This window comes from Actinoallomurus spadix, from assembly GCF_024055725.1.
Taxonomy (GTDB): Bacteria; Actinomycetota; Actinomycetes; order Streptosporangiales; family Streptosporangiaceae; genus Actinoallomurus; species Actinoallomurus spadix.
On the sequence record NZ_JAMXMX010000037.1, the window covers coordinates 1 to 56,397 of the forward strand.

Below are 56,397 nucleotides of genomic sequence, written 5' to 3' on the forward strand. Positions count from 1 at the left end.
CGTTCATCGCGGTGCCGGTGGTCGCCGGAGAGCGGGCGTTCGGGTGGCTCGGGTCAGCGCGGAGAGACGTCCTCGTCGTCCTCGGCCTTGCCCTGTTCGCGCTGCTCGCGCACGAAGGCGTCCTGGGTCGAGTCGTAGCCGCGTCCGACGTGCTCGGCGGCCTGCTCCGACAGGCGCGCGGCGTCGTCCTCCTGCCGGGCGCCCTCCGGGTCGCGCGGCTCGTGCCGAGAGTCCATGAGTACCTCCACGGGTCGGTGGTGTGGTCGTCCGGATCGGTGCCCCGCCCCGCGGGTCAGCGGTGGATGAGCTCCTGCATCTTGGTCTTGATGCCCTTCTTGACGATGCCGACCCGATCGGGGTCGCCCTTCAGCACCGCCTCGGTCATGTCCTTGATCTGGGAGAACTCCGCGTGCGGCGGGATCGGCGGGATGTCGGGGTCGCATCGGACGTCGAGGACGACCGGTCCGTCCGCGCTCAGCGCGCGGTCCCAGGCGGGCCCGATCTCATCGGGCTTGTCGACGTGGATCCCCTCCAGGCCGACCATCTTCGCGAACCCGGCGTAGGAGACCTCGGGCAGCGCCTGCGACTCCACGAACTTCGGGGCCCCGCCCATCGCCCGCAGCTCCCAGGTGACCTGGTTCAGATCGTTGTTGTGCAGCACGGCGACGATCAGCCGCCGGTCCTCCCACAGGTCGGCGTAGCGGCGGATCGTGATCAGCTCCGCCATGCCGTTCATCTGCATGGCGCCGTCGCCGACGAACGCGATCGCCGGCCGGTCGGGGTGGGCGAACTTCGCGCCGATGGCGTACGGCACGCCCGGGCCCATGGTGGCCAGCGTGCCGGACAGCGTGCCGCGGACGCCCGACGGCAGCCGCAGGTCGCGGGCGTACCAGTTCGCCGCCGACCCGGAGTCGGCGGTCAGGATGGCGTCCTTGGGCAGCCGCTCGTTCAGCTCGTAGAACAGCCGCATCGGGTTGATCGGATCGGCCTCGACCATGGCCTCGCGCTGGACGGTCTCCCACCAGCGCTCGATGTTCTTCTCGACCTTCTTGCGCCAGGACCGGTTCTTGTTCTTCTTCAGCAGCGGGATGAGCCGCCGCAGCGTCTCGGCCGCGTCACCGACCAGGTTGACCTCGGTCGGGTAGCGCATCCCGATCAGCTTGCCGTCGACGTCGATCTGCACGGCGCGCGCCTGCCCGAACTCAGGGAGGAACTGCGTGTACGGGAAGTTCGACCCGACGATGAGCAGCGTGTCGCAGTCGCGCATCATCTCGTACGACGGCCGGGTGCCGAGCAGGCCGATGGAGCCGGTGACGTACGGCAGGGTGTCCGGCAGGACGTCCTTGCCGAGCAGCGCCTTGGCCACGCCGGCGCCGGTCAGCTCGGCGACCTCGTGCACCTCGGCGGCGGCCCTGCGGGCGCCCTGCCCGATGAGGATGGCGACGCGCTCTCCGGCGTTCAGGACCTCCGCCGCCCGCTCGATCTCCTGCGGCGGCGCGACGGTGACCGGCGGCGTGTACCCCGGCGCGCTGGATGGGACGTTCTTGAACGCGTGCGCGGGCGGCGTGTACTCCTCCTCCTGCAGGTCCGACGGGATGATGATGGCCGTCGGAGCCCGCTCGTCCAGGGCGATCCGGATCGCGCGGTCCAGCAGGTTCGGGAACTGCGACGGAACGGTCGCCATCTGCACGTAGTCGCTGGCCACGTCCTTGAACAGCGACAGCAGGTCGACCTCCTGCTGGTAGTTGCCGCCCATCGCGGACCGGGCGGTCTGCCCGACGATCGCCACCACCGGGACGTGGTCGAGCTTGGCGTCGTACAGGCCGTTCAGCAGGTGAATGGCGCCCGGACCGCTGGTCGCCGTGCAGATGGCGGGCCTACCGCTCATCTTGGCGTACCCGACGGCCTCGAAGGCGGCCATCTCCTCGTGGCGGGCCTGGATGAACTTGGGATCGTCGTCCGCCCGCTCGAGGGCGGCGATGATGCCGTTGATACCGTCTCCCGGATACCCGAAGAGGTACTCCACGCCCCACTCGCGGAGGCGCTCCAGCAGGTGGTCGGCGACAGTGCGCGTCATCTCTCCTCCTCGTGCGGTTACGAAGGTTGCCGTTCCCGGCGCACGCGGTTGAAACCTGCTCTGCGGGTAACCGGACTCCTATGAGCCTTCAGCGAGATCTCGAAGCGCGGGTCGACGGGGAGGTCAGGTTCGACGCGGGCTCGCGCGCGGCGTACTCACATGACTCGTCGAATTACCGGCAGACGCCGATCGGGGTGGTGGTGCCCCACAATGTCGACGCCGCCGTCGAGGCGGTCCGGGTCTGCCGGGAGCATGACGCGCCGGTGTTCTCGCGGGGCGGCGGGACCAGCCTGGCCGGAGAGTGCTGCAACGAGGGCGTGGTCATCGACTGGTCCAAGTACTGCAACAACCTCATCCGGCTCGACGAGGACCGGCGCCGCGCGCTCGTGCAGCCGGGCATCTGCCTGGACGACCTGAACGACCTGCTGGCCCCGCACGGGCTGCAGGTCGGGCCGAAGCCGTCCACCCACGACACGTGCACGATCGGCGGGATGATCGGCAACAACTCGTGCGGCGCGACCGCGCAGGCGTACGGCAAGATGGCCGACTCGGTGATCCGCCTGGAGGTGCTGACCTACGACGGCGTCCGGATGTGGGTCGGGGAGACCTCCGACGAGGAGTACGAGAAGATCCTCGCCGAGGGCGGCCGGCGCGCCGAGATCTACCGGGCGATGCGCGGGCTCATCGACGACAATCTCGCCCTGATCCGCACGCGGTACCCCGACATCCCGCGCCGCATCTCCGGCTACAACCTCGACTCCCTGCTCCCGGAGAACCACTTCAACGTGGCGCGGGCGCTCGTCGGCAGCGAGTCGACGCTGGTCACCGTGCTGCACGCGGAGATCGAGCTGTTCCCGGTGCCGAACCACCAGACGCTCGCCGTTCTGGGGTACCCCGACATCTTCCGGGCCGGCGACGCGGTCACCAGGGTCGCGAGCTACAAGCCGCTCGCGCTGGAGGGCCTCGACGAGACGCTGATCGACATCGCCCGCGCCGAGAACGTCGCGGGCAAGCAGGCCCTGGGAGGGCTGCCCGAGGGATCGGGCTGGCTCATGGTCCGCTTCGGCGGCGACACCCGGGAGGAGGCCGACGAGCGCGCGGAGCGCATGATCAGGGACCTGAAGGGGACCGAGCACGATCCGCACGTGGCCTTCCTGGACGACCCCGGCGAGGAGGAGCGCCTGTGGAAGATCCGCGAGGCGGGCCTCGGCGCGACCGCGTACCCGCCGGGCCACCCCGACACCCATGAGGGCTGGGAGGACGCCGCGGTCCCGCCCGACCGGCTCGGCGACTACCTGCGCGACTTCCGGGCCCTGCTGAACGAGTTCGACTACGGGCAGGCGTCGCTGTACGGCCACTTCGGGCAGGGCTGCGTGCACACCCGCATCGCCTTCGACCTGGAGGACCCGGACGGGGTCGGGAAGTACCGCCGGTTCGTCGAGCGGGCGGCCCGGCTGGTGGCCTCCTACGGCGGGTCGCTGTCCGGTGAGCACGGCGACGGCCAGTCCCGCGCCGAACTCCTGCCGATCATGTTCGGCGACGAGGTCGTGGCGCTGTTCGGCCGGTACAAGCGGATCTTCGACCCCGGCGACCGGATGAACCCGGGCAAGGTCGCGGCCCCGCCCGGCCGGCGCGTGCACCGGCTCGACGAGAACCTCGACCACCTGGACTACAACCCGCGCGAGCCACGGACCCACTTCTCGTACCCGGAGGACCACCACCGGTTCACCCACGCCGCCGCCCGGTGCGTCGGCATCGGCAAGTGCCGGTCGTCATCCGGCGGCGTGATGTGCCCGAGCTACCGGGTGACCCGCGAGGAGGAGCACTCCACGCGGGGCCGCGCGCGCGTCCTCATGGAGATGATGCGCGGCGAGACGATCACCGACGGCTGGCGGTCCGAGGACGTCAACGACGCCCTGGACCTGTGCCTGGCCTGCAAGGGCTGCCGCGGCGAGTGCCCCGTCCACGTCGACATGGCGACCTACAAGGCGGAGTTCCTGTCCCACCACTACCGGTGGCGGATCCGGCCGCGCGAGCACTACTCGATGGGCTGGCTGCCTCTGTCGGCGCGGCTGGCCGCGGCGGCGCCGGGCCTGGTCAACAAGGTCACGCACGCCCCCGGCCTGAACCGGGTCGTCAAGTGGGCCGGCGGCGTCGACCGGCGCCGTGACCTGCCGCACTTCGCCGGGGAGCGCTTCACCGACTGGTTCGCCCGGCGCGGATCCCAGGGGGACGGCGACCCGGTCGTGCTGTGGCCGGACACCTTCACGAACAACTTCCACCCCGACGCAGGCAAGGCCGCCGTCCGCGTGCTGGAGGCCGCCGGGTTCCGCGTCGAGGTGCCACCCGTCCCGCTCTGCTGCGGGCTGACGTGGATCTCCACGGGTCAGCTCGGCACGGCCGCGCGCGTGCTGCGCCGTACGGTCCGCGCCCTCGCGCCACGGCTGCGCCGGGGCGTGCCCGTCATCGGCCTGGAGCCGAGCTGCACGGCGGTCTTCCGTTCCGACGCTCCGGAGCTGCTGGACGGCGAGCCGGTGGCCGAGGACGTGCGGCTGCTGGCGAAGCGGACGCACTCGCTGTCGGAGTTCCTTCTCGACCGGGCGCCGGGGTTCGTCACCGCGCCGCTGCCCGGAACCGGGGTCCACGCCATCGCCCAGCCGCACTGCCACCAGCACGCCATCTGGGGGTTCGACGCCGACGGCGAGCTGCTGGCCCGCGCCGGGATCCAGGCCGAGGTCCTCGACGAGGGCTGCTGCGGCCTCGCCGGCAACTTCGGCTTCGAGCGCGGCCACTACGAGGTGTCCGTCGGCGTCGGCGAGCTGGGCGTGCTGCCCGCCGTACGGAAGGCGCCGGACGGCACCCGGATCCTCGCCGACGGCTTCTCCTGCCGGACCCAGATCGAGCAGCGGACCGACGCCCGGCCCGTCCACCTCGCCGAGCTCCTGGCCGAGGTGCTCACATGATCCGGCTCACGGCCGCCGCGTACACGATCCCGACCGACGGGCCCGAGGCCGACGGCACCCTGGAGTGGACCTCCACGACCATGGTGCTCGTCGAGGCCCGCGCGGACGGCCGCTCCGGCCTCGGCTGGACGTACGGCCCGGCCGCCATCGCCGACCTCGTGACCTCCGAGCTGGCGCCGGTGGTGACCGAGGACGTCCAGGGGTCGCACGAGGAGATGTGCCGGGCGGTCCGCAACGCCGGGCGGCCCGGGATCTGCTCCATGGCGATCTCCGCGGTCGACTGCGCGCTGTGGGACCTGCGCGCCCGCACCCTCGGGCTCCCGCTGCACCGGCTCCTCGGCGCCGTGCGCACCGAGGTGCCGGTGTACGGCTCCGGCGGTTTCACCACGTACGACGCGGCCCGGACGCGGGAGCAGCTCGGCCACTGGGCGGGGGACCTCGGCATCCCCCGGGTGAAGATCAAGATCGGTGAGTCGTGGGGGACCGACGAGAGCCGCGACCTGCGGCGCCTCGAACTCGCCCGGGAGGTCATCGGCGGCGGCGTGGAGCTGTACGCCGACGCCAACGGCGCCTACTCCGCGAAACAGGCGATCCGCGTCGCCCACCGGGCCGCCGACGTGGACCTGCGGTGGTTCGAGGAGCCCGTCACCTCCGACGACCTGCCCGGTCTGCGGGAGGTCCGCCGGGAGGTCGAGTGCGAGGTGGCCGCCGGGGAGTACGGCTACGACCTGCCGTACTTCACCCGGCTGATCGACGCCGTGGACTGCCCGCAGGCCGACGTCACCCGCGTCGGGGGCATCACCGAATTCCTGCGGGTGGCCGGTCTCGCCCGCGCGCACGGCAAGGACCTGTCGGCGCACTGCGCGCCGCACCTGCACGCGGCGGTGATGGCGGCGATCCCGAACGCCCGGCACATCGAGTGGTTCCACGACCACGTGCGGATCGAGTCGATGCTGTTCGACGGCGCCCTGTCGCCGAAGGGCGGCCGCGTCCGCCCGCGCGAGGACGCGCCGGGCCTCGGACTGTCCTTCAAGCACGCCGACGCCGAGCGCTACCGGGTCCGGTGACCCCGGTCAGGTGGCGGAGGGCAGGGCGACCACGGTGCGGATGCGCCGTGCCACCTCGGTGATCTCCTCGACCGGCCGGATCGGCTCGGACTCGTGCCCGTCGCGGCCGGGGTCGGTCCACACCCAGCACCACCAGAGCCGGCCGTCGTGGGACTCGATCGTGACGGACTGAGTGAGCGGCTCGGCGGGCGCGAGGAGCGCGGCGAGCCGGTCACCGTCCTGCTCCTCGGGCGCGGGCGGCTCCCCGCTCACCGCCAGGGTCAGGGGCCCGGTCGGCACGACATGCAGCCCGAGCCCGGTCACCGCGTCGGCGAGGGCGCGTAGTGCGTGTTCGAGGGTTTCGCGGTGGGGAGTGGGACATGCGCCCATCGGAGTTCCCTTCCGGAATCACCGTGTTCGAACAGGTCATCGACCCATGCTGTTTCGACCGGTCAATGACGGTGTTGCGAACGTCCGCTGTGTGCTTTAAATGATGCACGCCTTCCGTATGGCGACGGTAGCCGGGTGAGTGCGTTGCGCACTACTCTGCGAATATGGACGGTCACGGTCTCCCGGAGGCGCTTCGTTCCATCATGGGGCTGCACGGCTGGTCGCAGCTCGATCTCGCTCGTGAGCTGGGAGTATCGCAGAGTTGGGTGTCCCAGGCTTCCCGCGGGATGCGCGATCCTGGTATCGGCCGTACGGAACGGCTGCTGAGTCGCATAGGTTGGGAAGTACGCATATCGCCCATTTCGGAGGACGATCCCGTGAGGCGCAGAGAGTTCGTCGCAGCGGCCGCATCCATCACGTTCGTTCCCTCTCCGAAGGTCGGTCCCTACCAGGATCCCGGCTACGTACGGCAACTCGCCGAACGCCTCGCGCACGACCGTTATCAGCAGGGCGGAGCCCCGGTCGTCTCCGCGGCGCTGCGCCATCTCCGCAAGGTCGGGCCGGCCGTCCACGGCACCGATCGGGCGCTCCAGGAGGCGTCCTCCGACCTCGCCTGCGAGGCCGCGCGCGTGCTGTACGACTCCCGGCGCTACTCGGCGGCCGAGCGGACCGGGGTCTTCGCCCTCGCCCTGGCCCGGCGCTCCGCCAGCATCCGCGCCCAGGCCGACGCGTACAGCACGCTGAGCCGCATCAACATCGACCAGCGGCGGGGCGACCGCGGCGCGATGTACGCGCGGCTCGGCCTGCGGCTCGGCGATCTCCCACCGGCCCGCCGGGCGTGGCTGCGACTGCGGCTCGGGCGCTCCCTTGCACTGCTGCCCGGGCAGGAGCGCGCGGCGCGGGAGGTGCTGGAGGAGGCCCTGACGGCCGGCGGCCTGCCCACCTACGAGACCGCCGACATGCTGGGCAACGTCGGGGTCGCCATGCTCGGGATGCGCGAGCACGACGACGCCCGATCGGCCATCGCCGAGGCCGTCCGCCTCGGCGCGCAGTGCTCCACGCTCCTGTTCGTCGCCTACCAGGCGTGGGAGGTCGAGGCGGCGCTCCGGGCGGGCGACACGCCGATGGCCGCCGACCGCATGACCGCGCTGGCCCGCATCGCGCCGCTCATCTCCTCCGCGCGGGTGGGCACCCACATCGCCGACGTCTACCGGCTGTCCGGCCGCTGGGCCGGCGCTCCGGAGATGCACGACGCCCGCGAGCACCTCCGCTCCGTCATCCGCGCCTGAGCGCGACCCGGACGAAGTCCCGAGTCCGATCGACCACTTCGACGCCGGTGGTGACGTAGCAGGCCGGGTGAATCGGACACGCTCCGTCAACGGCGACGGCGACCATGCCGATGGCATCCAGCCGACGCGACAGGGGGCCGGGTGCGCGAACGCACCCGGCCCCCGCTTCGCCGGCCGGTCACGGCCGGCGGCGAGCCGTCAGAACCGGTACGACAGCAGGTACTTCGCCGTCGGGGTGCCGACGCCGGTGATGCTGTCGTAGCCGCGGACCGCGGGCAACGCGTCACCCTTGGGGATGCCGTAGTTGCCGGTGGTGCGCAGCACGTAGACCAGCGGGCCCTGCTTGAGGTACGGGTTCGTGTAGTTCGTCCGCACGAACGCCACCGGGTTGTTCTTCCCGAGCGGGGTGTCGGTCACGTCGTGGAGGAGGCCCTTGCCCGCCCGCAGGTAGATCGCCGGGTTGGCGAAACCGATCGGCGCGCCGCCCTGACGCTGCTGGGCGAGCGCCTGCAGGCCGGCGATGACCGGGCAGGCGAGGCTGGTGCCGCCCACACGGCTCTCCGCGTAGCCGTACGTCCCGTCCGGCAGCTCGGACCACGCCGGGTACCGGATGCCGGTGGTCGAGTCCGCCACGGCCGCGATGTCCGGGATGACGCGCATCGGCTTGGCCGCCTTCGAGCCGTTCGGCAGCGTACGGCTCAGCGACGACGGCACGACCGCCCGCTGGTAGCCGGGCTGGGTGAACAGCTCGCTGGTGCCGCCGCCGGAGCCGCCCGCGTAGTTGTCCGGGTAGTGGCCGGGAGGCGCCGGGTCCCACTTCTTGCCGTCCGCGGACAGACTGTCGGTGGTGAAGTTCCAGCCGGTCTCGAACTTGTAGTCGTTGCGCTTGCCGACCGCCAGGGTCGTGCCGCCGACCGCGGTCACCCACGGGTCGGAGGCGGGCATGTCGGTCTGGCGCCTCGTCGAGCCGTAGTCGCCGTAGCGCGCCTGGCACGGCGTGCCCGGCACCTCGTAGCCGCAGTCACCGGTGGAGAAGTAGAAGCCGATGCCCTCGATGGCGCCCTGCTTGTAGATCGACTCTTCCGCGTCGATCATCGCCTGCGTGTAGTGCTCCGACAGGTCGCCCCAGGAGTTGCTGACGATGTCGGCCAGGTGATGGTCGACGATGTTCAGCATGGCGTCGTCGAGGCCGGTGTCGAGGCAGTTCTGCGCGCCCGCGTACACGACCTTGGCCTTGGGCGCCACCGCGTGCACGGCCGTGACGTCCAGGGCCTCCTCGCCGTACCAGCCGGCCGCGCCGCACTCCTCGGTGTAGTCGAACGTCGCGGGCAGCACCTCGCGGTACTGGCCCTTGGCGAACGGCTGCTCACCGTACTTCTTGGAGAAGATGTTCGAGACCTCGAGCATCTTCGGCGCGGCGTAGGCGTCGACGATCGCGACCGTCGCGCCCTTGCCGGTCAGGCCGCTCGACGTGGCGCCGTACGCGCCGCGCAGCTGTTTGGGCAGCAGGCCGCACATCGCGTACGGCTGGTGCTTGCCGTACGCCTTGGGCTGCTCGGTGGCGATCTTCTGGCCGTAGTACTGCTCGCACGGCTGGGCGACCCAGTAGTTCTGCTCGGGCGGGGGCAGCGTGTCGCTGTGGACCCGGACGTGCTTGGCGCCGTCCAGGCCGGTGATCGTGCGCACGGCCGAGGCGACCGAGGCGGGGACGGTCGCCTCACCGGCGGGCGCCCGCACGATCGTGCGCTGGGCGGCGTAGTCGTGGAAGTCGGTGGCGAACGCCTTCTTCGCGTCGGCGACGCGCCCGGTGACGTGGATGTAGTGGCTGTTGACCGCGTCGACCGTCAGGCCCGCGGACGTCAGCCAGGACCGCACGGCGTTCTTCTGCGCGTCCGTGGGGCCGAAGAGCCTGTCGAAGTCGGCGGGACTGAGGAACTTGCGGTACAGCGGGCCGCCGGGCGTGGAGACCGCCTGGGCGTAGGCGTCGAGACCCTTGGGGTCCTTGCCGGCCAGCCAGATCCTCGCGTCCAGCCGCTGCGCGTCGTTGGTCTTGCCGCGGTCGGCGGAGGCACGGGCCCACGTGGGGCGGGTGCCGGCGACCGGTCTGCGGTCGTTCGCCTGTGCCGTGGTCGTGGCCGCCAGGCCCGCCGCGAGGAGCGGCAGGGCCACGGCCGCGGCCGTCAGCACGCGGCGTCGTCCGTCTCGGGACATCCACCAGTCCTTTCGTGAGCGGCGTAGGGGAACGCCGCGTCGCGAGGATTTCGGTGGGGCCCGTGTTAATCAAGAGTCGTTATGAAATAGATGCTCAAATCGGGAACTGGGGGCCACAATTGGACATCCAGCGCCGCTCTTGCGGATGGCGGACCGACCGCTGATAGTGGAAGGCGGCGGTGCATGAGGGCAGGGGAGACCTCATGGTCCTACTCGGGCGTACGCCTCCGGCCGCGGCTGAACCGTCCCAGCCCCGTTCCAAGGGGCAGACCCTCGTCAACTGGGTGTCGTCGACCGATCACAAGGTGATCGGTTATCTGTATCTGACCACTTCTTTCATCTTCTTCCTGATCGCCGGGCTGATGGCGATGCTCATCCGCGCCGAGCTCATGCACCCCGGCCGGCAGTTCGTGAGCAACCAGGAGTACAACACGCTGTTCACCCTGCACGGCACGATCATGCTGCTGCTGTTCGCCACCCCGCTGTTCGCCGGGTTCGCCAACGTGATGATGCCGCTGCAGATCGGGTCGCCGGACGTCGCGTTCCCACGGCTGAACATGTTCAGCTACTGGGTGTTCCTCTTCGGCGGGCTCATGGTGCTGGCGTCCGGGTTCATCCCGAACGGGCCGGCGGACTTCGGCTGGTACGCCTACGCGCCGTTGAACAGCGTCGTGCGCACCCCTGGCATCGGGCCCGATCTGTGGATCATGGGGCTCGTCCTGTCCGGGCTCGGCACCATCCTGACCTCGGTCAACTTCATAACGACGATCATCTGCATGCGGGCGCCGGGCATGACGATGTTCCGAATGCCGATCTTCACGTGGAACATCCTGTTCACCGCCATCCTCGTCCTGCTGGCCTTCCCCGTCCTGGCGGCGGCACTGCTCGTGCTGTTCGCGGACCGCAAGCTCGGCGCGCACGTGTTCGACCCGCAGGTCAACGGCGCCATGCTCTGGCAGCACCTGTTCTGGTGGTTCGGCCATCCGGAGGTCTACATCGTCGCGTTGCCGTTCTTCGGCATCGTGACCGAGATCATCCCGGTCTTCGCCCGTAAGCCGCTGTTCGGGTACGTCGGCATGGTCGGCGCGACGATGTCGATCACCGGGCTGTCGGCGGTGGTGTGGGCGCACCACATGTTCCCAACCGGGCAGGTGCTGCTGCCGTTCTTCTCCTTCATGACGTACCTGATCGCCATCCCGACCGGAGTGAAGTTCTTCAACTGGGTCGGGTCGATGTGGCGGGGACACCTGTCCTTCCAGTCGCCGATGCTGTGGGCGATCGGGTTCCTCGTCACGTTCCTGTTCGGCGGCCTGACCGGCGTGATCCTCGCGTCACCGCCGCTGGACTTCCACGTCAACGACTCCTACTTCGTCGTGGCGCACTTCCACTACGTGCTGTTCGGCACGGTGGTCTTCGCGATGTTCGCCGGGTTCTACTACTGGTGGCCGAAGATGACGGGGAGGATGCTCAACGACCTGCTCGGGAAGATCCACTTCTGGATGCTGTTCATCGGGTTCCACACGACGTTCCTGATCCAGCACTGGCTCGGCGCGGAGGGCATGCCGCGCCGCTACGCCGACTACCCCCGGGCCTTCACCCTGCTGAACCTGATCTCCACCCTCGGCGCGTTCCTGCTGGGGGCCTCGACGCTCGTGTTCATCTACAACGTGTACCTGACCTGGCGGAAGGCGCCGCGCGTCGGAGTCGACGACCCCTGGGGCTTCGGCAACTCCCTCGAGTGGGCGACGTCCTGCCCACCGCCGCGGCACAACTTCACCTCGATCCCGCGGATCCGCTCCGAGCGGCCGGCGTTCGACCTGCACTATCCGCGCCTGCCGACCACGCCGACCGAGGAGCTCCCGGCCGGGCGCCGGGAGTGAGCGGCGCTCCCGTACGGCCCCGGGAGCGACGGCCTCTCCCGTACGCCCCCGGTGCGGGCGGCCGACCGCCGGCAGATGGACGACCGGCGGCGGGCCGTGCCCGGGACCGGGGCCCGTACGCGGCGCGGGCCGCCGTCAGCCGCCGAGCCGGCGCATGCGCCGCACGCTCAGGCCCGCGATGCGGACCGCCGCCCGCGGCGACAGCCGCGCGCCCCGCCAGGCCGCCCGGCCCGACGCCGGCGCCACGATGAGCGCGTCGTTCCGGTCGATCCCGCGCAGCACGTCGCGGGCCAGCGCGGAGGCGGAGTAGAGCCGGCGCTGCACCTGCTGCGCCGCCCGCCGGGCGTTCCTGCCGGTCTCGGTCGCCGGCAGGCCCGGGTTGGCGTTGTCGAGCAAGGGCGTGTCGACGAATCCCGGGCAGATCACGCTCACCCGCACGCCCCGGCTCGCCGCCTCCGCGCGCAGCGCCAGGCTCATCCCGACGACCGCGTGCTTGGTGGTCGTGTAGGGCAGCATCAGCGGCGCGGGCACGAGGCCGGCCAGCGACGCGGTGTTGACGATGTGCCCGTACCCCTGCTCCAGCATGATCGGGTACGCCGCGTGGACGCCGTGGACGACGCCCCGCAGGTTGACGTCGATCGTGCGGTTCCAGTGGTCGAGGGTCATCTCCTCGGTGAGGCCGCCGACGGCGATGCCGGCGTTGTTGAAGACGAGGTCGAGGCGGCCGTGCTCCTCCCGGACCGACCGGTAGAGCGCGGCGACCGCGTCGGCGTCGGTCACGTCCAGGGCGGCGGCCGTGGCGGGCGCGCGCTCGGACAGCCGGGCCGCGACCTTCTCGGCCCCGGCGACGTCGATGTCGGCGACGGTCACGATGTCACCGCGCGCCGCGAGGGCGGCCGCGATGGCCCGGCCGATGCCGGAGGCTCCGCCGGTGACGATGGCGATCCGGGAGGACATGCGGGCTCCTTGGGAGTTCTCAGCGGGCGGCTCGGGCCCGGCGCGGTTTCGGGGTGTCCCAGAGCCCGACGGCCTTCCAGACCCGTACGCTGACGGGGTCGAGCAGGTCGAGCTCGGCGGCGAGGTCGCGGATCTTGGCGACGCAGTTCTTGAACTCCCCTGCCCAGGCGGCCGAGCCGTACGCCTCGCGCACGACCTCCTTCGGGATGCCGAAGTACTTCACCATCGGGCCCGGGGGAGCGAGCATGATCCGCGCCATCCGGCCGAGGACGAGCGGAGTGGCCACGGCCAGGGCCCGGCGGCGCGGGGCGGGCATCTCGGGCACGCGGTGGCGCAGGTAGTGGCGGGCGAACGAGATGTGCCGCGCCTCCTCCGCGATGTGGATCCGCATGATCGTGTCCTGCAGCGGGTGCAGGTCGTCGCCGCTCTTGATGGTCTTGCGCTGGACGTAGTCGATGGGGTCCTCGCCGCCCAGCACGAAGATGAAGAACAGCTCCGTCGAGATGCGCGGGATGTGCGGGAAGACCTGCGCCAGCAGGTCGAGGGCCTTGGGCATCCCGCGGATCGGCATCTTCGTCCGGTTGACGAACTCCTGGAACATCATGGCGTGCTGACATTCCTCGCTCGTCTCGTGCAGGACGTAGCGGAACTCCGGGGAGCCGTTCGGCAGCCGGTAGGCGTAGTTCAGCAGCCCGCGCTTGAGCAGGTTCTCGAACTGCAGGCCGATCTTCATCATGGTGGCCACGCGCCACAGCCCGATCCGGGACTGCACGCCCGGCGGCTGTGAGCGGTACCACTCCGTACGGCCGAGGGGGTCGACGGGCGGCAGGATCCAGCGGGGGTCGTCGGGGTCGACCGCGAAGTCCGGGTCGGCCCAGGGGATGTCGGCGTAGGCGTCCCAGTGCTTGTCGACCGATGCCTTCGACAGGCGCTCGATCACACCGGTGTAGGCCGCGCGGTCCTCGACCTTCGCGCGGATCTCCTCGTCCAGGGTCTTGCTCGGGGGATTGGACATGATCTCTCCCTCAGGCGGGATCGGGGATGAGCAGGCGGGCCAGCGCCTTGATGCGGCCGAGCACCGCCGCCTGGTGGCCGTGGGCGTCATCGTCCAGGGAGTGCTGCAACGTGAGCCCGACGAACATGGCGAACACCGCTCGGATGAGCGTCGCCGCGGTGTCCTCGTCCACCGACTCGGGGAACAGCCGATGGAACACCTCGAGGATGACCGCGATGATCCGCTCGTTGATGTCGATGCTCAGCTCGCGCAGCGTCACGTCGGTGCGCGCGGCCATCGCGAGCTCCATGAGGGCGAGCGCGGGTGCCTGGCGGAAGGTCTCCCACAGCAGGTCCAGCGCGCCCTCCACGTTGCGGCGCTCCGCCGGCAGCGCGGCGAACGCCCGCTCGAACGCGAGTCGCTGCCGCTCCAGGAGGTGCTCGAGCGCGGCCCCGACCAGCAGCATCTTGGTGGGGTAGTGATGCTGCTGGGCGCCCCGCGAGACGCCGGCACGGCGGGCGACCTCGGTCGTCGAGGTGCCCGACCAGCCCAGCTCGGCGAGGCACTCCACGGTGGCGTCCAGCAGGCGGGTCCGCGTCTCCGCCCGGCGCTCCTCTTGGGTGCGCGGGGCGCGGCGCGGGGCCTGCTCGTGACGTCGGCGGCTGCTCACTGACACATCTTCGACGGTAGGCGCGAGAAAACATGCAATCAAGACTGATTGTTTGTTGTCCCGGTCACATTGTTGGACGCCATGCCAATAACGGCGCGCGGGGCCCGCCGCGGCGGGGTAATCCCGGCGACGGGGCGGGGAAGACCCCGTTAGGGTGTCCCCATGCAGGTCAGCCAGTCGGACAAGCTCGCCAACGTCCTGTACGACATCCGGGGCCCGGTCCTCAAGCGGGCCATGCAGCTGGAGGCCCAGGGCAACCAGATCCTCAAGCTGCACATCGGCAACCCCGCCCCGTTCGGGTTCGAGGCGCCCGACGAGATCCTCCAGGACGTCATCCGCAACCTGCCGGCGGCGCACGGCTACAGCGACTCCAAGGGCATCCTGTCCGCCCGCCGGGCGGTCGTGCAGCACTACGAGCAGCAGGGTTTCCCCGGCGTCGGCGTCGACGACGTCTACCTCGGCAACGGCGTGTCCGAGCTGATCGTCATGGCCCTGCAGGCCCTGCTGAACAACGGCGACGAGGTGCTGATCCCGGCCCCGGACTACCCGCTGTGGACGGCGTCGGTCTCCCTCTGCGGCGGCACGCCGGTGCACTACCTCTGCGACGAGGACCAGAACTGGATGCCCGACCTCGAGGACATCGAGGCGAAGATCACCCCGGCCACCAAGGCCATCGTCATCATCAATCCGAACAACCCCACCGGCGCGGTGTACACGCGCGAGCTCCTGCAGGGCGTCGCCGAGCTCGCCCGGCGGCGGGGCCTGCTGATCCTCGCCGACGAGATCTACGACCGGATCCTGTACGACGGCGCCGAGCACGTCTCGATCGCGCCGCTCGCCCCGGACGTGCTGTCGCTGACCTTCTCCGGCCTGTCCAAGGCGTACCGCGTCTGCGGGTTCCGCTCCGGCTGGATGGTCGTCTCCGGGCCCAAGGACCACGCCGAGTCCTACATCGAGGGCCTGGACATGCTCGCCAACATGCGGCTGTGCCCGAACGTCCCGGGCCAGCACGCCATCCAGGCCGCGCTCGGCGGTCACCAGAGCATCAAGGACCTCGTCCTGCCCGGCGGCCGGCTGCGTGAGCAGCGCGACCGCGCCTGGCGGCTGCTCAACGAGATCCCCGGTGTCAGCTGCGTCAAGCCCTCCGGCGCGCTGTACGCCTTCCCGCGGCTGGATCCCGAGGTCTACCCCATCGAGGACGACCAGCGCTTCGTGCTGGACCTGCTGGAGAGCCGGCAGATCCTCGTCGTGCAGGGCACCGGCTTCAACTGGCCGTCCACCGACCACTTCCGGATCGTCACCCTGCAGCACGCGGACGACCTCGAGGAGGCGATCGGCAGGCTGGCCGAGTTCCTGGCCGCCCGCCGCGCCTGACCCTCCCCGCCGCCGGTGCCGGCTCCGGCTCCGGCCCGATCCGGTGGGCCGGTCAGCCTCGCACGGCGCGCTGGTAGGCCGCCAGGGCCTCCGGGTCGTCGATGCTGCCGTGATGGTGGAACTGGCGCCAGCGCCCGTCCTCGTAGCGGAAGTACCGGCTCGTCCGGATCCGCAGCGGGACCGGCGTGCCGTCCGGGCCGGTGTACGTTCCGACCTCGCGCCCGGCGAACACCGCGTGGTCCGCGCCGACGTACTCCACCACGTCGCCGAAGGTGACCTCCACCCGCACCGGGCCGGTGAAGATCTTCTCGTACAGCCCGGCGACCGCGTCGCCGCCGCGCAGGACGCCGCCGAGGGGGTTGTTGAGCTGGGCGAGGGGGTGGTCGCTCCAGTCCTCCCGCAGGGCCTGCGCGTCGCGGTTGTTGAGCGCGTAGTAGAAGGACTCCAGGGCCGCGTACGCCCCCGCGGGAGAGGGATCCGCCGTCTCGGACAGGCGGTTGCGCGCGTTCGGGCCGTACGCCGGGTCGGTGTGCCTGATCACTGGAACTCCTCGCCTAGAGTGTTCGATGGAGGTCGACCATATGAGTGTACGACGGGAATCGAACACCGAGGTGCGCGGGGCGTCCGCGCGCGCCCGCGGGCTGACGCATCGCCATCCGTCCGAGGTGCCGCTCCAGGACGCCCTCGACGCGGTCGCCGACCCGGTGCGCCGGACGATCCTCCGCGAACTCGCCGGGCAGCCCGACTGGACGCGCGCCTGCGGCACCTTCGACCTGCCGGTGTCCAAGGCGACCCGGAGCCACCACTTCGCCGTGCTGCGGGCCGCCGGTCTGATCGAGCAGCGCGACGAGGGGCCGCGCCGGTTCAACCGGCTCCGGAGAGCCGAGTTCGACCAGGTGTTCCCCGGCCTCCTGGCGCTCGTGCTGGCGGAACGCGCCTGACCGTTCGCGGCCGCGGCCGGTCCCCATGATCCGGGCCGTCCGGATCACCGGCCAACGGCCGGAGGCCGCTGAGACGGCGGGGAAAAGCGTGGCTGTGGCGGCGAGCGGTCACCATCGGCCGGTAGCGTTGACCGGGTGGCCGAAGACCTCCTCGACTCCCCGGAAAAGACCGACGTCCCCGGCGTCGGACCCCTTCTCGCCGCGGCGGTCGCCGGCGTCGGCGGCGCCGAGCGGCCGGGGCAGGTCAAGATGGCCGAGGCCGTCGCGCACGCCATCGAGTCGGGCGAGCACCTCGCCGTGCAGGCGGGCACCGGCACCGGGAAATCCCTGGCCTACCTCGTCCCCGCCGTCCGCCACGCCGTCTCCGAGAACGCGTGCGTAGTGGTCTCCACGGCGACGATCGCGCTGCAGCGCCAACTCGTCGAGCGCGACCTGCCGCGGCTGGCCGAGTCGCTGACGCCGCTGCTCGGCCGCGAGCCGGCGTTCGCGATCCTCAAGGGCCGGCGCAACTACCTGTGCCTGCACCGGATGCAGGTGGAGGAGCCCGACGACCCCGACGAGATCCTGTTCGACGCCCAGTCGGTGTCCGCGACGGGGCGGCAGGTGCAGCGCATCCACGAGTGGGCCGAGACCACCGAGACCGGCGACCGGGACGAGCTCGTCCCCGGCGTCTCCGAGCAGGCGTGGCGCCAGGTCGCCGTGAGCGCCCGCGAGTGCCTGGGGGCGCAGCGCTGCCCGTTCGGCACCGAGTGCTACGCCGAGCGGGCCCGGGACAAGGCCGGGGAGGCCGACGTCGTCGTCACCAACCACGCGCTGCTGGCCATCGACGCGCTGGAGGAGTTCCAGGTCCTCCCCGAGCACGACGTCGCCGTCATCGACGAGGCGCACGAGCTCGTCGACCGGGTGACCTCGGTGGCCACCGCGGAGCTGTCCGCGTCGGCCGTGGAGTTCGCCGCGCGCCGCTGCGGCCGCCTCATCGAGGACGACCTCGCCGACCGCCTCAAGGAGGCGGGCGAGGCGCTGCAGCCCCTCCTCGCCGACACCCCGGCGGGCCGCATGGACGTCCTGCCGCAGGTGCTCGGCGGGGCCCTCCTCGCGATCCGCGACGCCGCGTACGGCTGCGCGACGGCCCTGCGCACCACGCTCAAGACCACCGAGGACGACGCCGAGCGGCTCGGCGCCGGCCGCGCCGCGCTGACCGCGCTGGAGGAGATCCACGACACCGCCGGGCGGCTCCTGGAGACGTTCGAGACCGACCTGGCCTCCCGGCACGACGTCGTCTGGCTGGACCGGCCCTTCAACGAGGACTCCCGGCGGCCGACCGCGCTCCGGGTCGCGCCGCTGGGCGTCGGCGGCCTGCTGCGCGAGCGGCTGTTCGGCCGCCGTACGACCGTGCTGACCTCGGCGACCCTGTCGCTCGGCGGGTCGTTCGAGCCCCTCGCGCGGCAGTGGGGCCTGCCGCCGCTCGGCACGGCGGCTGGAGCGCCGGCCGACGGAGCGGCGGAGGCGGCCGAGCCGTCCGAGCCGCCGGAGGGGGACGCGAAGAAGGACGGCGGGCAGCGGCCGCTGCGCTGGTCGGGGCTGGACGTCGGCTCGCCGTTCGACCACGCGCGCAGCGGGATCCTCTACATCGCGCGGAGCCTGCCGCAGCCGGGCCGCGACGGACTGCCGGAGGCGTACCTCACCGAGCTGACCGAGCTCATCGAGGCCGCCGGAGGCCGCACCCTCGGGCTGTTCTCCTCCATGCGCGCCGCCAAGCAGGCCGCCGAGGCGTTGCGCGGCCGCCTCGCGCAGCCGCTGCTGTGCCAGGGGGACGACTCAACCTCCCAGCTCATCAAGCAGTTCACCGACGACGAGGCGACCTGCCTGTTCGGCACGCTGTCCCTGTGGCAGGGCGTCGACGTGCCCGGGCCGTCGCTCCGCCTGGTCGTGATCGACCGCATTCCCTTCCCGCGCCCCGACGATCCGTTGTCCTCGGCGCGGCAGCGGGCGGTCGCCGCGCAGGGCGGCAACGGCTTCATGGCCGTCGCCGCGACCCACGCCGCGCTGCTGCTCGCGCAGGGCGCCGGGCGCCTGCTGCGGTCGATGACCGACCGCGGGGTCGTCGCCATCCTCGACCCGCGGCTGGCCACGGCGCGCTACGGCACGTTCCTGCGCTCGTCGCTGCCGCCGTTCTGGACGACGTTCGACTCCGCGACGGTCAAGGCCGCGCTGCGCCGCCTCGACACCGCGGACTGAGTCCCCGGAGGACGCAGGGTCAGGACAGGGCGTTCTCCTCGCGGAGGACGCGGCGCAGGACCTTGCCGAGCATGTTGCGCGGCAGGTCCGGACGGAACTCGACGAAGGTGGGCACCTTGTACCCGATGAGCTGCTGCGCGCAGTAGGCCCGCAGCTCGTCCCGGCTCGGCCGGTGCGGCCGCCGGGGGATGACGTACGCGGCGACCGCCTCGCCGTGGCCGGGCTCCGGCACTCCGACGACGGCGGCCTCCTCGACGGCCGGGTGCGCCTGCAGGACGGCCTCCACCTCCGAGGGGTACACGTTGAAGCCGTCGACGATGATGACGTCCCGTTTGCGGTCGATGAGGGTGAAGTAGCCGTCCGGGCTCATCACCGCGATGTCCCCGGTCCGGAACCAGCCGTCGGGGGAGAGGCTCTCGGCGGTCTCGGCGGGCTGGTTCCAGTACCCGGCGAAGACCTGGGGACCGCGGATCAGGAGCTCGCCCGGATATCCGACCGGAAGGACGCGGCGGGGGTCGTTCTCGTCGACGATCCGTGCCTCGGTGCCGGGCAACGGGGTCCCCACGGACACGTGCCGGGCGTTCCCGTCGAGGGGGTTGGCCATGACCACCGGTGACGTCTCCGTCATCCCGTACCCCTGGATGACGTGGCCGCCCGTTCCCGCCCTGAACGCGTCGACCGTCGTACGGGCGAGTCTCATCGCCCCCGACACGCAGGTCCGGATCGAGCCCACGCCCGCCTTCTTCGCCTCGGGCGCGGCGGCGAGCTGCTGGAACAGGGGAGGAACGCCGGGGAACAGGGTCGGCCGGTGCTTGCGGACGGCGTCCAGCACGAGCTCCAGGTCGAAGCGGGGGACGAGCACGACCGTTCCGCCGATCAGGATCGTGCAGGTCAGGCAGAACGTCAGGCCGAAGACGTGGAACAGCGGCACGACGGCCAGGGCGACGTCCTCACCGGGCCGGATCCCCGGGTCCCACGCCGTGGTCTGCAGCGCGTTCGCGACGAGGTTCCGGTGGGTGAGCATGGCGCCCTTCGGCCGGCCCGTGGTGCCGCCGGTGTACTGCAGGACGGCCAGGTCGCGGACCGGGTCGACCATCGCCTGCGGGTGGGCCTCGGCCGTCTCCTTCAGCAGGTCGTCGAACCGGAGGACCGACGCGCCGGCCGGCACCTCCGTGCTCAGCTCCGAGGCCAGCCGGCGCGCCCTGGCGAGCGGGAGCTTGAGCAGTTCCCGTTTGACGAAGGGGAGGTAGTCGGGCAGTGAGGTGACGATGACGTGCTCGACCGACGTTCCGGGCGCCGCGTCGTGGACCGTCGCGTACGCCTTGTCGAAGACGATGACGACGCGGGAGCCGCTGTCGGCGAGCTGGTGCCGCAGCTCCGACGACGTGTACAGCGGGTTCGTGGGCACCACGACCGCGCCGAGCCGCAGCACCGCGTAGAAGGCGATGACCTCCTGCGGGCAGTTGGGCAGGATGACCGCGACCCGGTCTCCCTTACGGACGCCCAGCCGGGCCAGCGCCGCCGCGAACCGGTCGACCGCGTCGCGGAGCCGGGCGTACGTCATCGAACGGCCGAGGAACTCCAGCGCCCGGTGGTTCGGGAACCGGTCGGCGGACGCGTCGAGCAGGCGGGTGAGCGGCACGTCCGGCACGTCGACGTCGGCAGGAACCCCGTCCGCGTAGTAACGGAGCCATGGTCTCTCGTCGTAGGGAGTGCGCATTCGCCGACGATCACCACCGTAAGCAGACGAAACCTTTCTGTCACCTTTGCATCATCCGTCGCATCTTGCCCAGCGTTCGAGCGATGTAACCGATCGTGCCTTTCGCCGGGTGTGTGGGCGTCAGGTGAGCGCGTTCAGGGCGAGGTCCACGTCCGCCTCGGTCGTGTAAAGGTGGAAGGCCGCCCGCAGCCGCCCGTCCCGTACGGCGGCGCGCACTCCCGCGGCCGCGAGCCGCTCCGCCGCGCCGGGCAGGTCGACGCTCACGATCGCGCTGCCCGCCGGCGGCAGACCCAGGCCGCGCAGGAACCGGTCGGCGAGCGCGACGTCGTGGGCGTGCACCCGCTCCACCCCGACCGCGTTCAGGACGTCCAGCGCGGGCGCGGCGCCGACGAAGGAGAACCACGCCGGGGACAGGTCGAACCGCCGGGCAGACGGCGCCAGCCGCAGCGGCGGCCCGTAGTACGCGTGCGGTTCGCCGCCGGGCTCCTCTCCGGCGTACCAGCCCGCCGCGACCGGCCGGATCCGCTCCCGCACCGCCGGGGCGACGTAACAGAACGCGGCACCGCGCGGCGCCATCAGCCACTTGTACGCCGCGCACACGAGCACGTCGAACCGCGTCGCGTCGATCGGCAGCCAGCCGGCGGCCTGGCTGGCGTCGGCGACCACGAGCGCGCCGTTCGCCCGCGCCGCCGCGAGGATGTCCTCGACCGGGGAGACCTCGCCCGTGGCCGACTGCACGACGCTGAACGCCACCAGCGCCGTACGGCCGTCGACGGCGTCCGCCACCTCGCTCAGCGGCACCGTCCGCACGTCCAGGTCCTGGACCAGCCAGGGGAAGAGGTTGGAGGTGAACTCGATCTCCGGTACGACGACGCGGGACCCCGGCGGCAGCGACGCGGCCACCGGGGCGAGCAGCTGGGAGACGGCGGAGCCCACCGCGACGTCATCGGTCTCGACGCCGACCAGCCGGGCGAATCCCGCCCGCGCCCGCCCGGTGGAGGCGTCCCACACGAACCAGGGCGCGTCCCCTCGCTGCCACTCGCCGAGTGCCCGCCGCAGCGCCTCCACGGCCGGGCGCGGCGGCAGTCCGTAGCTGGCCGTGTTCAGCCAACCCGGCGTCGGTTCCCACAGGTGTACGGCGTCGCGAATCTCCACCCGGCCAGTCTGCCCCGGCCGGCCGATCCGCAGTTCCCATGCCATGGCCGGGTCGGCGGCCGCCTGCCGCGCCTGCCGCCGGAGCTCTTTGTCCACAGATCTTCGGGTGGGCCTGCCGGGGATACCCCGGGGAGCGGGAGGCTCGGGGGCATGAGACCGAACACGTTGCGGCTCCGGTCGCCCGCCGACGTCGTCGCCGCCATCCCCTACCTCGTCGGATTCCACCCCGCCGACAGCGTCGTCGTGCTGTGCTGCGGCGGCGCGGACGGCGCATACGCGATCCGGCTCGACTTAACCGCCTCCGACGCGCTCCTCGACCACGTCACCGAGCTCATCACCCGGCGCCGGCCCGCCGACGTCATCCTCACCGGCTACGGCCCTGGCGCGCGGGTGACACCCGTCGTCGAGCGGGTCGGCGACCGCCTCACCCGCGACGGCGTCCGGCTCCGCGAGGTGCTGCGCGTCGAGGACGGCCGCTACTGGTCCTACCTCTGCACCGACCCGGCCTGCTGCCCGCCGGAGGGCACGTTCGTCGACGTGCGCGGCAGCGCGGTGGCCGCCGCCGCCATCGCCGGCGGCCTGGTCGCCCTGCCGGACCGTGAGGAGCTCGCGCGGATGATCGCCCCGATGGGCGGCGAGGCGATGCGGCAGGCCACCGAGCGGGCCGAGCGCCGCCTGACCTCATGGGCCGACGTGCCACGGGACGGCGTGGCGAGGGCCGACGCGACGCGGGGCCGCATGGCGCGGCGGGTGGCCGAGGAGGGAGTGCGGCTGGTCCGGCTCCTCATCGAGCGCGCGCGGGCGGGCGGCGATCCGCCCACCGACGAGGAGGTCGCCTGGCTCGGCGTGCTCCTGGTCAACCTGCGGGTCCGCGACGAGGCGTGGGTGCGCATCGACGACGGTGAGATCGGCGCGCACATCCGGCTGTGGCGCGACGTCATGCGGCGCGTGGCCGAGCCGTACCTGCCGGGGCCCGCCTGCCTGCTGGCGTTCGCGGCCTGGCGGGCGGGCGAGGGCGCGCTGGCCAACCTCGCACTGGACCGGGCGCTGGCCGCCGACCCGCACTACTCCATGGCCCGGCTGCTGCACGAGTTGTTCGTCAGCGGCCTGCCGCCCTGGTCCGTGCCCCTCGACATCACCTCGGAGCAGCTCGACGAGGCGAGCTGAGGGAAACGGGGGCGGCGCGAGGCGACGCCTCCTGGCGGGTGCTGTCACCCACCGGCAGCACCCGTCGGCAGCACCCGCCGCAGTGGGCTCGGGCTTCAGGGCACGCCGCGGCCCCTGACGGCGACCTTCATGACAGGGACGGGCTCGGGCGGCGGAGCCGTCCCGCCCGGTCAGAGGGAGGCGGCGCCGCCCTGGCGTTTGCGGCGCTCGTTGTAGTCGCGCATCCGCTGCGGATAGCCGGTGATCTGGACGTCGTACACCGGCAGGCGCAGGTCACGCGCGACCTTCCGGATGACCTGCGGTGATCCGACGCGGCGGCGGGTCCACTCGCCGTCGGCGGCGATGGCCACCGCCGTGGTGTCGGTGGCGAAGGTCTCGGGTTCGACGTAGAACTCCACGCCCTTGCGGCTGCGGGCGAAAGCCCTGAGCGACTCGATGTCGGCGTTCGTCGCCTCCCGATCCAGAATCGTCACCCGGCTACCCCGCCAGCGGCGAATCCCGAAGCGATCGCCCCACCTCATCGGACGTCCTCCCCACGAGTTCGTCGCGATCCCCGCCTCCGTCCCCCGACGACGCTTCGTGGGTGGATCGCGCGATTTGTCACGATGTCAACGCCGACCCATCGTGCAGGGTTCCCGAAGATGGCACCATGCTTTTTCGGCGTTTGACCGACAACGGAACCTCAACGGGAAAAGGGAACTAAGGTGCCCAATGTCGCGCGGCAGGTCACGAACGGAGGTCGGATGCGCTTCGCCGTCCCGAGGACCTTCCGTAGCTCGAGGACCTTCCGCAGGGCGATGACGATCGTCGCGGCCGTGCTCGGGCTGGGCTGGCTCAGCGGCCTGGGGACGCACCCGGCCGCACCCCTGGCGGGTCCGCACGCGACCGCCCAGAGTTCCGCCGCGCAGCCGCCCGACGCGCACCTCATGGCCGGAACGGCCCGAACGACCGGGCGGCCCGCCGGGCCGCCCGGCCGGCCGAGATCGCGTTCCGCGGACGGCGCGCCGGCCGGACCCGCCGCGCACCCGAACGACCTCATCGCGCGGCTGCGATCCACGACCTGGCCGCCGGGAGCCAAGGCCGCGGCGGCACCCGAGCCGAAGGTCGACTGCACTAAGGCTAAGTGCATCGCGCTGACGTTCGATGACGGCCCCGGCCCGTACACCGCGAAGCTGCTCGACATGCTCGCCGCCCGGCACGTGAAGGTGACGTTCTTCCTCATCGGCGGCAACATCCGCGGCCGCGAGGCGGTGGTCCGGCGTGAGCTGGCCGAGGGGCACGTGGTCGGTGACCACACCTGGTCGCATCCGTCGCTGAGCTCGATGCCGGACGGCGCCGTCAGGTCGCAGCTGGCCCGTACGCTCGGTGAGATCCGCCGGGCCTCCGGCCACGGGACCGTCCTGATGCGGCCGCCGTACGGCGCGACGAGCCGGCGGGTGGCGGCGGTGGCACGCCGCATGGACATGGCGCAGATCCTCTGGAGCGTCGACACGAACGACTGGCTCGACCGGAACTCGGCGATCGTCGCGCATCGCGCCGTGTCCTGGGCCCACCCCGGCGACATCATCCTGATGCACGACATCCACCCGACGACGGTGAACGCCGTGCCGAAGATCCTGGCCGGTCTGTCCCGGCGCGGCTTCACGTTCGTCACCGTGCCCGAGCTGTTCGGGAACCGGTCGCTCAAACCCGGCCGGACCTACTTCGACGGGCCGGTGCCCCGGCCGAAGAGCCCGCGTTCGAAGGCCGCTCCGCGCCCGGGGAGCTCGCCTGCCGCGGGCGCTCCGGCCGGCGTTGGAGCGCCCGCCGGAGCGTCCAGGTCACCGGCGGCACGGGGCTCCGCGAAGCCGGGACGCTGACCCGCCTCGGGGCACGGGTGTCCGTGCGGCGGGGACGCAGGCCCGCCGGACCTGGGGTTCTCCCCAGGGACGGATCAGGGGTTTCCCCGATGGCTCCCCGGCCGGGCGCGGCGCACGATCGAGAACATGACCATCTCCACACCGCCCGGCGCGTTGCGCGTCTCCGCCGCCGAACGCGAGCCGATCGTCGACCGGCTGCAGCAGGCCTTCGCCGAGGGCCGTATCGACAAGGAAGAACTCGACCTGCGGCTGCATCTCGCGATGACGTCCAGGACGCGGGCCGACCTGGACGCGGCCCTCGCGGACCTGGCGCCCGCGCCCACCGCGTCACAGGTGCCGGCGCCGGTCGGTGAGCCGACCGCGGAACAGCGGGTGCTGGCCGCGCTCGCGCACGTCCTCGGCGCCACCACGCTGTTCCTGGGACCGCTCGTCATGCTGTGCACCCGGGCGCGCCGGTCACCGTACGTCCGGCGCCACATCGTGGAGGCCCTCAACTTCCAGCTCACCCTGCTGATGGTGACGGTCGTGACGTTCGGCATCGGGGCGATCGCGTACGCGGTGAGCTGGATCGTCTGCGGAGTGGCCGCGCTGCTGGCGCTCGCCGGCACGCCGTTCCGTTACCCCTTCACCCTCCGGATGGTGCGCTGACCGGGTCCGGTCCTCGCCGCGCGAGAGGCGTGCCCAGGCTGTGCGGCGGGAGAGCGGGGATGAGAAGATCGACAGGTGACAGGTCACCAAACAGCGGTCGAGAGGCTCCTGGCCTCCTACCGGGCCATCCCCGAAGGCTCACCGGTCCGGCTGGCGAAACGCACCTCGAACCTGTTCCGGTTCCGTGACGAGATCCAGGCGCCCGGTCTCGACGCCAGCGGCTTCGACAAGGTCCTGAGCGTGGACCCCGAGGCCCGCGTCGCCGACGTCCAGGGCATGACGACGTACGAGGACCTGGTCGACGCGACCCTGCCGCACGGCCTGATGCCGTTCGTCGTACCGCAGCTCAAGACGATCACGCTGGGCGGTGCGGTGACCGGGCTCGGCATCGAGTCGTCGTCGTTCCGCAACGGGCTGCCGCACGAGTCGGTGCTGGAGATGGAGATCCTCACCGGCGCGGGTGAGGTCGTCACCGCGACGCCGGACAACGAGCACCGCGAGTTGTTCTACGGCTTCCCCAACTCGTACGGCACGCTCGGGTACGCCCTGCGGCTGAAGATCAAGCTGCAGCCGGTGAAGCCGTACGTCGCGCTGTGGCACGTGCGGTTCTCCTCCGCCCAGGAGTGCGCGCAGGCCATCGACGAGCTCGGCGCCGACGTGGACTTCATCGACGGCACGGTCTTCGGCCCGGACGAGCTGTACCTCACGCTGGGCCGCTTCGCCGACACGGTCCCGCGCGTGTCCGACTACACCGGGCAGGGGATCTACTACCGGTCGATCCGCGACCGGTTCGTCACGCCGCGGTGGCTGCGGCCGGACGGCCCGCCGACCGACGCGCTCACGACGCACGACTACCTCTGGCGGTGGGACACCGACTGGTTCTGGTGCTCGCGGGCGTTCGGCGTGCAGAACTCCCTGGTCCGCCGGGCCTGGCCCGCGTCGAAGAAGCGTTCCGACGTGTACCGCCGGCTGGTCGCGCTCGACAAGCGCCTGCAGACGTCGGCGCGCGTGGACCGCTGGCTCGGCCGGCCGGCCCGCGAGGACGTCATCCAGGACGTCGAGGTGCCGGTGGAGCGGCTCCCCGAGTTCCTCGACTTCTTCCACCGTGAGATCGGGATGAGCCCGGTGTGGCTGTGCCCGCTGCGGGCACAGGACAAGTGGCCGCTGTACCCCCTGGAGCCCGGGCGGACGTACGTCAACGTCGGGTTCTGGGGGACGGTGCCGCAGAAGCCCGGCCGGGTCCCCGAACACCACAACCGGCTGATCGAGCGCGAGGTCGCCCGCCTCGACGGCCACAAGTCGCTGTACTCGACGGCGTTCTACACCCGTGAGGACTTCTGGCGGCACTACGACGGCGCTACGTATCGCACCTTGAAGGAGGAGTACGACCCGGAGCGACGGCTGCTGGATCTCTACGACAAAACCGTACGGGGCAGGTGAACATGAAGCTGGCGGAGGCATTCGAACGCGTCGTCGGACGTGACGCGCAGGTGGAGTTCCGGGCGTACGACGACAGTCGCGCCGGGGCTCTCGGCGCGGACGTCCGCGTGGAGGTCAGGTCGCCGTACGCGGTGTCCTATCTCGTCCACGCGCCCGGCGCGCTCGGGCTGGCCCGCGCGTACGTCGCCGGGCATCTCGACGTGATCGGGGACATGCACACGGCGCTCTTCCGGATGCAGTCGGCCATGGGCCAACTGAGCTGGGCCGACAAGGCGACCCTGCTACGCGGGATCCTGAACGACCCGCTGCTGCGCGCGGCCGCGCTGACGCGGCTGGACCCGCCGCCGCAGGAGGTGCGGCCGGCGCGCGTGCCGCTGCGGTCGGGCCTGCGGCATTCCAAGCGCCGCGACGCCAAGGCGATCTCCCATCACTACGACGTCTCCAACACCTTCTACGAGTGGGTGCTCGGCCCCTCGATGGCCTACACGTGCGCGTGCTTCCCCGCGGAGGACGCGACGCTGGAGCAGGCGCAGTACCACAAGTTCGACCTCGTGGCGCGCAAGCTCGGGCTGCGGGAGGGCATGCGGCTGCTCGACGTGGGCTGCGGCTGGGGCGGCATGGTCATGCACGCCGCGCGGGAGTACGGCGTGAAGGCGCTCGGCGTGACGCTGTCCAAGCAGCAGGCCGAGTGGGCGCAGAAGGCGATCGCCGAGGCGGGGCTGTCGGAGCTCGCGGAGGTCCGCCATCTCGACTACCGCGATGTCACGGAGGACGGCTTCGACGCCGTCAGCTCGATCGGCCTGACCGAGCACATCGGCAAGGCGAACGTCCCGGGTTACTTCGAGTTCCTGTACGGCAAGCTCAAGCCGGGCGGCCGGATGCTGAACCACTGCATCACCCGCCCGGACGACAAGGAGCCCTCGATCCGCGAGGAGGGCTTCATCAACCGGTACGTCTTCCCGGACGGCGAGCTGGAGGGCCCGGGCTGGCTCATCTCGCGGATGAACGACGCCGGCTTCGAGATCCGGCACGAGGAGAACCTCCGCGAGCACTACGCCAAGACCCTCACCGGCTGGTGCCGCAACCTCGACGACCACTGGGACGAGGCGGTCGCCGAGGTCGGCGAGGGAACCGCGCGCGTGTGGCGGCTGTACATGGCCGGCTCGCGGCTCGGCTTCGAGCTCAACTGGATCCAGCTGCACCAGGTGCTCGGCGTCAAGCTGCGGGAGGACGGGGGCTCCGGCATGCCGCTGCGGCCGTCGTTCGAGCCGCCGTCGGCGGGCTGACCGTACGGTCACGGGTGGTCGCGGCCGGCGCCGCGACCACCTCAGGCCGCGCCGGGGACCGTGACGCGAGCGGGGCGGCGGCCTACCGTCGGCCTCATGACGGACATCGCGACCATCCGGGCGAACGGCCTGACGTTCGGCTACCTGGAGGCGGGCAGCGGGCCGCTGGCGCTGTGCCTGCACGGTTTCCCCGACTCGGCGTACACCTGGCGGCACCTGCTCCCGGCGCTGGCCGGCGCGGGCTACCACGCGGTGGCGCCGTTCCTGCGCGGTTACGCGCCCACGGATGTGCCGGGCGACGGCGCGTACCAGGTCGGCGCGCTGGCGGCCGACGCGAACGCCCTGCACGAGGCGTTCGGCGGGGACGACGGCGCGGTGCTGCTCGGGCACGACTGGGGTGCCGCCGCGACGTACGCCGCCGTCGCGCACGCTCCGGAACGGTGGCGGCGGGCGGTGGCGATGGCGTTCCCGCCGCTCGGGGCCGTTCTGTCGGGGTTCTTCGACTACGCGCAGCTGAAGCGGTCCTTCTACATCTTCCTGTTCCAGACGCCGCTGGCCGAGACGGCGGTGCTGATGGACGACCTGGCCTTCCTGGACGGCCTGTGGGCGGACTGGTCGCCGGGGTACGACGCCGCCCGTGACGTCGCGCACGCCAAGGACTGCCTGCGCGACCCGGTGAACCTGGCCGCGGCCGTCGGCTACTACCGAGCGATGCTCGACCCGTCCCTGCACCGTCCGGCGTACGCGGCCGAGCAGGAGGCGGCCGGGCGCGTCGGCGAGCGGCCGGTCCTGTATCTGCACGGCGCGGCCGACGGTTGCCTGGACGCCGGGCTCGCCGGTGGCGCCGAGGGTCACCTGCCGGCCGGTTCGCGGTCGGGGACCGTCGCGGACGCGGGACACTTCCTGCACCTGGAGCGGCCGGAGGAGGTCGGCCGGCTGGTCCTGGAGTGGCTGGCCGTGGATCGGCCCTCGCGAACCGGTGCGGGGTAAGTGGTCACTTTGGCAGAATGGAGCAGAATCGCGTTCTAGTTCGAGGAGGAACCGCGTGGAGAAGACCCGGCCCGACGGGATCGATCTGACCGAGTGGGACTTCTGGGCGCGCCCGCTCGACGAGCGTCACGCGGCGTTCCGCACGCTGCGAGGGCTGCCGGAGCCGGCGTTCTTCCGGGAGCCGGAACTGTCCTTCGTGCCGATGGGCCCCGGGTACTACGCGCTGGTCACCCACGCGGACGTCGTCGAGGCCTCGCGCCGGCCGGCCGACTTCTGCTCCGGGCGCGGCGCGATCAACATCAACGACATGCCGGCCGACCTCAATGAGTACTTCGGCTCGATGATCAATATGGACGACCCTCGGCACGCCAAGATCCGCCGGATCGTCTCGCGCGCCTTCTCGCCGCGCATGATCCAGCGGTTCGAGGACCAGGTGCAGGCCGTCGCCGAGCAGGTCGTCGAGGAGGTCCTCGCCAAGGGCGGCGGCGACTTCGTCACCGACGTCGCCGCCCGCCTCCCGCTGAAGATCATTTGTGACCTGATGGGGATCGACGAGGCGCACTACAAGACCGTCTTCGACAACTCCAACATCATCCTCGCCGGCGCGGACCCCGAGTTCGTCTCCGATGACGCCGACCAGGTCGCGCTGCAGCTCCTCCAGGCGGGGCAGACGCTGAAGGACCTCGTCGAGGAGCTCGGCCGCAGGCGCCGCGAGGAGCCGACCGGCGACCTCACCTCCGCCCTGGTGAACGCCAACATCGACGGCGAGTCGCTGACCGACCAGGAACTCGGCTCGTTCTTCATCCTCCTGGTCGTCGCCGGCAACGAGACCACCCGCAACGCCATCGCCCACGGCCTGCACCTGCTCACCGAGAACCCCGGCCAGCGCGAGCTGCTGGCCTCGGACTTCGAGCGGTACATCCCGGGCACGGTGGAGGAGATCGTGCGGTACGCCTCGCCGGTCATCTGGATGCGGCGCACCGCGACCCGCGACACCGAGCTGAACGGCCGCGACGTCAAGGCCGGCGACAAGCTGATCCTCTACTACTGGTCGGCCAACCGGGACGAGGCCGTCTTCACCGACCCGGAGGTCTTCGACATCACCCGGGATCCGAACCCGCACGTCGGTTTCGGCGGCCCCGGCCCGCACTTCTGCCTCGGCGCCCACCTGGCCCGCCGGGAGATCAGCGTGATGTTCCGCGAGCTGTTCCGCCGGGCTCCGGGCATCCGCGCCACGGGCGAGCCCGACCGCCTGCTGTCCAACTTCATCAACGGCATCAAGCACCTGCCCTACACCGTCTGACGCGCGGCTCCGCGCGGATCCCGCGGCGGACCCGGGCCGGCCGGCCCGGGTCCGCTGTCGAAGCCCGGTGTCCTTGCGTCTGCGATAGTCTTGGTATATGCGATCTCGGCTGCTCCTCAGCCGGCCGCGTTGACCCGAGCCGTCGACGCGGCAGCCCCTCCTGCGTGAGGGGCGTTCTCATGCCAGGGGCACGGTCCACCGCCAGCCGAAGCCGTGCGAATCAGACGAGGAACCATGACAGGCGCCGACGAGAACTACGACCCACGGACGATCCAGGACAAATGGCAGGCCCGGTGGGAGGAGCTCAAGCCCTTCGCTGCGAGTGAGGACCCCGCCGACGAGCGGCCCCGCAAGTACGCGCTGGACATGTTCCCGTACCCCTCCGGCGACCTCCACATGGGTCACGCCGAGGCGTTCGCGATCGGCGACGTGGTCGCGCGGTACTGGCTCCAGAAGGGCTACAACGTCCTGCACCCCATCGGCTGGGACTCCTTCGGCCTGCCCGCCGAGAACGCCGCGATCAAGCGCGACTCCCACCCCGCCGAGTGGACCTACACCAACATCGACACCCAGGCGGAGTCGTTCAAGCGCTACGCGATCTCCTTCGACTGGTCGCGCCGGCTGCACACCTCCGACCCGGAGTACTACCGCTGGAACCAGTGGCTGTTCCTGCGCTTCTACGAGCGCGGCCTGGCGTACCGCAAGGGCGGCCAGGTCAACTGGTGCCCGAAGGATCAGACCGTGCTGGCCAACGAGCAGGTCGTCAACGGGCAGTGCGAGCGGTGCGGCGCGGTGGTCGAGAAGCGCGTCCTGACCCAGTGGTACTTCAAGATCACTGAGTACGCCGACCGGCTGCTGGCCGACATGGCGGAGCTGGAGTGGCCCGAGCGGGTGCTGCTGATGCAGCGCAACTGGATCGGCCGCTCCGAGGGCGCCGACGTGACCTTCCAGATCGAGGGGCGCGCCGAGCCGATCACCGTCTACACCACCCGGCCGGACACCCTGTACGGCGCGACGTTCTTCGTCGTCGCCGCCGACGCCGCGCTGGCCGACGAGATCTGCGCGCCGGAGCAGCGCGCGGAGTTCGAGGCCTACCGTGACGCGGTCCGCCGCGAGACCGAGATCGAGCGGCTGGCCACCGACAAGGAGAAGACCGGCGTCTTCCTGGGGCGCTACGCCGTCAACCCGGTGAACGGCGAGCGCATCCCCGTGTGGGCCTCCGACTACGTCCTGGCCGAGTACGGCCACGGCGCGATCATGGCGGTGCCCGCGCACGACCAGCGCGACCTGGACTTCGCCCGCAGGTTCGGCCTGCCGGTCCGTGTCGTCGTGCACACCGGCGAGGCGGACCCCGGCGAGACCGGGGTCGCCACGCCCGGAGAGGGCGAGCTGGTCAACTCCGGGCCCCTGGACGGCCTGACCAAGTCCGCCGCCATCCCCCGGATCGTCGAGGTCCTGGAGGAGAAGGGCCTGGGCAAGGCAGCGGTGAACTACCGGCTGCGCGACTGGCTGATCTCCCGGCAGCGGTTCTGGGGCACGCCGATCCCGATCATTCACTGTGACGCGTGCGGCGAGGTCCCGGTCCCGGACGACCAGCTGCCCGTGCGCCTGCCGGACGACCTGCGCGGCGCCGACCTGGCCCCGACGGGCGTGTCGCCGCGGGCGGCCGCCGAGAACTGGGTGAACGTCGCGTGCCCCAAGTGCGGTGGCCCGGCCAAGCGGGACACCGACACGATGGACACCTTCGTCGACTCCTCCTGGTACTTCCTGCGGTACTGCTCGCCGGGGTACGAGGGCGGCCCGTTCGACGCCGAGAAGGTGCGCCGGTGGATGCCGGCCGACCAGTACACCGGCGGTGTCGAGCACGCCATCCTGCACCTGCTGTACGCCCGGTTCTTCACCAAGGTGCTGTACGACATGGGCCTGGTCGACTTCACCGAGCCCTTCAAGCGGCTGGTCAACCAGGGCCAGGTGATCCTGAACGGCTCGGCGATGTCCAAGACGACCGGCAACCTGGTGGACCTGGGCGAGCAGATCGCCGAGTACGGCGTCGACGCCGTGCGGCTGACGATGCTGTTCTCCGGGCCGCCGGAGGACGACATCGACTGGGCGGACGTGTCGCCGTCGGGGTCGGTGAAGTTCCTGGCGCGGGTCTTCCGCGTGGCCGCCGACGTGACGTCCGAGCCGGGCGCCGACCCGGCGACCGGCGACGTCGCGCTGCGCAAGGTGACGCACCGGACGATCGACGAGGTCACCCGGCTGGTCGAGGCGCACCGCTACAACGTGGCGATCGCGCGGATGATGGAGCTGACCTCCGCGGCCCGTAAGGCCATCGACGCGGGTGCGGGCGCCGGTGACCCGGCGGTCCGCGAGGCCGCCGAGACCCTGGCGGTCATGCTGTCGCTGGTCGCGCCGTACACCGCCGAGGAGATGTGGGAGCGGCTGGGCCGTACGGCGCCGGCGGTCCGGGCGGGCTGGCCGGCCGCCGACCCGGCGCTGCTGGTCCAGGAGTCGGTGACCTGTGTGGTTCAGGTGGCGGGCAAGGTCCGCGACCGCCTGGAGGTGTCCCCGGACATCGCCGAGAGCGACCTGGAGCGCCTGGCGCTGGACTCCGAGAAGGTCCGGGCGGCCCTGGGCGACCGGGGCGTCCGCAAGGTCGTCGTCCGCGCTCCGAAGATCGTGAACATCGTGCCCGCCTGATCGGCATCGTGCCCGCCTGATCGGCATCGTGCCCGCCTGATCGGCGGAGCGGAACACCCCGGGCCGGTGCCTCGGCACCGGCCCGGGGTGGATCACGCGTACGGCGGGACCGCGGAATGGCCGCGGCGTCGCCCGGGACCGTCGGCGGGGGTCACATTTTGCGCAGGACCGCGACCACGCGCCCGAGAATGGTCGCGTCGTCGCCGGGAATCGGGTCGTACGCCGGGTTGTGCGGCATCAGCCACACCTTGTCGTCCCGGCGCTTGAGCGTCTTCACGGTGGCCTCGCCGTCGATCATCGCCGCCACGATGTCGCCGTTCTCCGCGACGGGCTGCTGGCGCACCACGACCCAGTCGCCGTCGGCGATGGCCGCCTCGATCATCGAGTCACCGGTGACGTTGAGCAGGAAGTGGGTGCCTTCGCCGACGAGCTGGCGCGGCAGCGCGAACACGTCCTCCACGGCCTCCTCGGCGAGGATCGGGCCACCCGCGGCGATGCGGCCGACGAGGGGGACGTACGCGGGTGCCGGGCGCGCCGGGGTCTCCTGGCCGTTGGCGACCTCGTAGGACTCGCCGTCGGCGTCGGCGGCGACCGCCGGGGATCCGGGCATGCGGACGACGACCGCGCGCGGCCGGTTCGGGTCGCGCAGCAGGAAGCCCTTGCGCTGGAGGGTCCGGAGCTGGTGGGACACGCTCGAGGTGCTGGTCAGGCCGACCGCCTCGCCGATCTCCCGCATCGACGGGGGATAACCGCGCCGCTGCACGGAGTCCCTGATCACTTCCAGCACCTTGCGCTGGCGGACCGTCAGGCCGCTCTCGTCGCCTGGGCCGTCCGGCATTTCCCGAACCTTGCTCATGGTGTCTCCGATGGATGTCTTCCCGGTGACGCGTGGCCGCCGGTATTCCGGTCCCGTAGTGGGACGTTATCGCTTCTGCGGGAAATGATCAAACAGGTGTTCGAAAAATGTGGAATTTTGCGGTCCGGGGTAAGTCGCGTTTAGTTCGCACACACGTTCGATGATAATTCCCAGGGCCGGGTTCGCGGAAGGCGGCCCCATTGCGCGCGTCCCTTGCCGCCCCGTCGTGATCGACTCTTGTCGCCGCACTGTGATCACCGTCGTCGGCCCGCCGCGGCCGGCCCGGGTGCGCGGCGGTCCCGAAAGGGGTGCCCGCCGACGCGGCGCCGGTGCGCCCGTGGCAGGCTGAAGAGGCGCGGAGCCCGTGCCCGCGCGGCCATCGCCGGCGTGTGACCGACCTCACCCGACGTGGCCTCCTCGGCGTTTCCGCAGGTGATCCAGGGTGTCCCGGGTCGATGTGACCGGTCGCCGCCCTCGGTGAAGGGTGCCGACACGCCGACGGGGGCGGCGGATCGCCCTGTGAGCGGCCTCTTCTCGCCGGGCGCCTCGCGCGGGTTGCGATGCACCCGGCCGGGCTCTACGGTTGGACCCCAACATCTAGTAGTTACATGGATGTAGTTCACCATAGGTTGTGGTTCGAAGGTGAGGTTCGCGCGGTTCGCGCGTGACCCGCATGTCAGGGGGAGGAGTTCGGAGCCATGCACTGCCCGTTCTGCCGACACACCGACAGCAGGGTCATCGACAGCCGGACGGCCGACGACGGGGCCGCCATCCGGCGGCGCCGTTCGTGCCCGGAGTGCGGTCGCCGCTTCACCACCCAGGAGACGGTGCTCATGATGGTCGCCAAGCGCAGTGGCGTCACCGAGCCGTTCTCCAGGGACAAGATCATCGCCGGAGTGCGCCGGGCGTGTCAGGGCCGTCCCGTCAACGAGGACGCCCTCGCCATGCTCGGGCAGCGGGTCGAGGAGGCGATCCGGGCGACCGGGAACGCCGAGATTCCCTCGCACCAGATCGGGCTGGCGATCCTCGGCCCGCTCCGTGAACTCGACGAGGTCGCGTACCTGCGATTCGCCTCCGTCTACCGGGGGTTCGAGACGCTCGACGACTTCGCCAAGGAAATCGAATCGCTGCGCGTGGCGTCCGGCGGCGACGCCCGTTCCTAGGGCGGCGCCCGGACCGCGGGCTTGTACGGGTAATCCTGGAGGTGGGCCTGGTGTGCCCGAGAAGGGGGATGGCATGACGGAGACGGTGAGCGGCTCAGCCCGGCGGGGCAAGGCGGGTCGCAAGGGCCTGAAGATGGAGCGCATCTTCACACGGCCGGGCGTCCACCCGTACGACGACGTCCGGTGGGAGCGGCGTGACGTCGTCATGACCAACTGGCGCGACGGGTCGGTGAACTTCGAGCAGAAGGGCGTCGAGTTCCCCGCCGGCTGGTCGGTGAACGCGGTCAACATCGTCACCTCGAAGTACTTCCGCGGCGCCGTCGGCACGCCGCAGCGCGAGTCGAGCCTGAAGCAACTGGTCGACCGGGTCGTCGGGGTCTACACCGAGACCGGCCGCAAGCACGGCTACTTCGCCTCCGAGGAGGACGCGGAGATCTTCGACCACGAGCTGAAGCACGCCCTGGTCAACCAGGTCTTCAGCTTCAACTCGCCGGTCTGGTTCAACGTCGGCACCGCCTCGCCGCAGCAGGTCAGCGCCTGCTTCATCCTGTCCGTGGACGACACGATGGAGTCGATCCTGGACTGGTACAAGGAAGAGGGCGTCATCTTCAAGGGCGGCTCGGGCTCCGGGGTGAACCTGTCCCGCATCCGCTCCAGCAAGGAGCTGCTGTCCTCCGGCGGCACGGCGAGCGGCCCGGTCTCGTTCATGCGCGGCGCCGACGCGTCCGCCGGGACGATCAAGTCCGGTGGCGCGACCCGCCGGGCGGCGAAGATGGTCGTCCTGGACGTCGACCACCCCGACGTCGAGGAGTTCATCGAGACCAAGGCGCGCGAAGAGGACAAGATCCGCGCCCTGCGCGACGCCGGCTTCGACATGGACCTGGGCGGCAGGGACATCGTCAGCGTCCAGTACCAGAACGCCAACAACTCCGTCCGCGTCTCCGACGAGTTCATGCGCGCGGTCGAGTCCGGCGGCCCCTTCGGCCTGCGCGCCCGCCGTACGGGCGAGGTCATCAGCCAGGTCGACGCCAAGGGCCTGTTCCGCAAGCTCGCCCAGGCGGCCTGGGAGTGCGCGGACCCGGGCATCCAGTACGACGACACGATCAACGACTGGCACACCAACCCCGAGACCGGTCGCATCACGGCGAGCAACCCGTGCTCGGAGTACATGAGCCTGGACAACTCGTCCTGCAACCTCGCCAGCATCAACCTGCTGAAGTTCCTGAACGGCGACAACACCTTCGACGTCGAGCGGTTCGTCAAGCTCAGCGAGCTGATCATCACGGCGATGGACATCTCCATCACGTTCGCCGACTTCCCGACCGAGAAGATCGGCGAGACCACGCGGGCGTACCGCCAGCTCGGCATCGGCTACGCCAACCTCGGCGCCCTGCTGATGGCGACCGGCCACGCGTACGACTCCGAGGGCGGGCGCTCGCTCGCCGCGGCCATCACCTCGCTGATGACCGGTGTGGCCTACCGCCGCTCCGCGGAGCTGGCCGGCGCCGTCGGCACGTACGACGGCTACGCCCGCAACGCGGAGGCGCACCAGCGCGTCATGCGCAAGCACGCCGCCGCCAACGACGAGATCCGCACGCTCGACGCGGTGGACAAGTCCATTCACGGCGAGGCCACCAAGCAGTGGCGGCTGTGCCTCAAGGTCGGCGAGAAGAACGGCTACCGCAACGCCCAGGCGTCGCTGCTGGCGCCCACCGGCACGATCGGCCTCATGATGGACTGCGACACGACGGGCATCGAGCCCGACCTGGCGCTGGTCAAGTACAAGAAGCTGGTCGGCGGCGGCTCGATGCAGATCGTCAACAACACCGTGCCGCGCGCCCTGAAGAAGCTCGGCTACCAGCAGGAGCAGATCGAGGCGATCGTCGAGTACATCGCCGAGCACGGCCACGTCGTCGACGCACCCGGCCTGCGCCTGGAGCACTACGAGGTCTTCGACTGCGCGATGGGCGAGCGGGCCATCAGCCCGATGGGCCACGTGCGGATGATGGCCGCGGTGCAGCCGTTCCTGTCCGGGGCGATCTCCAAGACCGTGAACATGCCGGAGCAGGCCACCGTCGAGGACGTCGAGAAGATCTACTTCGAGGGCTGGAAGCTCGGCCTGAAGGCCCTGGCGATCTACCGCGACAACTGCAAGGTCGGCCAGCCGCTGTCCGTGGCCAAGAAGAAGACCGAGGAGAAGGTCGAGGAGGCGCCGGCCCCGGCGCCGGCCCCGGTGGTCGAGCGCGGCCCGGTGCGGACCCGCCTGCCGAAGCAGCGGACCGCGACCGTCACCCGGTTCTCCGTCGGCGGCGCCGAGGGCTACATGACCGCCTCCTGCTACCCGGACAACGGGCTCGGCGAGGTGTTCCTCAAGCTCGGCAAGCAGGGCTCCACGCTCGCCGGCGTCATGGACGCCTTCTCGATGGCGATCTCCATCAGCCTCCAGTACGGCGTGCCGCTGGAGACCTGGGTGGAGAAGTTCACCAACATGCGGTTCGAGCCGGCCGGTATGACCGACGACCCGGACATCCGGATGGCGACCTCGATGATGGACTACATCTTCCGTCGCCTCGCACTCGACCACCTGCCGTACGAGACGCGCGCCGAGCTGGGGATCTTCTCCGCCGAGGAGCGCACCGCGCAGGCGGCGGGCCAGGACCCGGCCGCGCTGAACGCCGAGGAGGACGTCGAGCGCGAGTCGCTGGCCCAGTCGGTGCCGGTCGAGCAGCCGAAGGCCAAGGAGCCGGAGCCGGCCGCGGTGGCCCACTCCTCGACCGAGCTGATCGAGAGCCACCAGGGCCGTACGGCGGACGCTCCGCTGTGCCTCACCTGCGGCACGAAGATGCGCCCGGCCGGCAGCTGCTACGTCTGCGAGGGCTGCGGCTCCACCAGCGGCTGCAGCTGATTCAGGGCACCACCCAGGCGTAAAGCGCCTGGTCAGAGCGGGGAGCTCGGCGGGAAGCCGACTCCCCGCTCTTGCTGTGTCCGGCACCTCGTTGCGTTCGATACGACCGGTGCCAGGTCTGGGGAGCCACCTACTTGAGCGATGAATCAGCTCGCCGTAGCTGAAGCGGCGCACCGCCTCCATCCGGTCGAGCCCGCGGATGAAGGCCCTTGAGTGCGTCGCGCCGGTCGGCGGCCGGCGATCAGCCTAGGCGCGGGTCGACCGTACGCAGATAATGCTCGGCGATTTCGTCGCTGGTGGTCAGCCAGACGTCCGGCTGCGCCGCCAGGTAGGCCAGCGCCTGGTCGAGGTACTTCGCGCGGAATGCCTGGCCGATGGAGAACGGGTGCAGGGCCAGCGCCATCACCCGGCCGCTGTGCGCGGAGTCGGCGTGCAACTGCTCGTACTGGTCGGTGACGATCTGGAGGAACTCCGGCCCGGTCGTTCCGTTGCCGAACAGCATCAGGTCGTTGAGCTCTACCGAATACGGGACGCTGATCATCCCGGGCACTCGCAGCGGGTACGGCTGGTCGTCGTTGGTCCAGTCCAGCAGATAGCGGAAGCCGAGGTCGGCCAGCAGTTCCGGGGTATGGAACGTCTCGGTCAGGCCTGGCCCCATCCAGCCGCGTGGTCGCCGGCCGGTGCCCTCGGCGAGGGTGTCGGTGATCTCGGTGAGGACGCGGCGCTCGTCGTCGCGGTCCATGCCGGTGTGCAGGATCGAGTTGGTCTGCCCGTGCGCCAGCCACGCCCAGTCCCGCTCGACGCCGGCCTTGACGATCTGTGGGTAGTGGTGGACGACGTCGGAGTTGAGTAGCACGCTGGCCCGGATGCCGTGCCGGTCCAGGATTTCGGTGATGCGCCAGATGCCGACCCGGGCGCCGTAGTCACGCCAGCCGTGGTTGAGCGCGTCGGGCACCAGGTTCGCGGTACCGGGCCAGATGCTGGTGGACGGGCGGCCGAGCAGGAAGTGTTCGACGTTGAGCCCGACGTACACGGCGACCCGCGCGTTGTCGGGCCAGGTGATCGTCGGCCGCTCGGTGATCGGGGTGTACTCGAAGAGATCCAGGTCCTGTGTCATGCCGGAACGGTAGGACCTAACATTAATGTCAGGTTCAAGCGAGGAGTGACGTGCGCATCGGTGAGCTGGCGCGGCGGACCGGGGTGAGTGAGCGGTCCCTGCGGTACTACGAGCAGCAGGGCCTGCTGGCCGCCGACCGTACCCCGGGCGGCCAGCGCGACTACCCGGACGCCGCGGTCGACCGGGTCATTCGCATCCAGGAGCTCTTCGCCGCAGGACTGCACAGCAGGAAGATCGCGGAGCTACTGCCGTGCATGCGCGACGCGGACGGCGGCCCCTCCGAGATCGCCGACGCGAAGCTGGTCGCCGAACTCACCGCCGAACGTGACCGCATCGACCGCATGATCGGCGACCTCATCTCTTCCCGCGAGGTCCTCGACGACGTCATCACCGCGGCCTCGCAACCCGACGACCGGCCGGTGAACCTCGGCCGTCCCGGGTAGGGGCGTGGCAGGGCCATCGAGCGCGACACGGGGCTGAGGACGGTCGGCGATCTCCCCGGAGCAGAGGAACGGTCCTCGGCCCGGGGCTGTGGAATACCGCACCCTGCGAATAAGTGCTCTGCCCCAGTGTGACGGGCGCCGTCAAGGCGTGAGATGGCGGACCAGGGCGGGGAGCCGGCGAGTGATCGGCTCCCCGCTCCGTCATGGGGCCGGCGGAGCCGCGGCCGGCGGCGTAGGCGGGGCGTCGTCAGGTCGCCGGGCACGCGCACCGTGCCGGGCGACGGCGCGTTCCGGCGGGCCGTCCGCGCGGCCGGCCCGCCCTGGGACGCGTACCGCCGAAGACGGTGTGTCAGATGACGGCGAGCCGGTCCACCAGCAGCTCCACCCTCCGCTCGGCGTCCTCCGGCGGCAGCCGTCCCGCCCTGGTCAGGGTGGCCAGCCCGTGCAGGGCCGCCCAGAACACCTCGGTGAACATCCCCGGGTGGACACCGTCCCCGGCGACCTCACCGAGGCTTTCCAGCAGGGCGGCGAACGCGTCCCGCAGAGGTTGCGGGGTGTCCTCGTGCGCGAAGGCCAGGCCGCCGTCGAGCTCGAACAGAGCGTCGTAGACCGCCGGGTTGCGAGCGGCGAAATCGAGGTAGGCGCGGGCGAGGGCGGTGACCCGGGCGCGCGGTCCGTCCGCGGCGGCGGTCGCGGCCCGGACCGCCGCGGCCATCTCGGTGGCACCCTCGAGGGCGACGGCGCCGATGATCTCCCGTTTGCCGCGGAAATGGCTGTAGAGCACGGGCTGGCTGTACTCGATGCGCTCGGCGAGCCGGCGGGTGGTGACCGCGTCCCAGCCCTGCTGCTCGGCGAGTTCGCGGGCCGTCGTCACGATGAGGCGCTCGCGCTCCGCCCGTTCGCGCTGCTTGCGTTCCTGTACCGACATGGCTCGACCCTAGCATTGCTAGGCAATCGAGCGGCAGTAGCTCTAGCGTCGCCTCGTCGTCTAGCAACACTAGCCGGCGAGATGGGTCCTCATGCTCGGCGCGCTCGGAGGCCGAGCCCGGGGCGGCCGCCGCGGGGGCGGCGGCGCCGACCTCGCGGACTGGCGGTCCCGGCCGCTCGGCGCGGATCCGGCGGGCGCGTACGCCGAGGCGGCCGAGGACGTGCTGGCCGCCTTCGCGGAGCCCGACGCGCCGTCGCGGGAGTTCCCCCTTCCCGAGGTCGGACCCGGTTCGACGTTCCCCGAGAGCCAGGCGATCGGGTTCCACTTCATCGACTACGTCGTGCACGGCTGGGACGTCGCCCGCTCCCTCGGGCTGGCGTACGAACTGGACGACGACCTGGCCGAGGACGCCCTGCGGGTCGCCCTGGCGGTCCCCGGCGGGAACCACCGGCTCGGGCCCGGCGCCGCCTTCGGGCCCGAACCGCCCGCCCCCGTGGACCCGTCACCGCTCGACCGGATCCTGACGGCGCTCGGCCGCTCCCCGGCCTGGCCCGGCCGCGCCTGAGCGCCGGTCCGGGGCTCAGTGGGCGACGGTGGCGACGATCTTGCCGAACTGGGCGTTGGACTCCAGGTGGCGGTGGGCCTCGACGATCTCGTTCAGGTCGAACGTGCGGTCCACGACGGGCCGGAACGCGCCCGAACGCAGCCCGGAGGCCACGAACGCCTCCGCCCGGCGCAGCCGCTCGGGCCGGCGGGTCGTCTCGTGCAGCGTGTAGGTGCGCATGGTGAGGGCGGGCATGCCGAGGTCGATGGCCGGATAGGGGGTGGGCCGGCCGCTCAGCGCGCCGTAGACCAGGAGGGTGCCCTCGTCGGCGACGACCTTGGCCAGGTCCGTCACGCCGGGCCCGGCGACGGCGTCGAACACGAACTCGGCGCCCCGCCCGCCGGTCGCCGCGAGCACCCGCTCGACGACGTCCTCGGACTCGGTCACGATCACGTCCGCCGCGCCGTGCCGCAACAGCGCCTCCTTCTTGGCGGCGGTGCGGGTCACGGCGATCGGCGCGGCGCCGACGCGCTGGGCGACCTGGATCGCGGCCAGTCCCACGCTGCTGGACGCCGCGGTCAGCACGACCGTGTCCCCGGGCCGCATCCCGCCGACCTCGACCAGTCCGCCGTAGGCCGTCACGTACGGCATCCACACCGCCGCGCCCTCGACGGCCCCGAGTCCCTCCGGGCGGCGCACCACCGCCGCGGCGGGCACGATCGCCCGCTCGGCGTAGACGCCGTAGTCGTTCGGCGAGAACGCGGGCACGGTGCTGACCGGCTCACCCACCCGGAACCCGGTGACGCCGTCCCCGATCGCCTCGATCACGCCCGCGGACTCGGTGCCCAGCCGGGCGGGGAACCGCTTGACCGGCTCGATGTAACGGCCGCTCCGGAACAACGCCTCGGCGCGGTTCAGGCCGATCGCGTCCACCCTGATCCGCACCTCACCCGGACCCGGCTCGCCGACCTCGACGTCCTCCAGCCGCATCACCTCGGGGCCGCCGAGCTCGTGGAATCGCACCGTCCTGGCCATCGTGTCGTCCTCTCATGACGTCGTCGTCGTGGCTCGACCCAAGCGCAGAACTACGATGGTTGTCAAACTTTGATGAGCATCGTAGTTCGATGGAGGTCGTAGGATGAGGTCATGGAACGCATCCCGCCGCACCCCGACGTGCGGACGGTCCCGCTGCAGCGGGTCCTCGAGGCCCTCGTCGACCCGGTGCGGCGGAGCATCGTCACGCAGCTCTGCGACGCCGCCGCCGACCTCAGGTGTGGAGGGTTCGACCTTCCCGTGAGCAACTCGACGGCCACGCACCACTTCCGGATCCTGCGCGAGACCGGACTGATCCGGCAGTACTACGTCGGCACCGCGCGGATGAACACCCTCAGGCGCGACGAGTTCGACGAGGCATTCCCCGGCCTGCTCGACGCCGTCGTGTCCGCGGACCGGAGGTCCTCCGGGGCCGCCGCCACGGCCTGACCGAGGGCTCCGCCGCCCGCCGGCGGCGCGTCGCCCGCGTCGTAACGTTTCAGTGACCTGCCGGGACGGCATAGTGCGCAATCGGTACCTTTGTGCGCTATCTGCTTCCCGAAAGAAAGGTCAGATCGTGGCTATCCGCGACAAACTGCGAGCGAACGCGGCTCCCTTCCTTCAGCCGGGCGAGAACGTCCAAGCGGTCTTCTGCGGCCAGACGACCAGCCAGTACTTCGCCCTGATCTCGGTGTGGATCATCATCCTCACGAACGCCTACCGCGTGGTGGTGGTCACGGATCGGCGTATCCTGATCTGCCGGTCGGGGCGGTTCCGGATGACCCCGGTGAAGGAGGTCCTCCGGGAACTGCCGCGGGCCACGCGGATCGGCCCGGCGAGCGGTCTGTGGTGGCGTTCGGAGTCCCTCGGCGAGCGGCTGTACGTCCACAAGCGGTTCCACAAGGACGTGGCCGCGGCGGACGGCCACGCGCTCGCGGCCTGACACACCCCCTTTCCCGGACAGGCCGGCCGCATCCCGCCGGCCCGTCCGGGAAAGCGTCGGCCGGCGTCCTCATCCGCCGGTGCCGCCGGAGGCCGGGGGCAGGTGCCGGCGGAGGAAGTCCACGAGAGTACGGGCGAGCCGCACGCGGTGGTCCGACAGCTCGTGGTCGGTCGAGAACAGCTGCTCCTCGAGGCGCTCGACCGGATGGGCCCGGTAGGCGCTCACGAGCGGATCGTGATGGAACGGGGCGGGGGTCACGTCGTCGCGGTCGGCGCCGCCGATGAGCAGCACCGCGCGGTCCGCGAGCCGCGGCGCGAGCCCGGCGAGACTCCACGAGTCGCCCGCCTCCTCCATCTCGGCGACGAGGGCCTCGGCGCCGGTGCCGCGGAGCGGGGCGAGGCTGCCGCCGAACAGGTCGAGGCACCACGCGCGCCGCGCCGGATCGGTCCGGAACGCGGCGGCCATCCGCCCGAAGTCGAACCCGGCCACCGAGGCCACCGCGGCGATCGACGGGTCCGCCGCCGCGGTCATCAGCGCGGTGAAGCCGCCGGCGCTGTGCCCGGCCACCGCGAGCCGCCCCGGGTCCAGCCGGTGGGCGGCCGCGAACTCCGGCTCCCGTACGGCGGTCGTGACCCGCGCGGCGTCCTCGAGCAGGTGCGTCCAGGAGTACGTGCCGCCGACCCCCCACGAGCCCCGGTAGTGGAAGACCAGGGAGGCGTAACCGGCCCGGCGCAGTGCCTGGGCCAGGTCGAAGTTGCGCTCGTTGCCGGGGAACCCGTGCAGGAGCACGACCACCGGGTGCGGTCCAGGTCCGGCCGGCACGTGCAGGACGCCGAGCAGCGTCTCACCCGCGCTCTCAAAGGTCACCGCCGGAGTCGCCGCGGCCGGCGTCAGCTCGGGGGCCGGGTCGGTCATGAGGAGATCGAAAGCGGTCATGTTGCCTCCGCGAGTTAAGGGGACGGCGTGAGGGTAACAGCAGATCGAACCGTTCGGTACCATCAGGTTCCTCATGACTCACCCGGACGGGGGAGACGGACTTCCACGGTTCACACCGCGGGGGGTCCTGCCCGGCTCACGTCTCCGGAAGGCTCACACGTAGTCGGATCGGCTCGAGGTGAGGGGTTCGGATGATGGGGGACTCGGCGGCACCGGCGGGAGGCGTGGGCGCGCGATGGAGCGCCGCGCGCAGGATCGCCGGGTACGGCGCGGCGCTCAGCATGGGCTCCTACCTGGTCGTCAAGGTCATCTGGGTCGTCGCGGCGTTCGTCGGCCACGCCCCGGAGGGGTTCGGCACCGCCGACTGGGTGACGCTGAACGCCGTCACCGTGGCGATGGCGATGACCGGTGCCGGACTCGGGCTGGCGCTGGCCCAGCGGTGGGGACGCCGGCTGCCCGCCGTGCCGGTGGTGCTCTTCTCCTGGGTGGGCGCGGGCTTCCTGGTCCCCATGATCCCGTACCTGGTGGCCACGGGGCTCCTCGGCGCGTCCGGGGCCGGCGGGGGCGGTGCGGGGGACGACTCCGACCCCGCGCCCGGGTGGGAGACGGTGATGATCACCGTCGGCTTCACGGGAATGGCGCTCGGGCTGGCCGTGGCCTTGCCGATCTACCTGCGGGAACGATGGCCGCGCGCCTTCCTCGGCCGGCTGCGGGGCGGCGAGGCGGGGGCGCGGTCGCTCATCACGGCGGCGATCGCCGTGGCCGCCGGGCTGGGCGTGCTCTGGTCCTTCTGGGGCCTGGGCGGCACGCTGGGCCTCGACCCGGCTCACCGCGATCACTGGGATTCGGGCGGGCGGCTGCTGAACGCGACCTGGGGGATGTGGGCCCTGATCGGCGCCTGGAGCGGGTGGGCGCTGACGCGCGGCCGGCCCGGCGGGCTTCGGCTGTGGCTGCCGATGAGCCTGGCCTTCGCGGCGTCGGGCTCGCTGTTCGCGTGGGGAGGCTGGCTGCTGGTGATGGTGATCCTGCGGCCGGGAGGGTTCACGCCCGCCGAGTACACCGGGGTCGCGGTCGCCGAGCACGTCCTGGGCGTCGCCCTCGGGGTGACGCTGCTGACAGTGGTCCGCCGGGTCGTCGTCCGGGCGGCGGATCCCGCCGCCGGGGGCGGCTGACCGCCCCCGGGTGTGGCGGAGCGTCCTCAGCCGTGGGACAGGCAGGTGCTGGGCGTGGCGTGCGCCGGGTCGAGGGCGTTCTCGACCTCGTGCAGGGCGACGGGGTCGAACGCGATCGCCACGTGCTCGGAGACGCCGGCCGGGCAGAGGTTCTGCAGGAGGACGTCGTGGACGCCGGACCCGCTGAGGAACTGCGTGGCGTACGGCGTGACGACCTCGTCGTACCGGCTGGCGATCACGGTGTAGGAGACGCCGGGGACCGTGTCGCCGTCGGCGTTCAGCTTCGTCAGCAGGCTGGAGCCGGCGATCTGGTCGGCGCAGGCGGGACAGCCGGCGTTCAGCAGGTCGAGTGCGCCGGGGAAGGACGCGGCGAGGGTGGCGAGGCCGTCGAGGGTCGTCCCGTGGTTGGAGGGGGCCAGGCCGACGAGCGTGTGCACCTTGGCCGCGCCGCCGAGGAAGCGCAGGTAGTAGCGCGGCATCATGCCGCCCTGTGAGTGCCCGACGAGATCGGCCTGGGCGGCGTTCGTGGCGGCGAGGACGCCGGTGACGAACGTGGCCAGCTGTCCCGCCGACTCCGCCACCGGGGCGACGGCGCGAAGGACGGGGACGCCGGGCACCTGGCCGTAGGTCAGGGCGAAGACGCAGTAGCCGCGCGCGGCGAGGGCGGGTGCGGCGGCGAGCCAGTTGACGCTGCCGTTGGCGAAGGTGCCGTGGACGAGGACCACCGGCCGCGGGTGCGCGGCGGACGGCCGGCATGACCAGTCGTTCGCGCCGGGGACGCCCGGGGCGGCGAGTGCCTTGGCGGCCTCGACCGGGTCGGCGGCGTGCGCCGGAGCGGACAGGCCGGTGACCAGGGCGGAGGCCAGGACGGGGGAGAGAGCTGCGGCGGCGGCGAGACGGAGGGCGCGGAGCAGGCGGGGGCGAGGGGGCACGGTTCCCTCCCGGGTGGGGGTGGCGGGGGAGTGCCGTTGTGAACCGCGTCACGTAACCAGGCACTTATGGAGGGAAGTTACCCCGGGTTAACAACCTGACCAATGGGTCACGAATAACGGTCAAGTAACGAAACCGGTCGGTGGCTCGCGGGGCGCCGGAAGGTCTCCCGCGCCCCGCCACCCCTGTCAGAGCGAGGAATTCTCCACCGCGACGGTGGCGGTGGGCGCGTCGCCCACGAGGCCGACGCCGGCGGGCGCGGCCGTCGTGGCGCGTGGCCGCCGCAGCACGGTCAGGGTCAGGACGAAGGCGACGGCGAGCAGGCCCGCGCCGACGCCGAACGCCAGGTGGAACCCACCGGTGAGCGCGGACGCCCGGTCGTGCCCGTGCGCCGCCAGCCGGGTGGTGCGCGCGGCCGCCAGCGTGGACAGCACCGCGACGCCGAGCGCGCCGCCGACCTGCTGGCTCGTGTTGAACAGCCCGGAGGCCGCTCCCGCGTCGTCGGGCCTGGCCCCCGACATGCCGAGGGCGGTCACCGCCGAGATCGCCAGGCCGAATCCACCCGCGAGCAGCATCGTCGGCAGCAGGTCCGTGACGTAGGCGGCGTGCGCGGGCAGCCGGGTCAGCAGCGCCAGGGCCGCGACGAGGGACGCCAGGCCGGTCAGCAGCACGCGCCGCTCGCCGAACCGCGCGATCAGCCGGGCCGACAGCAGGAGCGACACGGCCGCGATCGCGCCGGCCGCCGGCAGTAGCGCCAGGCCCGTGCCCAGCGCGCCGTACCCGAGGACGTTCTGGGCGTACAGCGCGATGAGGATCTGGAACCCGAACAGGGCGGAGACCATCAGGACCTGGATGAGGTTGGCGCCCGAGACGTTGCGCGACCGGAACATCCGCAGGGGCAGCAGGGGCGTGGCCGCCCGGGCCTGGCGCCGGACGAACGCGGCGAGCAGGGCGATGGACACCGCGCCGAGGCCGAGTGTCGAGGGGGAGGTCCAGCCGTGGCCGCCCGTCCACACGATCGTGTAGACGGTGAGCATCAGCCCGCCGGTGACCAGCAGCGCGCCGAAGGCGTCGGCGCCCGCCGCGAGGCCGGGACCGCGCTCGGCCGGCAGCGCCCGCGCCGCGAGGATCAGCGTCGCCGCGCCGATCGGCAGGTTGATGAAGAAGATCCAGTGCCAGTTGATCGCCTCGGTGAGGACTCCGCCGAGGACCTGGCCGAGCGAGGCCCCGGCGGCCCCGACGAAGCTGAACGCGCCGATCGCCGTGCCGCGCTCCCGGGGCTCGGGGAAGAGCGTGACGATCATTCCGAGGCTGACGGCCGAGGTGAGCGCGCCACCGGCGCCCTGCACGAACCGGGCGGCGATGAGCGTCGCCTGGCCGGTCGCGAGGCCGCACAGCAGCGAGGCGGCGGTGAACACCGCCAGGCCGGTGACGAACACCCGCTTTTGGCCGATCAGGTCGCCGAGCCGGCCGGCCAGCAGGAGCAGGCCGCCGAAAGCGATCATGTAGGCGTTGACGGTCCAGGTGAGGTCCGCGGGGGAGAAGTCCAGGTCCCGCTGGATGGCCGGCAGCGCGACCGTCACGATGCTGCCGTCCAAGATGATCATCAGGGTTCCGGCGCACAGCGCGACGAGCGCCGCCGTGCGCGAGCGGCCAAGGGGTGAGGGCATGAGCGTTCTCCCGGTGCGTGGGTGGATCACCGAGATAGGACGCTAGCAAATGGTTTTGTTGTAGACAATCTCTCTTGGATCTAAACGGGCCTCACACTCGTGACTGGCGGGCCCTCCGGATCGGCCGCTCGGACTCCACGGGCGCCGACAGGTGGCCCTCGGCCAGCCGGGTCAGCGCGCGGACGAGCACGTCGCGCTCGTCCTCGGGCAGCGCCTCCAGGGCTTCGCGGTGCACCCGGTCGGCGATGCGCGTCCCCTCGTCGACGATCCGCTCGCCCGCCTCGGTGACCGAGATGATCCGCGCCCGGCGGTCCCGGCTCGACGGCCGGCGCTCGGCGAGCCCGGCCTTCTCGAGTTCGTCGACGGTGACGACCATGGTCGTCTTGTCCAGGTCGGAGATCTCGGCCAGCTGGATCTGAGTGCGCTCCTCCTCGAGGGCGTGGAACAGTACGCAGTAGGCCCGGGGGGTGATCCCGATCTCGCTGAAGGCGGCGGTCATCCGGGTCGTGAGCACGTACCCGGTGTGGGTGAGCAGGTACGACAGGTCCGGCGCGGTGCGCGAGGGAGCGCTCGTGGTCATGTCTCCAATGTAACAAGCAGCGGATTATCCGTAACCGTACGAACCAGTGCGGTCAGCGTCCGGTGCGCGGACGGTCAGCGGCGGCGCCGAGCCTGCTCCCATGAACGAGAACTCCGCCGTAACCGCGGCCAGGGCGGGCCGCCGGGAGTGGATCGCGCTCTGCGTGCTCCTGCTCCCCCTCCTCCTCGTGTCCATGGACGTCTCGGTGCTGTACTTCGCCGTCCCGTTCATCAGCCGGACCCTTCAGCCGACGAGCACCGAGCAACTGTGGATCTTCGACATCTACGGCTTCGTGCTGGCCGGTCTCCTCATCACGATGGGCGCGCTCGGCGACCGGATCGGCCGGCGCCGGCTGCTGCTGATCGGCGCGCTCGGCTTCGGCCTCGCGTCGGTCGCGGCGGCGTACGCGCAGAGCGCCGGGATGCTCATCGCCGCCCGCGCCGTGCTCGGGGTCGGCGGCGCGACGCTGATGCCGTCGACGCTGGCGCTGATCCGGAACATGTTCCACGACGAGAAGCAGCGCGCCACCGCCGTCGCGATCTGGTCGGCCGCCACCACGAGCGGCATCGCGCTCGGCCCCGTCCTGAGCGGCCTGCTCCTGAACCACTTCTGGTGGGGCTCGGTCTTCCTCATCAACACCCCGGCGATGGTGCTGCTCCTCGTCTTCGCCCCGTTCCTGGTGCCGGAGTTCCGGAACCCGGCGGCCGGCCGGTTCGACCTGGTGAGCTCGGTCCTCTCGCTGGGAGCGGTCCTGCCCGTGATCTACGGCGTAAAGGAGATCGCCGCGAACGGCGCGGACCTCACGCGGGCGCTGAGCATCGTCGCCGGGCTGCTCGTCGGCGCGGTCTTCATCCGCCGCCAGGGCCGCCGCCCCGATCCGATGATCGACCTGCGGATGTTCCGCGACCGCGGGTTCAGCGGCTCGATCCTCACCAACCTCATCGCGATGTTCGCCATGGTCGGCTTCGCGATCTTCTCGACGCAGTACCTGCAGTCCGTGCTCGCCATGAGCCCCCTGACCGCCGCCCTGTGGAGCCTGGTCCCCTCCCTGGGCGTCGGCGTCGCCGCGCCCCTGGCCACGCAGCTGGCCCGCCGGGTCAACCGGGCGTACGTGATCGGCGCCGGCTTCCTGGTCGCCGCGCTGGGCCTCGTCGCACTGACACAGGTCCGGGCGGACTCGCCGGTCGCGATGATCCTGGTCGGGGCCGGGGTGTACGCCATCGGCCTGGCGGTGGTGATGACACTCGTCACCGACATGGTGCTCGGCGCCGCGCCGCCCGAGCGCGCCGGGACCGCGTCGGCGCTGGTCGAGTGCGGCTCGGAGTTCGGCGGCGCCCTCGGCATGGCGATCCTCGGCAGCGTCGGGACGGCGATCTACCGCCGTGACGTCACGGACGCGCTGCCCACCGGCCTGTCGCACGACGCGGTGCACGCCGTACGGGAGACGCTGGGCGGCGCGCTCGCGGTGGCGGGGCGGATGCCGGGCGGGACCGGCGAGGTGATCCGGCGGGCGGCCCGCGACGCGTTCGTCGACGGCATGCACGCCGCCGCCGTGACCGGTGCCGTGGTCATGGTGGGCGCCGCCCTCCTGACCGTGGTGGTCCTGCGCCGGACCCGGATCGCCCAGCCGTCCGACCGGCCCGGCCCGGCACCGGACGCGGCGGCCGCCGAACCCGCCCTGCGTGGCTGACCGCCGGACCTCACCGGTCCACCGGCCGGCGCCCGCCCGTCTCGGCGGACCGGCGGACCGCGTCGAGCAACCGGTGCACGCGGACCCCGTGCTCGAATCCCGGTACGCGCCGGGTCCCCTCGCGGATGTCCTCCGCGAGGCGCGCGTACAGCCGTGCGACGTTCCGGGCGAACGGCGGAACCTCGCCCGGGACGCTCCCGTGCCGGTCCGGTCCGATGTGCCGGTCCGGCACGGGCAGGTCATGCCAGGGGCCGCCGGCCTCCCGGGCCTCGCGCAGCCGGGGGTCGCCCATCTGGATCTGCGCGGTCTTCCAGTCGCCCGCCGCGACCACGGCCAGGTCCCCCTCGGTGCCGGTGAACTCCAGGACGGTACGGCTCTCGCCGAGCTTGGCGTCCTGCAGGTGGACCGAGACGATCGCCCCGCCGGCGAGCCCGCCGTGCAGCGCCACCTGGTCCGGGGCGGTCGCGGTGATCGTCTCCCCGGTCTCGGCGACGGAGTACCGCGGGCGGGAGACCGCCAGGGCGGCCGAGAGCTCGGTGAGGTCCCCGGCCAGGTACTCCAGGACGTCCAGCGTGTGGCCGCCGACGACCTCCAGGAGACCCGCGTGCTGGTCCCGGTCGAGGGTGTAGGCGGCCCAGGCGGGGGTCCGCCCGTCCGCGCCCTTGCCCCGCGCGACGTGCACGTTCACCGCCGTGACGCGGCCGATCCGCCCGCCCGTGAGGAGCTCGCGGGCGTACGTGATCGCCGGCGCGCACCGCGCCTGCAGGCCGATCGCCTCGTGCACCCCGGCCACCCGCGCCGATGCCGCCAGACCCTCGGCCTCGCCGGTGGTGAGGCCGAGGGGCCACTCGCAGTAGACGTGCTTGCCGGCCGCCAGGGCCGCGTCGACCAGCTCGGCGTGGGCGGCCACCTTGACGGTGACGGCCACCAGGTCGACCTCGGGATGCTCGGCGAGCCGGCGGGCGTCGGTGAACGCGTGCGCGGCGCCGAACACCCGGGCGGCCTCGCGCGCGGTCTCCGGCCGGCTGGTGCCGACCGCCGTCAGTTCGTACTCCGGTAGCGCGCGCAGCGCGGGGACGTGCGCGTCCGCCGCCCATCCGCGCTCGGGGCTCGCGCTCGACCCCCAGCTCGCGCGGGTCCGGGAGCACATCCGGTTGCTCGTCGGGCACGCCCAGGAGGCCGGGGTGCTGCGCGAGGACGTCACCTGGGAGGACGTCGCCTTCCTCCTCGCCTCGGTGACCACCGCCGACCGCACGCTGGGCCTGCCCGCCGGAGACGGGCAGTGGCGGCGGAACCTCCGGGTCGTCCTCGACGGCCTCCGCGCCGAACGCGGGGGTCCATCCGAGGAATCCCCGGCGGGCCGGCGCGGTTGACGATCTCCGGAGACCGCGAGGATCGCGATCCGGAAGCGCCGGTCAGGATGGGCAGGTGGGCCAGGATGCACGGTGAGTACAAGGTGCCGGGCGGCAAGCTCGTGGTCGTCGACTTCGACGTCGAGGACGGCAGACTCCGGAACACCCGGGTCAGCGGCGACTTCTTCCTCGAACCCGACGAGGCCCTCCTCGCCATCGACGACACCCTGAACGGGCTGCCCGCCCACCTGGAGGCCCGTGACATCGCGGCCCGGATCGACGCCCGGCTGCCCGCGGGCACCATGATGTTCGGGCTCTCCACCGAGGCCGTCGGGATCGCGGTCCGCCGGGCCCTGACCGACGCGACCGACTGGCGCGACTACGACTGGCGGCTGATCCACGACGAACCGCAGGACCCGGCGCTGCACATGGCCCTGGACGAGGTCCTCACCGAGGAGGTGGCGGCCGGTCGGCGGCCGCCGACCTTGCGGGTCTGGGAGTGGGCGGCGCCGGCGGTGGTGATCGGCAGCTTCCAGTCGCTGCGCAACGAGGTCGACGCGGCCGCGGCGCGCCGGCACGGCGTGACCGTGGTCCGCAGGATCAGCGGCGGCGGGGCGATGTTCATCGAGCCGGGCAACACGATCACCTACTCGCTGTACGCCCCGGACGCGCTGGTCCAGGGGATGACGTTCGCCGACAGCTACGCGTTCCTCGACGACTGGGTGCTGGGCGCGCTGGGCGAGCTGGGCATCCGGGCGTGGTACCAGCCCCTCAACGACATCACCTCCGACCAGGGGAAGATCGCCGGCGCGGCGCAGAAGAGGCTGAGCTCCGGCGCGGTGCTGCACCACGTGACCATGTCCTACGACATCGACGCGGACAAGATGCTGCAGGTGCTGCGGATCGGCCGGGAGAAGCTGTCGGACAAGGGCATCGCCAGCGCGAAGAAGCGCGTGGACCCGCTGCGGCGCCAGACCGGCCTGCCCAGGGCACAGATCATCGACCGGATGATCGGGCACTTCCGCAGCCGGTACGGGCTGACCGAGGACCGGATCACCGCCGACGAGCTCGAGGCGGCCGGCAAGCGGGTGGCGGCGAAGTTCGGCACCGCCGAGTGGACGGCCCGCGTGCCCTGACCGGCTCGGGGGTCCGCGAGACGCGGCCCTCGGCGCTTCGGTTGGATGGCCGGGGAGAGGGCACGCGGAGAGAGTGCTCGGCTGAAATCCGATGAAGGGGAGACAAGGATGTCCGACCGTGTTCGGCTGGATGAGACGGAACAATGGCAGGCGCTTCGACGGCACCGTCAGGAGCTCGGTGAGCCGTCGTTGCGCGAGCTGTTCGGCGCCGACCCCGACCGGGGCCGCCGCTACGCGCTGGAGGCCGGCGACCTCTACATCGACTACTCGCGGCACCTGATCACGGACGAGACGCTCCGGCTGCTGCGCGCGCTGGCCGAGGCCCGTGACGTCGCGGCCCTGCGCGACGCCATGTTCGCCGGTGAGAAGATCAACGTCACCGAGAACCGCGCGGTCCTGCACACCGCCCTGCGCGCGCCGCGGGACGCCGTGATCGAGGTCGACGGGAAGAACGTCGTCCCCGAGGTCCACGCGGTGCTGGACCGGATGGCGGCCTTCGCCGAGCGGGTCCGCTCGGGAGAATGGAAGGGCCACACCGGCAAGCCGATCCGCACGGTCGTCAACATCGGCATCGGCGGCTCGGACCTCGGCCCGAAGATGGCGTACGAGGCGCTGAGGCCGTTCAGCGACCGGTCGCGCGACTTCCGGTACGTCTCGAACGTCGACGGCGCCGACCTGCATGAGAACATCCGCGACCTGGACCCGGCCGAGACGCTGTTCATCGTGTCGTCCAAGACGTTCACGACGGTCGAGACGATCACGAACGCCACCTCGGCGCGCCGCTGGCTGCTGGCCGCGCTGGGCGACGAGGCGGCGGTCGCGCGCCACTTCGTGGCGGTGTCCACCAACACCGAGCAGGTCGCCAAGTTCGGCATCGACCCGGCCAACATGTTCGAGTTCTGGGACTGGGTGGGCGGCCGCTACTCCGTCGACTCGGCGATCGGCCTCTCCCTGATGATCGCGATCGGGCCGGAGCGGTTCCGCGAGTTCCTCGACGGCTTCCACCGGATCGACGAGCACTTCCGTACGGCTCCGGCGGAGCGGAACGCGCCGCTCCTGCTCGGCCTGCTGGGCCTGTGGTACGACGACTTCCACGACGCGCAGACCCACGCGGTGCTGCCCTACAGCCACTACCTCTCGCGCTTCACCGACTACCTGCAGCAGCTGGACATGGAGTCCAACGGCAAGAGGGTGGACCGGCAGGGCGAGCGGGTGGGCTGGGACACCGGCCCAATCGTGTGGGGCACACCCGGCACGAACGGCCAGCACGCCTATTACCAGCTGCTGCACCAGGGGACCAAGCTCGTCCCGGCCGACCTGATCGGCTTCGCCCGGCCGCTGGAGGAGCTGGGGGAGCTGGCCGACCAGCACGACCTGCTCATGGCGAACCTGCTCGCGCAGGGGCAGGCGCTGGCGTTCGGCAAGACCGCCGAGGAGGTCGCGGCCGAGGGCGTGGCCCCCGAGCTGGTGCCGCACCGCACCTTCCCGGGAAACCGCCCGACGACGACGATCCTGGCGGACGAGCTGACGCCGTCGGTGCTCGGGCAGCTGATCGCGTTGTACGAACACAAGGTGTTCGTGCAGGGCGCGATCTGGAACATCAACTCCTTCGACCAGTGGGGCGTGGAGCTGGGCAAGGCGCTCGCCAAGCGGCTCGAGCCCCAGCTGACCGCCGCCACCGCCGACACCTCCGGCCTGGACGGCTCGACGGCCGCCCTGGTCGAGCGCTACCGCGCCCTGCGGGGCCGCTGACCGGTCAGGAGCCTCCGGCGGACGGCCCCTTGCGCGGCCTCGCCCGCTTCGCGCGCGGCGCGTCCTTCGCGGAAGGCGCGCCGTCCGCCGGGGGCTCCTGTTCCGGCTCAGGCCCCGCGACCCGTACGTCACGGGACGTGCCGGTCGCGGCGCGCCTCGGCCGCGACGGCGCCGTTCCCCCGGCCGGAGGCTCCGGCCTGCCGTCGGCCGTCGTCCCCGGCGTCGTCGCTCCCGGAGCCGTCGCCCCTGTGGCTGTCGTCCCCGGAGCCGGCGTCCCCGGAGCGGGCGACCCCGGTGCCGGGGCCGGCGAACGCGTGGCCTCGGCGGCGGGCGGGCCAGGGAGGGGCGTCTCGGCGGACCGCGTCTCGTCCGGTCGCCTGCGGCGGCGGCGCCCCGGCGGGCGGCCGGGCCCGCCGCGCCCGAACAGCCGGTGGTCCAGTGTCAGCCGCCCGCCGCCGCCCGCGGCGAACAGCAGCGAGGCCAGGCCGAGGACGAGGACCAGTTCGAAGCCGTTCCGCGGCGTGCCCTTGTCGACGAGGAACACCCCGTGCGCGGCGTGGACGAACACGAACGCCCCGGCCATGTCCAGGAACAGCAGCGTGCCCGCCACCGGGAGGGCGAGGCCGAGGATCAGCGCCGCGCCGCCCAGCAGCTCGACGAAGGTCGAGTAGACGGCCGCGGCCGTCGGGGCGGGCACGCCCATCGCGTCGAAGTCGTGACCGGTCGCGGTCACGCCGACCTGGATCTTCTGCCAGCCGTGGGCCAGGAAGACCACTCCGACCCCGCACCGGGCGAGCAGGGCGACGGCGTCGAACACCGGCCGGCGGGGCGCGACGACCCTCTCCTCGCGCTCCTCGGTCCAGAACGCGTTCATGTCCTCGGGTGAGGTTTCCATCGGTCGATGATCCTTCGAGAGCCGAATCGCCGTCCACCGGTTCCGGGAACGGGCCGCGTCCCCCGTCCCGGCTGTCATCATGGCCCCCATGGATCACGACGGCATCATCGACGACGCGGCGTTCACCGGCGAGGCGGAGGCGAAGCCGGGGGAGACCGGGCCCGACTACTCCATCGAGCGGCGGCTGATCGCCGCCGGGGCCGGGCGCGTCGCCGGGATCGACGAGGTCGGCCGGGGCGCGTGGGCCGGGCCGGTCGTCGTGTGCGCGGCGGTCACGGACCTGACCGCGCCGCCCGCCGGGCTGACCGACTCGAAGATGCTCACCGCGCGGCGCCGGGAGCGGATCGCCGGGGAGCTCCGCGACTGGCTGCCCGCGTACGCCATCGGCATGGCGAGTCCGGAGGAGATCGACGAGGCGGGGATGACCGAGGCGCTGCGCCGCGCGGCCGTACGCGCCCTGGAGGCGCTGCCCGAGCGCCCCGACGCGATCATCCTCGACGGCAAGCACGACTACCTCGGCGGGGCCTGGCCGGTGCGCACCGAGATCAAGGGCGACCTGCGGTCGGTCACGGTCGCGGCCGCCTCGGTCCTGGCCAAGGTGCACCGGGACACGCTGATGGCCGGGCTCGGGCACGAGGAGTACGACTTCGCGCGGAACGCCGGGTACCCCTCGCCGTCGCACCAGGAGGCGCTGCGCCGGCTGGGCCCGACGCCGCACCACCGGATGTCCTGGTCCTACCTGGACGACCTGCCGGAGTGGCGGCACCTGAAGCGGCGCCGCCCGGACATCGAGGGCCAGCTGTCCCTGCTGTGACCCGTCACAGCCAGCCGTTGTGGCGGGCGGCCCGTACGGCCTCGATGCGGTTGCGGGCGCCGGTCTTGCCGATCGCCGCGGACAGGTAGTTGCGGACCGTGCTCTCGGACAGGTGGAGGCGCCCGGCGATGTCGGCGATCGTCGACCCGTCGGCGGCCGCGGACAGCACGTCGCACTCCCGTGGTGTCAGCGGGCTCGGCCCGGTGCTGAGCGCGGCGGTGGCCAGTTCGGGGTCGACGAC

49 protein-coding genes (1 of these 49 only partly in view) are annotated in these 56,397 nt (G+C 71.8%); 27 read left to right on the forward strand and 22 right to left on the reverse strand.

Annotated elements, in window-relative coordinates; all coding sequences use genetic code 11:
• Positions 1–53 precede the first annotated feature (53 nt).
• Both NE235_RS34190 and NE235_RS34195 read right to left on the reverse strand, forming a co-directional pair.
• Complete coding sequence (locus NE235_RS34190) at positions 54–236, reverse strand: hypothetical protein (RefSeq protein WP_252810508.1); 183 nt, start codon at positions 234–236, stop codon at positions 54–56.
• 56 nt (positions 237–292) lie between these two features.
• Complete coding sequence (locus tag NE235_RS34195) at positions 293–2,077, reverse strand: thiamine pyrophosphate-requiring protein (RefSeq protein ID WP_252810510.1); 1,785 nt, start codon at positions 2,075–2,077, stop codon at positions 293–295.
• 80 nt (positions 2,078–2,157) lie between these two features.
• Here NE235_RS34195 and NE235_RS34200 point away from each other — a divergent pair, with 80 nt between their 5' ends.
• Together NE235_RS34200 and NE235_RS34205 are read left to right on the forward strand one after the other, a co-directional pair.
• Positions 2,158–5,040: an FAD-binding and (Fe-S)-binding domain-containing protein gene (locus NE235_RS34200; RefSeq protein ID WP_252810512.1), complete on the forward strand. Its 2,883-nt coding sequence runs from the start codon at positions 2,158–2,160 to the stop codon at positions 5,038–5,040.
• Positions 5,037–6,107: an enolase C-terminal domain-like protein gene (locus NE235_RS34205; RefSeq protein ID WP_252810514.1), complete on the forward strand. Its 1,071-nt coding sequence runs from the start codon at positions 5,037–5,039 to the stop codon at positions 6,105–6,107. Before NE235_RS34200 ends, NE235_RS34205 begins: the two co-directional genes overlap by 4 nt.
• Positions 6,108–6,113: 6 nt before the next feature.
• Here the strand turns inward: NE235_RS34205 and NE235_RS34210 are convergent, their stop codons facing one another.
• The gene (locus NE235_RS34210) at positions 6,114–6,476 is read right to left on the reverse strand and encodes a hypothetical protein (RefSeq protein WP_252810516.1); all 363 of its coding nucleotides are present in this window, start codon (positions 6,474–6,476) and stop codon (positions 6,114–6,116) included.
• A gap of 377 nt (positions 6,477–6,853) precedes the next feature.
• On the opposite strand from NE235_RS34210, the gene NE235_RS34215 reads away from it, so the two are divergent.
• Positions 6,854–7,765 (forward strand): hypothetical protein, encoded by a 912-nt coding sequence (locus tag NE235_RS34215; protein WP_252810518.1) that lies wholly within the window; start codon positions 6,854–6,856, stop codon positions 7,763–7,765.
• A gap of 198 nt (positions 7,766–7,963) precedes the next feature.
• Here the strand turns inward: NE235_RS34215 and NE235_RS34220 are convergent, their stop codons facing one another.
• Positions 7,964–9,976 (reverse strand): S53 family peptidase, encoded by a 2,013-nt coding sequence (locus tag NE235_RS34220; RefSeq protein WP_252810520.1) that lies wholly within the window; start codon positions 9,974–9,976, stop codon positions 7,964–7,966.
• 203 nt (positions 9,977–10,179) lie between these two features.
• Here NE235_RS34220 and ctaD point away from each other — a divergent pair, with 203 nt between their 5' ends.
• Complete coding sequence (gene ctaD / locus NE235_RS34225; protein WP_252810522.1) at positions 10,180–11,856, forward strand: aa3-type cytochrome oxidase subunit I; 1,677 nt, start codon at positions 10,180–10,182, stop codon at positions 11,854–11,856.
• A 135-nt stretch (positions 11,857–11,991) separates the two neighbouring features.
• Here the strand turns inward: ctaD and NE235_RS34230 are convergent, their stop codons facing one another.
• From NE235_RS34230 to NE235_RS34240, 3 genes are read right to left on the reverse strand one after another with little or no spacing between them, the layout of a single operon-like run.
• On the reverse strand, positions 11,992–12,813 hold the full coding sequence (locus tag NE235_RS34230; protein ID WP_252810523.1) for an SDR family NAD(P)-dependent oxidoreductase: 822 nt from the start codon (positions 12,811–12,813) through the stop codon (positions 11,992–11,994).
• Positions 12,814–12,832: 19 nt separating this feature from the next.
• Positions 12,833–13,828: an AurF N-oxygenase family protein gene (locus NE235_RS34235; protein ID WP_252810525.1), complete on the reverse strand. Its 996-nt coding sequence runs from the start codon at positions 13,826–13,828 to the stop codon at positions 12,833–12,835.
• Positions 13,829–13,838: 10 nt separating this feature from the next.
• Complete coding sequence (locus NE235_RS34240; RefSeq protein ID WP_252810527.1) at positions 13,839–14,477, reverse strand: TetR/AcrR family transcriptional regulator; 639 nt, start codon at positions 14,475–14,477, stop codon at positions 13,839–13,841.
• Positions 14,478–14,639: 162 nt separating this feature from the next.
• On the opposite strand from NE235_RS34240, the gene NE235_RS34245 reads away from it, so the two are divergent.
• Positions 14,640–15,851 (forward strand): pyridoxal phosphate-dependent aminotransferase, encoded by a 1,212-nt coding sequence (locus NE235_RS34245; protein WP_252810529.1) that lies wholly within the window; start codon positions 14,640–14,642, stop codon positions 15,849–15,851.
• A gap of 52 nt (positions 15,852–15,903) precedes the next feature.
• Here NE235_RS34245 and NE235_RS34250 read toward each other — a convergent pair whose 3' ends face one another.
• The gene (locus NE235_RS34250) at positions 15,904–16,392 is read right to left on the reverse strand and encodes a YybH family protein (RefSeq protein ID WP_252810531.1); all 489 of its coding nucleotides are present in this window, start codon (positions 16,390–16,392) and stop codon (positions 15,904–15,906) included.
• Positions 16,393–16,432: 40 nt separating this feature from the next.
• Here NE235_RS34250 and NE235_RS34255 point away from each other — a divergent pair, with 40 nt between their 5' ends.
• Positions 16,433–16,792 (forward strand): ArsR/SmtB family transcription factor, encoded by a 360-nt coding sequence (locus NE235_RS34255; protein ID WP_252810533.1) that lies wholly within the window; start codon positions 16,433–16,435, stop codon positions 16,790–16,792.
• Between the two features lie 135 nt (positions 16,793–16,927).
• Positions 16,928–19,030: an ATP-dependent DNA helicase gene (locus NE235_RS34260; RefSeq protein WP_308206196.1), complete on the forward strand. Its 2,103-nt coding sequence runs from the start codon at positions 16,928–16,930 to the stop codon at positions 19,028–19,030.
• Positions 19,031–19,049: 19 nt separating this feature from the next.
• Here the strand turns inward: NE235_RS34260 and NE235_RS34265 are convergent, their stop codons facing one another.
• A complete protein-coding gene (locus tag NE235_RS34265) occupies positions 19,050–20,750 on the reverse strand; it encodes an AMP-binding protein (RefSeq protein ID WP_252810534.1) in 1,701 nt (566 codons plus the stop codon).
• A 120-nt stretch (positions 20,751–20,870) separates the two neighbouring features.
• Positions 20,871–22,001: an aminotransferase class V-fold PLP-dependent enzyme gene (locus tag NE235_RS34270; RefSeq protein WP_252810535.1), complete on the reverse strand. Its 1,131-nt coding sequence runs from the start codon at positions 21,999–22,001 to the stop codon at positions 20,871–20,873.
• 54 nt (positions 22,002–22,055) lie between these two features.
• On the opposite strand from NE235_RS34270, the gene NE235_RS34275 reads away from it, so the two are divergent.
• Positions 22,056–23,072, forward strand: coding sequence for a DUF4192 domain-containing protein (locus NE235_RS34275; protein ID WP_252810536.1), 1,017 nt, complete (start codon positions 22,056–22,058; stop codon positions 23,070–23,072).
• 170 nt (positions 23,073–23,242) lie between these two features.
• On the opposite strand, the gene NE235_RS34280 is transcribed toward NE235_RS34275, so the two are convergent.
• Positions 23,243–23,593, reverse strand: coding sequence for a hypothetical protein (locus tag NE235_RS34280; protein ID WP_252810537.1), 351 nt, complete (start codon positions 23,591–23,593; stop codon positions 23,243–23,245).
• Between the two features lie 276 nt (positions 23,594–23,869).
• Between NE235_RS34280 and NE235_RS34285 the strand changes: the two genes are divergently transcribed.
• The 7 genes from NE235_RS34285 to leuS all read left to right on the forward strand — a co-directional run bounded on the left by NE235_RS34285 (position 23,870) and on the right by leuS (position 33,298).
• Complete coding sequence (locus tag NE235_RS34285; RefSeq protein WP_252810538.1) at positions 23,870–24,931, forward strand: polysaccharide deacetylase family protein; 1,062 nt, start codon at positions 23,870–23,872, stop codon at positions 24,929–24,931.
• A gap of 126 nt (positions 24,932–25,057) precedes the next feature.
• A complete protein-coding gene (locus tag NE235_RS34290) occupies positions 25,058–25,579 on the forward strand; it encodes a DUF1707 and DUF4870 domain-containing protein (protein WP_252810539.1) in 522 nt (173 codons plus the stop codon).
• Between the two features lie 75 nt (positions 25,580–25,654).
• Positions 25,655–27,019 carry an FAD-binding oxidoreductase gene (locus NE235_RS34295; RefSeq protein ID WP_252810540.1) on the forward strand — a complete coding sequence of 455 codons (1,365 nt, stop codon included), beginning with the start codon at positions 25,655–25,657 and terminating at the stop codon, positions 27,017–27,019.
• A 2-nt stretch (positions 27,020–27,021) separates the two neighbouring features.
• Positions 27,022–28,305, forward strand: a complete 1,284-nt coding sequence (locus NE235_RS34300; RefSeq protein WP_252810623.1) for a class I SAM-dependent methyltransferase — start codon at positions 27,022–27,024, stop codon at positions 28,303–28,305.
• A 96-nt stretch (positions 28,306–28,401) separates the two neighbouring features.
• Positions 28,402–29,295 carry an alpha/beta fold hydrolase gene (locus NE235_RS34305; protein WP_252810541.1) on the forward strand — a complete coding sequence of 298 codons (894 nt, stop codon included), beginning with the start codon at positions 28,402–28,404 and terminating at the stop codon, positions 29,293–29,295.
• A gap of 55 nt (positions 29,296–29,350) precedes the next feature.
• On the forward strand, positions 29,351–30,598 hold the full coding sequence (locus NE235_RS34310; protein ID WP_252810548.1) for a cytochrome P450: 1,248 nt from the start codon (positions 29,351–29,353) through the stop codon (positions 30,596–30,598).
• Positions 30,599–30,832: 234 nt separating this feature from the next.
• Complete coding sequence (gene leuS / locus NE235_RS34315; RefSeq protein WP_252810550.1) at positions 30,833–33,298, forward strand: leucine--tRNA ligase; 2,466 nt, start codon at positions 30,833–30,835, stop codon at positions 33,296–33,298.
• A 151-nt stretch (positions 33,299–33,449) separates the two neighbouring features.
• On the opposite strand, the gene lexA is transcribed toward leuS, so the two are convergent.
• A complete protein-coding gene (gene lexA / locus NE235_RS34320; protein WP_252810551.1) occupies positions 33,450–34,154 on the reverse strand; it encodes a transcriptional repressor LexA in 705 nt (234 codons plus the stop codon).
• Between the two features lie 698 nt (positions 34,155–34,852).
• Between lexA and nrdR the strand changes: the two genes are divergently transcribed.
• Together nrdR and NE235_RS34330 are read left to right on the forward strand one after the other, a co-directional pair.
• Positions 34,853–35,317: a transcriptional regulator NrdR gene (nrdR, locus tag NE235_RS34325; protein WP_252810554.1), complete on the forward strand. Its 465-nt coding sequence runs from the start codon at positions 34,853–34,855 to the stop codon at positions 35,315–35,317.
• A 73-nt stretch (positions 35,318–35,390) separates the two neighbouring features.
• Positions 35,391–38,222, forward strand: a complete 2,832-nt coding sequence (locus NE235_RS34330) for a vitamin B12-dependent ribonucleotide reductase (protein WP_252810556.1) — start codon at positions 35,391–35,393, stop codon at positions 38,220–38,222.
• Positions 38,223–38,463: 241 nt separating this feature from the next.
• Here NE235_RS34330 and NE235_RS34335 read toward each other — a convergent pair whose 3' ends face one another.
• Positions 38,464–39,339: a polysaccharide deacetylase family protein gene (locus NE235_RS34335; protein WP_252810558.1), complete on the reverse strand. Its 876-nt coding sequence runs from the start codon at positions 39,337–39,339 to the stop codon at positions 38,464–38,466.
• 50 nt (positions 39,340–39,389) lie between these two features.
• Between NE235_RS34335 and NE235_RS34340 the strand changes: the two genes are divergently transcribed.
• Positions 39,390–39,782 (forward strand): MerR family transcriptional regulator, encoded by a 393-nt coding sequence (locus NE235_RS34340; protein ID WP_252810560.1) that lies wholly within the window; start codon positions 39,390–39,392, stop codon positions 39,780–39,782.
• Positions 39,783–40,131: 349 nt separating this feature from the next.
• On the opposite strand, the gene NE235_RS34345 is transcribed toward NE235_RS34340, so the two are convergent.
• Positions 40,132–40,710 (reverse strand): TetR/AcrR family transcriptional regulator, encoded by a 579-nt coding sequence (locus tag NE235_RS34345; RefSeq protein ID WP_252810562.1) that lies wholly within the window; start codon positions 40,708–40,710, stop codon positions 40,132–40,134.
• Between the two features lie 91 nt (positions 40,711–40,801).
• Here NE235_RS34345 and NE235_RS34350 point away from each other — a divergent pair, with 91 nt between their 5' ends.
• A complete protein-coding gene (locus NE235_RS34350; RefSeq protein WP_252810564.1) occupies positions 40,802–41,275 on the forward strand; it encodes a TIGR03086 family metal-binding protein in 474 nt (157 codons plus the stop codon).
• Positions 41,276–41,290: 15 nt separating this feature from the next.
• Here the strand turns inward: NE235_RS34350 and NE235_RS34355 are convergent, their stop codons facing one another.
• Positions 41,291–42,289 carry a zinc-dependent alcohol dehydrogenase family protein gene (locus NE235_RS34355; protein WP_252810566.1) on the reverse strand — a complete coding sequence of 333 codons (999 nt, stop codon included), beginning with the start codon at positions 42,287–42,289 and terminating at the stop codon, positions 41,291–41,293.
• 111 nt (positions 42,290–42,400) lie between these two features.
• Here NE235_RS34355 and NE235_RS34360 point away from each other — a divergent pair, with 111 nt between their 5' ends.
• Together NE235_RS34360 and NE235_RS34365 are read left to right on the forward strand one after the other, a co-directional pair.
• Positions 42,401–42,736, forward strand: a complete 336-nt coding sequence (locus NE235_RS34360; RefSeq protein WP_252810568.1) for an ArsR/SmtB family transcription factor — start codon at positions 42,401–42,403, stop codon at positions 42,734–42,736.
• A gap of 127 nt (positions 42,737–42,863) precedes the next feature.
• Complete coding sequence (locus tag NE235_RS34365; protein ID WP_252810570.1) at positions 42,864–43,229, forward strand: PH domain-containing protein; 366 nt, start codon at positions 42,864–42,866, stop codon at positions 43,227–43,229.
• Positions 43,230–43,298: 69 nt separating this feature from the next.
• Here NE235_RS34365 and NE235_RS34370 read toward each other — a convergent pair whose 3' ends face one another.
• A complete protein-coding gene (locus NE235_RS34370; protein WP_252810572.1) occupies positions 43,299–44,165 on the reverse strand; it encodes an alpha/beta hydrolase family protein in 867 nt (288 codons plus the stop codon).
• 191 nt (positions 44,166–44,356) lie between these two features.
• Here NE235_RS34370 and NE235_RS34375 point away from each other — a divergent pair, with 191 nt between their 5' ends.
• On the forward strand, positions 44,357–45,337 hold the full coding sequence (locus NE235_RS34375) for a hypothetical protein (RefSeq protein WP_252810573.1): 981 nt from the start codon (positions 44,357–44,359) through the stop codon (positions 45,335–45,337).
• Positions 45,338–45,363: 26 nt separating this feature from the next.
• Here NE235_RS34375 and NE235_RS34380 read toward each other — a convergent pair whose 3' ends face one another.
• The 3 genes from NE235_RS34380 to NE235_RS34390 form a co-directional block, all read right to left on the reverse strand.
• On the reverse strand, positions 45,364–46,269 hold the full coding sequence (locus NE235_RS34380; protein WP_252810576.1) for an esterase/lipase family protein: 906 nt from the start codon (positions 46,267–46,269) through the stop codon (positions 45,364–45,366).
• A 186-nt stretch (positions 46,270–46,455) separates the two neighbouring features.
• Positions 46,456–47,937 (reverse strand): DHA2 family efflux MFS transporter permease subunit, encoded by a 1,482-nt coding sequence (locus tag NE235_RS34385; protein ID WP_252810578.1) that lies wholly within the window; start codon positions 47,935–47,937, stop codon positions 46,456–46,458.
• Positions 47,938–48,028: 91 nt separating this feature from the next.
• The gene (locus NE235_RS34390) at positions 48,029–48,517 is read right to left on the reverse strand and encodes a MarR family winged helix-turn-helix transcriptional regulator (RefSeq protein ID WP_252810579.1); all 489 of its coding nucleotides are present in this window, start codon (positions 48,515–48,517) and stop codon (positions 48,029–48,031) included.
• Between the two features lie 100 nt (positions 48,518–48,617).
• On the opposite strand from NE235_RS34390, the gene NE235_RS34395 reads away from it, so the two are divergent.
• Positions 48,618–50,207: an MFS transporter gene (locus NE235_RS34395; protein ID WP_252810581.1), complete on the forward strand. Its 1,590-nt coding sequence runs from the start codon at positions 48,618–48,620 to the stop codon at positions 50,205–50,207.
• 10 nt (positions 50,208–50,217) lie between these two features.
• Here the strand turns inward: NE235_RS34395 and NE235_RS34400 are convergent, their stop codons facing one another.
• Positions 50,218–51,357: a Gfo/Idh/MocA family protein gene (locus NE235_RS34400; protein WP_252810583.1), complete on the reverse strand. Its 1,140-nt coding sequence runs from the start codon at positions 51,355–51,357 to the stop codon at positions 50,218–50,220.
• 4 nt (positions 51,358–51,361) lie between these two features.
• On the opposite strand from NE235_RS34400, the gene NE235_RS34405 reads away from it, so the two are divergent.
• The 3 genes from NE235_RS34405 (at position 51,362) to pgi (ending at position 54,447) form a co-directional block, all read left to right on the forward strand.
• A complete protein-coding gene (locus tag NE235_RS34405) occupies positions 51,362–51,580 on the forward strand; it encodes an SbtR family transcriptional regulator (RefSeq protein WP_252810585.1) in 219 nt (72 codons plus the stop codon).
• A gap of 65 nt (positions 51,581–51,645) precedes the next feature.
• Positions 51,646–52,695: a lipoate--protein ligase family protein gene (locus NE235_RS34410; RefSeq protein WP_252810587.1), complete on the forward strand. Its 1,050-nt coding sequence runs from the start codon at positions 51,646–51,648 to the stop codon at positions 52,693–52,695.
• A gap of 108 nt (positions 52,696–52,803) precedes the next feature.
• Positions 52,804–54,447, forward strand: coding sequence for a glucose-6-phosphate isomerase (gene pgi, locus NE235_RS34415; protein WP_252810589.1), 1,644 nt, complete (start codon positions 52,804–52,806; stop codon positions 54,445–54,447).
• Positions 54,448–54,451: 4 nt separating this feature from the next.
• On the opposite strand, the gene NE235_RS38495 is transcribed toward pgi, so the two are convergent.
• Positions 54,452–55,342, reverse strand: a complete 891-nt coding sequence (locus tag NE235_RS38495; protein ID WP_308206197.1) for a DoxX family protein — start codon at positions 55,340–55,342, stop codon at positions 54,452–54,454.
• Between the two features lie 88 nt (positions 55,343–55,430).
• On the opposite strand from NE235_RS38495, the gene NE235_RS34425 reads away from it, so the two are divergent.
• Positions 55,431–56,156: a ribonuclease HII gene (locus tag NE235_RS34425; RefSeq protein WP_252810591.1), complete on the forward strand. Its 726-nt coding sequence runs from the start codon at positions 55,431–55,433 to the stop codon at positions 56,154–56,156.
• Positions 56,157–56,160: 4 nt separating this feature from the next.
• On the opposite strand, the gene NE235_RS34430 is transcribed toward NE235_RS34425, so the two are convergent.
• Positions 56,161–56,397, reverse strand: partial view of a response regulator transcription factor gene (locus NE235_RS34430; protein WP_252810593.1) — the end only. It continues 369 nt past the right edge of the window; 237 of the gene's 606 nt are visible here — the last part of the coding sequence; the start codon falls outside the window, past its right edge; its stop codon occupies positions 56,161–56,163.

Excerpts from the sequence above, each read along its gene's own strand:
- pgi (WP_252810589.1), top strand. The coding sequence starts at position 52,804 with ATGTCCGACCGTGTTCGGCTGGATGAGACGGAACAATGGCAGGCGCTT.
- NE235_RS34385 (WP_252810578.1), bottom strand. The coding sequence starts at position 47,937 with ATGCCCTCACCCCTTGGCCGCTCGCGCACGGCGGCGCTCGTCGCGCTG.
- NE235_RS34210 (WP_252810516.1), bottom strand. The coding sequence starts at position 6,476 with ATGGGCGCATGTCCCACTCCCCACCGCGAAACCCTCGAACACGCACTA.
- NE235_RS34245 (WP_252810529.1), top strand. The coding sequence starts at position 14,640 with ATGCAGGTCAGCCAGTCGGACAAGCTCGCCAACGTCCTGTACGACATC.
- NE235_RS34195 (WP_252810510.1), bottom strand. The coding sequence starts at position 2,077 with ATGACGCGCACTGTCGCCGACCACCTGCTGGAGCGCCTCCGCGAGTGG.
- NE235_RS34400 (WP_252810583.1), bottom strand. The coding sequence starts at position 51,357 with ATGTGCTCCCGGACCCGCGCGAGCTGGGGGTCGAGCGCGAGCCCCGAG.
- leuS (WP_252810550.1), top strand. The coding sequence starts at position 30,833 with ATGACAGGCGCCGACGAGAACTACGACCCACGGACGATCCAGGACAAA.
- NE235_RS34390 (WP_252810579.1), bottom strand. The coding sequence starts at position 48,517 with ATGACCACGAGCGCTCCCTCGCGCACCGCGCCGGACCTGTCGTACCTG.
- NE235_RS34255 (WP_252810533.1), top strand. The coding sequence starts at position 16,433 with ATGAGTGTACGACGGGAATCGAACACCGAGGTGCGCGGGGCGTCCGCG.
- ctaD (WP_252810522.1), top strand. The coding sequence starts at position 10,180 with ATGGTCCTACTCGGGCGTACGCCTCCGGCCGCGGCTGAACCGTCCCAG.
- NE235_RS34290 (WP_252810539.1), top strand. The coding sequence starts at position 25,058 with ATGACCATCTCCACACCGCCCGGCGCGTTGCGCGTCTCCGCCGCCGAA.
- NE235_RS34425 (WP_252810591.1), top strand. The coding sequence starts at position 55,431 with ATGGATCACGACGGCATCATCGACGACGCGGCGTTCACCGGCGAGGCG.
- NE235_RS34285 (WP_252810538.1), top strand. The coding sequence starts at position 23,870 with ATGACGATCGTCGCGGCCGTGCTCGGGCTGGGCTGGCTCAGCGGCCTG.
- NE235_RS34200 (WP_252810512.1), top strand. The coding sequence starts at position 2,158 with ATGAGCCTTCAGCGAGATCTCGAAGCGCGGGTCGACGGGGAGGTCAGG.
- NE235_RS34370 (WP_252810572.1), bottom strand. The coding sequence starts at position 44,165 with ATGACCGCTTTCGATCTCCTCATGACCGACCCGGCCCCCGAGCTGACG.
- NE235_RS34265 (WP_252810534.1), bottom strand. The coding sequence starts at position 20,750 with ATGCGCACTCCCTACGACGAGAGACCATGGCTCCGTTACTACGCGGAC.
- NE235_RS34410 (WP_252810587.1), top strand. The coding sequence starts at position 51,646 with ATGCACGGTGAGTACAAGGTGCCGGGCGGCAAGCTCGTGGTCGTCGAC.
- NE235_RS34220 (WP_252810520.1), bottom strand. The coding sequence starts at position 9,976 with ATGTCCCGAGACGGACGACGCCGCGTGCTGACGGCCGCGGCCGTGGCC.
- NE235_RS34350 (WP_252810564.1), top strand. The coding sequence starts at position 40,802 with ATGCTCGGCGCGCTCGGAGGCCGAGCCCGGGGCGGCCGCCGCGGGGGC.
- nrdR (WP_252810554.1), top strand. The coding sequence starts at position 34,853 with ATGCACTGCCCGTTCTGCCGACACACCGACAGCAGGGTCATCGACAGC.
- NE235_RS34300 (WP_252810623.1), top strand. The coding sequence starts at position 27,022 with ATGAAGCTGGCGGAGGCATTCGAACGCGTCGTCGGACGTGACGCGCAG.
- NE235_RS34395 (WP_252810581.1), top strand. The coding sequence starts at position 48,618 with ATGAACGAGAACTCCGCCGTAACCGCGGCCAGGGCGGGCCGCCGGGAG.
- NE235_RS34190 (WP_252810508.1), bottom strand. The coding sequence starts at position 236 with ATGGACTCTCGGCACGAGCCGCGCGACCCGGAGGGCGCCCGGCAGGAG.
- NE235_RS38495 (WP_308206197.1), bottom strand. The coding sequence starts at position 55,342 with ATGGAAACCTCACCCGAGGACATGAACGCGTTCTGGACCGAGGAGCGC.
- NE235_RS34345 (WP_252810562.1), bottom strand. The coding sequence starts at position 40,710 with ATGTCGGTACAGGAACGCAAGCAGCGCGAACGGGCGGAGCGCGAGCGC.
- NE235_RS34375 (WP_252810573.1), top strand. The coding sequence starts at position 44,357 with ATGATGGGGGACTCGGCGGCACCGGCGGGAGGCGTGGGCGCGCGATGG.
- NE235_RS34275 (WP_252810536.1), top strand. The coding sequence starts at position 22,056 with ATGAGACCGAACACGTTGCGGCTCCGGTCGCCCGCCGACGTCGTCGCC.
- NE235_RS34355 (WP_252810566.1), bottom strand. The coding sequence starts at position 42,289 with ATGGCCAGGACGGTGCGATTCCACGAGCTCGGCGGCCCCGAGGTGATG.
- NE235_RS34335 (WP_252810558.1), bottom strand. The coding sequence starts at position 39,339 with ATGACACAGGACCTGGATCTCTTCGAGTACACCCCGATCACCGAGCGG.
- NE235_RS34280 (WP_252810537.1), bottom strand. The coding sequence starts at position 23,593 with ATGAGGTGGGGCGATCGCTTCGGGATTCGCCGCTGGCGGGGTAGCCGG.
- NE235_RS34305 (WP_252810541.1), top strand. The coding sequence starts at position 28,402 with ATGACGGACATCGCGACCATCCGGGCGAACGGCCTGACGTTCGGCTAC.
- NE235_RS34235 (WP_252810525.1), bottom strand. The coding sequence starts at position 13,828 with ATGTCCAATCCCCCGAGCAAGACCCTGGACGAGGAGATCCGCGCGAAG.
- NE235_RS34205 (WP_252810514.1), top strand. The coding sequence starts at position 5,037 with ATGATCCGGCTCACGGCCGCCGCGTACACGATCCCGACCGACGGGCCC.
- NE235_RS34360 (WP_252810568.1), top strand. The coding sequence starts at position 42,401 with ATGGAACGCATCCCGCCGCACCCCGACGTGCGGACGGTCCCGCTGCAG.
- NE235_RS34330 (WP_252810556.1), top strand. The coding sequence starts at position 35,391 with ATGACGGAGACGGTGAGCGGCTCAGCCCGGCGGGGCAAGGCGGGTCGC.
- lexA (WP_252810551.1), bottom strand. The coding sequence starts at position 34,154 with ATGAGCAAGGTTCGGGAAATGCCGGACGGCCCAGGCGACGAGAGCGGC.
- NE235_RS34230 (WP_252810523.1), bottom strand. The coding sequence starts at position 12,813 with ATGTCCTCCCGGATCGCCATCGTCACCGGCGGAGCCTCCGGCATCGGC.